This is a genomic window from Kitasatospora sp. MAA19 (assembly GCF_029894125.1).
Taxonomy (GTDB): Bacteria; Actinomycetota; Actinomycetes; order Streptomycetales; family Streptomycetaceae; genus Kitasatospora.
This window is the reverse complement of the sequence record NZ_JARXYZ010000004.1, coordinates 173015-230296: the sequence shown is the minus strand read 5'-3', so window position 1 is coordinate 230296 and position 57282 is coordinate 173015. Positions and strand designations below refer to the sequence as shown.

The 57282-nt window shown below is 72.7% G+C and carries 49 protein-coding genes and 1 riboswitch (2 of these 50 only partly in view); of the genes, 22 read left to right on the top strand and 27 right to left on the bottom strand.

Features of this window, described 5'->3' with window-relative positions:
* Together P3T27_RS08980 and P3T27_RS08975 are read left to right on the top strand one after the other, a co-directional pair.
* Nucleotides 1-614, top strand: the 3' portion of a protein-coding gene (locus P3T27_RS08980) for an SIS domain-containing protein (RefSeq protein WP_280676164.1). 445 nt of this gene lie to the left of the window's left edge; the window shows 614 of its 1059 coding nt (coding positions 446-1059); its start codon lies beyond the left edge, outside the window; its stop codon occupies nt 612-614.
* A gap of 474 nt (nt 615-1088) precedes the next feature.
* The gene (locus tag P3T27_RS08975; protein WP_280676162.1) at nt 1089-2609 is read left to right on the top strand and encodes a PAS domain-containing sensor histidine kinase; all 1521 of its coding nucleotides are present in this window, start codon (nt 1089-1091) and stop codon (nt 2607-2609) included.
* 447 nt (nt 2610-3056) lie between these two features.
* Here the strand turns inward: P3T27_RS08975 and P3T27_RS08970 are convergent, their stop codons facing one another.
* Nucleotides 3057-3308 carry a WhiB family transcriptional regulator gene (locus P3T27_RS08970; RefSeq protein WP_014138019.1) on the bottom strand — a complete coding sequence of 84 codons (252 nt, stop codon included), beginning with the start codon at nt 3306-3308 and terminating at the stop codon, nt 3057-3059.
* Nucleotides 3309-3677: 369 nt separating this feature from the next.
* Nucleotides 3678-4649 (bottom strand): diacylglycerol kinase family protein, encoded by a 972-nt coding sequence (locus P3T27_RS08965; RefSeq protein WP_280676159.1) that lies wholly within the window; start codon nt 4647-4649, stop codon nt 3678-3680.
* 50 nt (nt 4650-4699) lie between these two features.
* On the opposite strand from P3T27_RS08965, the gene P3T27_RS08960 reads away from it, so the two are divergent.
* The gene (locus P3T27_RS08960; RefSeq protein ID WP_280676157.1) at nt 4700-5128 is read left to right on the top strand and encodes a hypothetical protein; all 429 of its coding nucleotides are present in this window, start codon (nt 4700-4702) and stop codon (nt 5126-5128) included.
* Between the two features lie 47 nt (nt 5129-5175).
* Here P3T27_RS08960 and P3T27_RS08955 read toward each other — a convergent pair whose 3' ends face one another.
* The 7 genes from P3T27_RS08955 to sodN form a co-directional block, all read right to left on the bottom strand.
* Nucleotides 5176-6168 (bottom strand): RNA polymerase sigma factor SigF, encoded by a 993-nt coding sequence (locus P3T27_RS08955; RefSeq protein WP_280676156.1) that lies wholly within the window; start codon nt 6166-6168, stop codon nt 5176-5178.
* Between the two features lie 161 nt (nt 6169-6329).
* The gene (locus P3T27_RS08950) at nt 6330-6740 is read right to left on the bottom strand and encodes an anti-sigma regulatory factor (RefSeq protein ID WP_280676153.1); all 411 of its coding nucleotides are present in this window, start codon (nt 6738-6740) and stop codon (nt 6330-6332) included.
* A gap of 250 nt (nt 6741-6990) precedes the next feature.
* The gene (locus P3T27_RS08945; RefSeq protein WP_280676151.1) at nt 6991-7467 is read right to left on the bottom strand and encodes a GNAT family N-acetyltransferase; all 477 of its coding nucleotides are present in this window, start codon (nt 7465-7467) and stop codon (nt 6991-6993) included.
* A gap of 86 nt (nt 7468-7553) precedes the next feature.
* The gene (locus P3T27_RS08940) at nt 7554-8549 is read right to left on the bottom strand and encodes an ABC transporter substrate-binding protein (RefSeq protein ID WP_280676149.1); all 996 of its coding nucleotides are present in this window, start codon (nt 8547-8549) and stop codon (nt 7554-7556) included.
* Between the two features lie 54 nt (nt 8550-8603).
* Nucleotides 8604-9386 carry an ABC transporter ATP-binding protein gene (locus tag P3T27_RS08935; protein WP_280676147.1) on the bottom strand — a complete coding sequence of 261 codons (783 nt, stop codon included), beginning with the start codon at nt 9384-9386 and terminating at the stop codon, nt 8604-8606.
* Nucleotides 9386-10435, bottom strand: coding sequence for an iron ABC transporter permease (locus P3T27_RS08930; RefSeq protein WP_280676611.1), 1050 nt, complete (start codon nt 10433-10435; stop codon nt 9386-9388). Before P3T27_RS08930 ends, P3T27_RS08935 begins: the two co-directional genes overlap by 1 nt.
* Nucleotides 10436-10594: 159 nt before the next feature.
* Nucleotides 10595-10733: riboswitch (cobalamin riboswitch) on the bottom strand.
* 89 nt (nt 10734-10822) lie between these two features.
* Nucleotides 10823-11218, bottom strand: coding sequence for a superoxide dismutase, Ni (sodN, locus tag P3T27_RS08925; RefSeq protein ID WP_280676144.1), 396 nt, complete (start codon nt 11216-11218; stop codon nt 10823-10825).
* 241 nt (nt 11219-11459) lie between these two features.
* On the opposite strand from sodN, the gene sodX reads away from it, so the two are divergent.
* On the top strand, nt 11460-11858 hold the full coding sequence (gene sodX, locus P3T27_RS08920) for a nickel-type superoxide dismutase maturation protease (protein WP_280676609.1): 399 nt from the start codon (nt 11460-11462) through the stop codon (nt 11856-11858).
* Between the two features lie 9 nt (nt 11859-11867).
* On the opposite strand, the gene P3T27_RS08915 is transcribed toward sodX, so the two are convergent.
* The 4 genes from P3T27_RS08915 to P3T27_RS08900 form a co-directional block, all read right to left on the bottom strand.
* On the bottom strand, nt 11868-12458 hold the full coding sequence (locus P3T27_RS08915) for a CGNR zinc finger domain-containing protein (protein ID WP_280676142.1): 591 nt from the start codon (nt 12456-12458) through the stop codon (nt 11868-11870).
* Nucleotides 12459-12572: 114 nt separating this feature from the next.
* Entirely contained in the window at nt 12573-13376 is an 804-nt protein-coding gene (locus P3T27_RS08910) for an amino acid ABC transporter ATP-binding protein (protein WP_280676140.1), read from the bottom strand.
* Nucleotides 13373-14347 carry an amino acid ABC transporter permease gene (locus P3T27_RS08905; protein WP_280676138.1) on the bottom strand — a complete coding sequence of 325 codons (975 nt, stop codon included), beginning with the start codon at nt 14345-14347 and terminating at the stop codon, nt 13373-13375. The genes P3T27_RS08910 and P3T27_RS08905 overlap by 4 nt, the downstream gene beginning before the upstream one ends.
* 37 nt (nt 14348-14384) lie before the next feature.
* Nucleotides 14385-15314 (bottom strand): ABC transporter substrate-binding protein, encoded by a 930-nt coding sequence (locus P3T27_RS08900; protein WP_280676136.1) that lies wholly within the window; start codon nt 15312-15314, stop codon nt 14385-14387.
* A 953-nt stretch (nt 15315-16267) separates the two neighbouring features.
* Between P3T27_RS08900 and P3T27_RS08895 the strand changes: the two genes are divergently transcribed.
* Both P3T27_RS08895 and P3T27_RS08890 read left to right on the top strand, forming a co-directional pair.
* Nucleotides 16268-17464, top strand: a complete 1197-nt coding sequence (locus tag P3T27_RS08895; protein ID WP_280676134.1) for an NADP-dependent malic enzyme — start codon at nt 16268-16270, stop codon at nt 17462-17464.
* Nucleotides 17465-17555: 91 nt separating this feature from the next.
* Entirely contained in the window at nt 17556-18518 is a 963-nt protein-coding gene (locus P3T27_RS08890; RefSeq protein ID WP_280676132.1) for a zinc-binding dehydrogenase, read from the top strand.
* 114 nt (nt 18519-18632) lie between these two features.
* On the opposite strand, the gene P3T27_RS08885 is transcribed toward P3T27_RS08890, so the two are convergent.
* From P3T27_RS08885 to P3T27_RS08855, 7 genes are all read right to left on the bottom strand, one after another.
* Complete coding sequence (locus P3T27_RS08885; RefSeq protein WP_280676130.1) at nt 18633-19664, bottom strand: PadR family transcriptional regulator; 1032 nt, start codon at nt 19662-19664, stop codon at nt 18633-18635.
* 1 nt (nt 19665) lies between these two features.
* Nucleotides 19666-20574 carry a DUF4097 family beta strand repeat-containing protein gene (locus P3T27_RS08880; protein ID WP_280676128.1) on the bottom strand — a complete coding sequence of 303 codons (909 nt, stop codon included), beginning with the start codon at nt 20572-20574 and terminating at the stop codon, nt 19666-19668.
* 210 nt (nt 20575-20784) lie between these two features.
* Nucleotides 20785-20964 (bottom strand): DUF6104 family protein, encoded by a 180-nt coding sequence (locus P3T27_RS08875; protein ID WP_030057990.1) that lies wholly within the window; start codon nt 20962-20964, stop codon nt 20785-20787.
* 50 nt (nt 20965-21014) lie between these two features.
* Nucleotides 21015-22940, bottom strand: a complete 1926-nt coding sequence (locus tag P3T27_RS08870; RefSeq protein ID WP_280676124.1) for a serine/threonine-protein kinase — start codon at nt 22938-22940, stop codon at nt 21015-21017.
* A 257-nt stretch (nt 22941-23197) separates the two neighbouring features.
* Nucleotides 23198-26968, bottom strand: a complete 3771-nt coding sequence (locus P3T27_RS08865; protein WP_280676122.1) for a multifunctional oxoglutarate decarboxylase/oxoglutarate dehydrogenase thiamine pyrophosphate-binding subunit/dihydrolipoyllysine-residue succinyltransferase subunit — start codon at nt 26966-26968, stop codon at nt 23198-23200.
* A gap of 337 nt (nt 26969-27305) precedes the next feature.
* Nucleotides 27306-28436 carry a HAMP domain-containing sensor histidine kinase gene (locus P3T27_RS08860; protein WP_280676120.1) on the bottom strand — a complete coding sequence of 377 codons (1131 nt, stop codon included), beginning with the start codon at nt 28434-28436 and terminating at the stop codon, nt 27306-27308.
* 93 nt (nt 28437-28529) lie between these two features.
* Entirely contained in the window at nt 28530-29267 is a 738-nt protein-coding gene (locus P3T27_RS08855) for a response regulator transcription factor (RefSeq protein ID WP_280676118.1), read from the bottom strand.
* A 562-nt stretch (nt 29268-29829) separates the two neighbouring features.
* Here P3T27_RS08855 and P3T27_RS08850 point away from each other — a divergent pair.
* The 4 genes from P3T27_RS08850 to P3T27_RS08835 all read left to right on the top strand — a co-directional run bounded on the left by P3T27_RS08850 (nt 29830) and on the right by P3T27_RS08835 (nt 35154).
* Nucleotides 29830-30615 (top strand): rhomboid-like protein, encoded by a 786-nt coding sequence (locus P3T27_RS08850; protein WP_280676116.1) that lies wholly within the window; start codon nt 29830-29832, stop codon nt 30613-30615.
* 146 nt (nt 30616-30761) lie between these two features.
* A complete protein-coding gene (gene lon / locus P3T27_RS08845) occupies nt 30762-33158 on the top strand; it encodes an endopeptidase La (RefSeq protein WP_280676114.1) in 2397 nt (798 codons plus the stop codon).
* A gap of 148 nt (nt 33159-33306) precedes the next feature.
* Nucleotides 33307-33885, top strand: coding sequence for a GtrA family protein (locus P3T27_RS08840; RefSeq protein WP_280676112.1), 579 nt, complete (start codon nt 33307-33309; stop codon nt 33883-33885).
* Nucleotides 33886-33930: 45 nt separating this feature from the next.
* A complete protein-coding gene (locus P3T27_RS08835) occupies nt 33931-35154 on the top strand; it encodes an ROK family transcriptional regulator (RefSeq protein ID WP_280676110.1) in 1224 nt (407 codons plus the stop codon).
* 117 nt (nt 35155-35271) lie between these two features.
* Here the strand turns inward: P3T27_RS08835 and P3T27_RS08830 are convergent, their stop codons facing one another.
* On the bottom strand, nt 35272-36309 hold the full coding sequence (locus P3T27_RS08830; RefSeq protein ID WP_280676108.1) for an ABC transporter permease: 1038 nt from the start codon (nt 36307-36309) through the stop codon (nt 35272-35274).
* Nucleotides 36310-36421: 112 nt separating this feature from the next.
* Between P3T27_RS08830 and P3T27_RS08825 the strand changes: the two genes are divergently transcribed.
* Both P3T27_RS08825 and P3T27_RS08820 read left to right on the top strand, forming a co-directional pair.
* Entirely contained in the window at nt 36422-36871 is a 450-nt protein-coding gene (locus P3T27_RS08825) for a MarR family transcriptional regulator (protein WP_280676106.1), read from the top strand.
* A gap of 204 nt (nt 36872-37075) precedes the next feature.
* Nucleotides 37076-38629: an MDR family MFS transporter gene (locus P3T27_RS08820; protein ID WP_280676104.1), complete on the top strand. Its 1554-nt coding sequence runs from the start codon at nt 37076-37078 to the stop codon at nt 38627-38629.
* An 86-nt stretch (nt 38630-38715) separates the two neighbouring features.
* Here the strand turns inward: P3T27_RS08820 and P3T27_RS08815 are convergent, their stop codons facing one another.
* Together P3T27_RS08815 and P3T27_RS08810 are read right to left on the bottom strand one after the other, a co-directional pair.
* Nucleotides 38716-38964: a hypothetical protein gene (locus tag P3T27_RS08815; RefSeq protein WP_280676102.1), complete on the bottom strand. Its 249-nt coding sequence runs from the start codon at nt 38962-38964 to the stop codon at nt 38716-38718.
* A 26-nt stretch (nt 38965-38990) separates the two neighbouring features.
* On the bottom strand, nt 38991-40163 hold the full coding sequence (locus tag P3T27_RS08810; protein WP_280676100.1) for an inorganic phosphate transporter: 1173 nt from the start codon (nt 40161-40163) through the stop codon (nt 38991-38993).
* Nucleotides 40164-40497: 334 nt separating this feature from the next.
* Here P3T27_RS08810 and P3T27_RS08805 point away from each other — a divergent pair, with 334 nt between their 5' ends.
* On the top strand, nt 40498-42111 hold the full coding sequence (locus P3T27_RS08805; protein ID WP_280676098.1) for an NlpC/P60 family protein: 1614 nt from the start codon (nt 40498-40500) through the stop codon (nt 42109-42111).
* Between the two features lie 56 nt (nt 42112-42167).
* On the opposite strand, the gene P3T27_RS08800 is transcribed toward P3T27_RS08805, so the two are convergent.
* On the bottom strand, nt 42168-44453 hold the full coding sequence (locus P3T27_RS08800; RefSeq protein WP_280676096.1) for an FdhF/YdeP family oxidoreductase: 2286 nt from the start codon (nt 44451-44453) through the stop codon (nt 42168-42170).
* A 166-nt stretch (nt 44454-44619) separates the two neighbouring features.
* Here P3T27_RS08800 and P3T27_RS08795 point away from each other — a divergent pair, with 166 nt between their 5' ends.
* Nucleotides 44620-46440, top strand: a complete 1821-nt coding sequence (locus P3T27_RS08795) for a serine/threonine-protein kinase (protein WP_280676094.1) — start codon at nt 44620-44622, stop codon at nt 46438-46440.
* Between the two features lie 17 nt (nt 46441-46457).
* Here P3T27_RS08795 and P3T27_RS08790 read toward each other — a convergent pair whose 3' ends face one another.
* Nucleotides 46458-48377, bottom strand: a complete 1920-nt coding sequence (locus P3T27_RS08790; RefSeq protein ID WP_280676092.1) for an FAD/NAD(P)-binding protein — start codon at nt 48375-48377, stop codon at nt 46458-46460.
* Nucleotides 48374-49339 (bottom strand): amino acid ABC transporter permease, encoded by a 966-nt coding sequence (locus tag P3T27_RS08785; RefSeq protein WP_280676089.1) that lies wholly within the window; start codon nt 49337-49339, stop codon nt 48374-48376. The genes P3T27_RS08790 and P3T27_RS08785 overlap by 4 nt, the downstream gene beginning before the upstream one ends.
* Nucleotides 49340-50007: 668 nt before the next feature.
* Here P3T27_RS08785 and P3T27_RS08780 point away from each other — a divergent pair.
* The 7 genes from P3T27_RS08780 to P3T27_RS08750 all read left to right on the top strand — a co-directional run bounded on the left by P3T27_RS08780 (nt 50008) and on the right by P3T27_RS08750 (nt 56901).
* Entirely contained in the window at nt 50008-51177 is a 1170-nt protein-coding gene (locus P3T27_RS08780) for an LLM class flavin-dependent oxidoreductase (protein WP_280676087.1), read from the top strand.
* A 53-nt stretch (nt 51178-51230) separates the two neighbouring features.
* The gene (locus P3T27_RS08775; protein WP_280676607.1) at nt 51231-51746 is read left to right on the top strand and encodes a GNAT family N-acetyltransferase; all 516 of its coding nucleotides are present in this window, start codon (nt 51231-51233) and stop codon (nt 51744-51746) included.
* 10 nt (nt 51747-51756) lie between these two features.
* Nucleotides 51757-52704: an ABC transporter substrate-binding protein gene (locus P3T27_RS08770; protein WP_280676085.1), complete on the top strand. Its 948-nt coding sequence runs from the start codon at nt 51757-51759 to the stop codon at nt 52702-52704.
* A 28-nt stretch (nt 52705-52732) separates the two neighbouring features.
* Nucleotides 52733-53761 carry an amino acid ABC transporter permease gene (locus P3T27_RS08765; protein ID WP_280676083.1) on the top strand — a complete coding sequence of 343 codons (1029 nt, stop codon included), beginning with the start codon at nt 52733-52735 and terminating at the stop codon, nt 53759-53761.
* Nucleotides 53758-54552, top strand: a complete 795-nt coding sequence (locus tag P3T27_RS08760; protein WP_280676080.1) for an amino acid ABC transporter ATP-binding protein — start codon at nt 53758-53760, stop codon at nt 54550-54552. The genes P3T27_RS08765 and P3T27_RS08760 overlap by 4 nt, the downstream gene beginning before the upstream one ends.
* Before the next feature lie 63 nt (nt 54553-54615).
* Nucleotides 54616-55605, top strand: a complete 990-nt coding sequence (locus tag P3T27_RS08755; protein ID WP_280676078.1) for an ABC transporter substrate-binding protein — start codon at nt 54616-54618, stop codon at nt 55603-55605.
* A gap of 75 nt (nt 55606-55680) precedes the next feature.
* The gene (locus P3T27_RS08750; protein ID WP_280676076.1) at nt 55681-56901 is read left to right on the top strand and encodes a serine/threonine-protein kinase; all 1221 of its coding nucleotides are present in this window, start codon (nt 55681-55683) and stop codon (nt 56899-56901) included.
* Here the strand turns inward: P3T27_RS08750 and P3T27_RS08745 are convergent.
* Nucleotides 56857-57063, bottom strand: a complete 207-nt coding sequence (locus P3T27_RS08745; RefSeq protein WP_348534073.1) for a hypothetical protein — start codon at nt 57061-57063, stop codon at nt 56857-56859. The two genes, P3T27_RS08750 and P3T27_RS08745, sit on opposite strands and share 45 nt — an antisense overlap.
* A 207-nt stretch (nt 57064-57270) precedes the next feature.
* On the opposite strand from P3T27_RS08745, the gene P3T27_RS08740 reads away from it, so the two are divergent.
* A protein-coding gene (locus P3T27_RS08740) for a fumarylacetoacetate hydrolase family protein (protein WP_280676074.1) crosses the window boundary here: on the top strand, nt 57271-57282 show its 5' portion. It continues 840 nt past the right edge of the window; the window shows 12 of its 852 coding nt (coding positions 1-12); the start codon lies at nt 57271-57273; its stop codon lies off the right edge, out of view.

Genomic DNA, 57282 nt, shown 5'->3' with positions numbered 1-57282 from the left:
CCGGCCCGGAGAAGGCGCTGCCCGCCACCAAGACCTACACCGCCGAGCTGCTGGCGCTCTACCTACTGGTCGAGGGCCTGCGGGGCGGCGACGGGTCGGCGGCCAAGGAGCTGCCGGGCCTGGCCGCCGGCGTCCTGTCCCGTCATGCCGAGGTGAAGGCGCTGGCCGAGCGCTACCGCTTCGCCCAGCGCCTGGTCATCACCTCGCGCGGCTACGGCTACCCGACCGCCCGCGAGGCGGCGCTGAAGCTCATGGAGACCACCTACATCCCGGCCTCCCCGTTCTCCGGCGCCGACCTGCTGCACGGCCCGCTGGCCATGGTGGACAACGTCTCGCCGGTCATCGCGATCGTCCCGGACGGCAAGGGCGGCGAGGCCCTGCAGCCGGTGCTGGACCGCCTGCGCGGTCGCGGCGCGGACCTGGTCGTGGTCGGCCAGCAGCCGCAGGTGAACGCCGCCTCGGCCGGCTTCGCGCTGCCGGCCGGCGTGCCCGAGGAGGTCCAGCCGATCCTGGAGATCCTGCCGCTGCAGCTGCTGGCCTACGAGGTCACCATCGCCCGCGGTCAGGACCCGGACGCCCCGCGCGCCCTGGCCAAGGTCACCGAGACGCACTGACGTACGGCGCCACGAGCCGGGCCCCCGTCCACAGCCTGTGGACGGGGGCCCGACTCGTTGAGCGGCGGAACATGGCTTCGGTGGGGGAGCCCCGTGGTGCTTCGTGGTGCTTCCCGGCCGCGAACGGAACCGGCCCCGGAAAGCACTACGGGCCACGGCGCCGACACGGGACCCTCAACCCATGCGGCACCGTAGCCCGGAGCTGTCGTCGGGCACCGGAGTCGAGCGAGAACTGTGCGGGGTCCTCGTTCGGCGGCGTCCGACCGAGGAAAGGCCTCGCGCGGTCAGGGCAGTTGCGCGGTGGGCCTCTCCTTGGTGCCCTTTCATTGTGGACTAGACCAATCTGGGTTGTCCAGGCCGCTCCAAAAATTGGTCTGGACAACTTCGCCCGCACGGTCCCGTCGCAGGCCCGGAGCATGATCCGCCCGCCGGTCCGCCGCGCCCCGCGCGGACCGGCGGCGCTACCCTCGCCATGTGCCCTCGTTGAACGAACTCGTCCGCCGCCACACCACCCTCACCGGGGCCGACGTGGAATGGCTCCACATGCTGGTCTCGGAGTGGCAGCTCCTCTCCGACCTCTCCTTCGCCGACCTCGTCCTGTGGATCCCCACCTGGGACGGCATCCGCTACGTCTCGGTGGCGCAGATGCGGCCCAACACCGGCCCCACCTCCTACCAGGACGACATGGTCGGCCACCTCGTCCCGCGCGGGCGCCGCCCGCTGCTGGACGCCGCCTTCGACGAGGGGCGGATCGTGCGCGAGGGCGACCCGGAGTGGCGTGAGGAGGTGCCCGTCCGGGTCGAGTCCATCCCGGTCCGGCGCGAGGGCAAGGTGCTCGGGGTGATCGCCCGCAACACCAACCTGCTGACCGTCCGCACCCCCAGCCGGCTGGAGCTCACCTACCTGCAGAGCGCCTCCGACCTGGCCCAGATGATCGCCGCCGGCAGCTTCCCGTTCCCCGGCGTCGAGCAGATCGACATGGACGCCGCCCCCCGGGTCGGCGACGGCCTGATCCGGCTCGACGCGGACGGCATCGTCACCTACGCCAGCCCCAACGCGCTCTCCGCCTACCACCGCCTCGGCCTCACCACCGACCTGGTCGGCAGCCACCTCGGCCGCGCCACCGCCGACCTCGTCCCGCCCTCCCGGGCGGCCGTGCACGAGGCGCTGGTGAAGCTGGCGAGCGGCTGGGCGCCGCGGCAGACCGAGGTCGAGGTCCAGGGGGGAGTGGTGACCCTGCGGGCGATCCCGCTCAAGCCCAAGGGCACGCTGACCGGTTCGCTGGTGCTCTGCCGGGACGTTACCGAGCTGCGCCGCCGCGACCGCGAGCTGATGACCAAGGACGCCACCATCCGGGAGATCCACCACCGGGTGAAGAACAACCTGCAGACCGTCGCGGCGCTGCTGCGGCTGCAGTCCCGCCGGATGGAGTCGGAGGCCGGCCGGGCCGCGCTGGACGAGGCGGTGCGCCGGGTCGGCTCGATCGCGATCGTGCACGAGACGCTCTCCCAGGCGCTGGACGAGCAGGTGGCCTTCGACGAGATCGCCGACCGGGTGCTGGCGATGGTGATGGAGCTGTCCCAGGACGGTCGGGTGGCGACCCGCCGCAGCGGCAGCTTCGGCATCCTGTCCGCCGAGGTCGCCACCCCGCTGTCGATGGTGCTGACCGAGCTGCTGCAGAACGCCCTGGAGCACGCCTTCGGCCCGACCGCCTCCGGGAACCTGGAGGTCAGCGCGCTGCGCGGGCGGGCGCCGGCGACCGGGATGGGCTGGTCGGACAGCTGGAACGGCGGCGCCCGCCCGGAGGAGTACCTGCTGATCACGGTGCAGGACGACGGCCGCGGCATGCCCGAGGGGTTCGACCCGCAGACGGCGGGCAACCTCGGCCTGCAGATCGTCCGCACGCTGGCCACCGGGGAGTTGGGCGGCACCTTCGACATGGTGGCCGGCCCGGACGGCGGCACCAAGGTGATCCTGGAGATCCCGGTCCGCTGACGCCGACGGCTCTGCGGACCGGTGCACCGGTGCGGATCGGTGCATCGAGGAGCGCGGTGGGGGCGTGCGCGCGGCGAAGGCGCCGGGCGCCCGCCGTGCGAGCCCCGCGCACGGCCGGTCCGCTGGGGCGCGGACACAAAAACGAGGCCCTGTCGACCGGGGGGGGTGGGTCGACAGGGCCTCTCAACCCGTTCCGGCCGTCGGGGGGAGTCGGCCGGAACGGGGGCTCTAGGTGGTGCGACACCTCGCCGGTGCGTTGCACACGGTGAGCGCCACAGCTCCACAATATTGCTCTAAGTGAACAGTATCAAGTGGCTGGACGGTCCGGTGTCGCGGGACCTCGCCAGGCAAGGCCCTTTGTGCGGAAGGCTTCACCAGGAAGTGCAGGGAAGCCTTTGATCATGTGTTGATCGGTGCTGCGGTTACTGCTGGTACTACGGCGTGTGATCAGGCGGTGCGGGCGCGGTTGCGGGCGGCACGGCGCTTCATCGCGCGACGCTCGTCCTCGCTCATGCCGCCCCAGACGCCGGCGTCCTGGCCGGTCTCGAGAGCCCACTGCAGGCACTGCTCCATGACCGGACAGCGGCGGCACACGGCCTTGGCTTCCTCGATCTGCAGCAGAGCAGGACCGGTGTTCCCGATCGGGAAGAACAGCTCCGGGTCCTCTTCGCGGCAGACAGCGCGGTGGCGCCAGTCCATGGTCGTCCAACTCCTCCTGCCGGCGGGGGTCACCCGATCGGCATAATCGATGGCTTGTGAATGTGAACGCTTTCACGAATCCCGCAACAGCAAAAGAGACCAAAGGCCCACCGGGCCCGGGTGGTCTGTGCTGGGGAGGGATTCGGCAATTCGAGGGACGCTCCGCGGTCGGCACCCGTCAGGATCTGAGGTTGCCGTCGCTGCGATGTGTCCCGATCGCCATGTAGAGGTTCGCAAACCTCGGGCCCGGATACAACCCCCTTCAGGGAGGAATTTTTGATTCTTCGGTGTCGCCTAGCTCACAGCCAGTACTTCTATGGAGTGAAGGGGGCTTGTGCGTTCGAGAAGAAGGGTGAAACCCCCTTCCGGTCACACAATCACACGCAGTGCCCGCCGTACGCCTGTGAAACTGACGCGACTCCTGTCTCCAAGGTGATCCCCGTCAACCTGGAACGGGGCGGGTTCCTCTGAAACCAAGGTGAAGTGTCTGACGTCGTGATAGGTGACGACGTGCTTGCCGGACGGGCCGGCCGGCGGGGCGCCGTCGCTCGAAGGCGTGTGCGACCGCAGGATCTGACGGATCGTTCGAGCGGTGCCGAACGCCGTCATCCGAGTGATGCCGAAGACGTCGAGATCGGTGTCGAAGGAGGCGAGCGGCGAGGGGTACACCGGACGGTTGCCGAGGAACGTCCACGGCGAGGTGTTGCTGACTATGGTCAGCGCCAGGCCCGGCAGGTCCTGGTGGCCCGGCAGTTCCAGGGTCACCGGGCCGGAACGGCGTTGCTCACGCTGGGTGACGTAGTGCCGCAGCGCCTGCCCCACGTAGAGGGCGTGGGTGGACTTGCGCCCCGCCCGGCGCTGCTCCTCGACCCGGCCGACCACCCCGGCGTCGAAGCCGAGGCCGGCGGTGAAGGTGAACCAGCGGTCCGGCAGCCCCTCGGTCATCGCCTTGCCCAGGCCGACCGGCCGCTCGCGCCCGTGCTCCAGCGCGTCCAGCAGGGCGCCGGTGGCCTCCACCGGGTCGTTGGGCAGGCCGAGCGCACGGGCGAACACATTGGTCGAACCGCCCGGCACCACGGCCAGTCGCGGGACCTTCTCGCCCGGGCCGTGCGCCAGCAGCCCGTTCACCACCTCGTTGACGGTGCCGTCACCGCCGAGCGCGACCACCAGGTCGACCGTGCCGTCCTCGGAGGCCGCGCGGGCCAGGTCACGCGCGTGGCCCCGGTACTGCGTCTCGGCCACGTCCAACTTGAGGTCGCTGCGCAGCGCGTGGATCAGCACGTCCCTGGTGCGGCCACTGGTGGTGGTGGCGTTGTGGTTCACGACCAGGAGAGCGCGCATGGGGAAAGCCTACGGGTCGGTACGGACCAACCGGCGGCTACCCTGCTGGAGTGACCGCAGAATCCTCCGCACCCGTACCCACGGCGGCCCCGGCCCGCCCCCTGCCGCTGACCGTGGGCGCCGCCATCACCGCCCTGGAGGGCGCCGCGCTGGCCGTCGTCGGCGTCTGGGACATGGTGTCCGCGCTGTCCGGCCAGTCCAAGCAACTCGTCCTGAACGAGTTCGGCGGCGTGGTCATCGTGCTGCTCGGCGTGCTGCCGGTGCTGGCCGCCCGCGCGCTGCTCAAGGAGCGCCGTTGGGGCCGCAGCCCGGCCGTGCTCACCAACTCGATCTGCCTGCCGATCGGGTACTACATGCTGGAGAGCGGCGGTGTGATGGTCGGCGTCGGCGTGCTGGTCGGCCTGCTCGGGCTGGTGGGCATCGGCTCGCTGCTGAACCCGAAGTCGACGGCGGCCCTGTACGCTCCGCGCGAGGACTGAGCACACAGGGCCGCCGGGACCGGCCGCCGGTTCGGCGGCCGTCGGTCCTACTCCTCCACGAGGAGCTTCTCCCGCAGCTGGGCCAGGGTCCTGGCCAGCAGGCGGGACACGTGCATCTGGGAGATCCCCACCTCGGCGGCGATCTGCGACTGGGTCATGTTCCGGAAGAACCGCAGCACCAGGATCTTCTGCTCCCGGGGCGGCAGTTGGGCCAGCAGCGGCTTGAGCGACTCGCGGTACTCGACGCCCTCCAGCGCCTCGTCGGTGGCGCCCAGGGTGTCCGCCACGGCCGGCGACTCGTCGTCGCTGTCCGGCACGTCCAGGGACAGCGTGGAGTACGCGTTGGCGGACTCCAGGCCCTCCAGGACGTCCTCCTCGGAGATGCCCAGGTGCTCGGCGAGCTCGTGCACCGTGGGGGAGCGCCCGTGCCGCTGGGAGAGCTCGCTGGTCGCCGTGGTGAGCGACAGCCGCAGCTCCTGGAGCCGGCGCGGCACCCGGACCGCCCAGCCCTTGTCGCGGAAGTGCCGTTTGATCTCGCCGACGATGGTCGGCGTGGCGTAGGTGGAGAACTCGACCCCGCGCTCGTGGTCGAAGCGGTCCACCGACTTGATCAGGCCGATGGTGGCGACCTGGGTCAGGTCGTCCAGCGGCTCGCCCCGGTTGCGGAACCGCCGGGCCAGGTGCTCGACCAGCGGGATGTGCATCCGCACCAGCTGGTTGCGCAGCTCGACGCGCTCCGGGGAGCCCTCGGGCAGCACGGACAGCCGGACGAACAGCGCGCGGGCCGCCTCCCGGTCCGGGGCGCCCGAGCGGTGCGGGGCCTGGGTGGGCACCGCGCCGCGCAGGTCCCCGGTCCCGTCCGCCGGATCGGGCGGGGGCGGGGAGGCGGGCGACGGATCAGACGTCGGCTCGGTCGGGTGGCTCATCCGGTGGGCGTCCTTCGGGTGCGCTTCGTCGTTGGCGGCGAGGCCAGGGACGCTCGCCTGGGTCGGTACGGCAGGTCCCGCCGTCGCGAGGCCGGTACGGTCCAGATCACTCACGGCCATTCCCCCGTTCCGTTCCGGGAGCACCGGGGCCTCGGGGCCCCGGCATCGTCTCGTTGGTCGTACCGCGTGGGGGCGGTACCGGGCGCCGTCCGCCCGGCCCCGGATCGGGTGCCGGGCGGACGGCCCTTGTGCGGTGCTGCTGTTCGACGTCCCGCCTAGTGGGCGGAGGGGCCGCCGCGCTTCTTGTGCAGGCTGATCGACACGGTCTTGTCCTCGGCGACCGAGGAGTCGACCTCGCCGGCCAGTGCGGAGAGCACCGTCCAGGCGAAGGTGTCCCGTTCGGGCGCCTTGCCGTCGGTGGTCGGGGCGGCGACGGTCACCTTCAGCGAGTCGCCGACCAGCCGGAACTCGCAGGACAGGACGGAGCCGGGCACCGCCTGCTGGAGCAGGATGGCGCAGGCTTCGTCCACCGCGATCCGCAGGTCCTCGATCTCGTCGAGGGTGAAGTCGAGCCGCGCCGCCAGGCCGGCTGTCGCTGTTCGCAGGACCGAGAGGTAGGCCCCTGCCGCGGGCAGCCGGACCTCCACGAAGTCCTGCACTCCGGGCTCGCCGTTGATCTGGGACACCCTCACCTCCTGGGTGACGCGCTGTGCTTCCGGGCCGGTGGCCGCGGCACTGTCTGTTGCTTGGCTCAACTGCTTCGCCCCAACTGTCCAGAGGGGTGGTGCGGTACGTACCGGTCATACCCTTCGCAGGGCGACCGGACGCCGCGTATCCGCCTGAGACCTTACCGCTTCCCGCACGCCGGCCAGGGCTCGGGAGTCACTCATGGTAAGCCATCGCGACGCAGGGTGGCAGGGGTTCAAGGCGGTCCGTTCAGCGGCCGCCGGCGGCGGCGAGGGCCTCGCCGGTGAGCCGGTAGACGCTCCAACCGTCCATCGGCACCGCGCCGAGGGACTTGTAGAAGTTGATCGAGGGCACGTTCCAGTCAAGCACCGACCACTCCATCCGGGAGTAGCCGCGTTCGACGGCGATCCGCGCCAGTTCCAGCAGCAGCGCCTTGCCGTGGCCGCCGCCGCGGGCCTGCGGGCGGACGTACAGGTCCTCCAGGTAGATCCCGTGGGTGCCGCGCCAGGTCGAGAAGTTGAGGAACCAGATCGCGAAACCGACCGGTTCGCCCGTGGTGTCGTCCTCGGCGATCAGGCCGAACACCGCCGGGGCGGCTCCGAACAGGGCGTCGCGCAGCTGTTCCTCGGTGGCCACGGCCTCGTGCGGGGCCTTCTCGTAGTCCGCGAGCTCGCGGATCAGGGCGTGGATGACGGGAACGTCGGTCACGACGGCGGTGCGGATCATGCTGCGAGCCTACTGCGCGGGCCCCGTCCCGGCCCAGGACCGGACGGGGTCCGTTCGGCGATCCGCCTGCCCGGGCGGCGGACCGGTCAGCGGGCGGGGACGGTGCCCAGGTAGGCGGCCAGCGCGGAGATCGCGGCCGGGTTGCGCGGGCTCTCCACCAGGTCGACGTAGTCCAGCACGAAGATCCGGTCGTTCCTGATCGCGGAGACGCCGGCCAGCGGCGGGAAGGACGTGAGGAAGTTCCGCTTGGCCTCGGCGCCGGTCTCGCCGTAGTCGTTGATCACGATCACCTCGGGGTCGCGCTGGACGACGCTCTCCCAGCCGGTGGTGACCCAGGAGTCCGCCAGATCGCCCATGACGTTGGTGCCGCCGGCCTTGGTGATGATCTCGTCGGCCGCGGCGAACCTGCCCGCGGTGTACGGCTTGTCCTGCCCGCTGTCGTACAGGAACACGGAGGGCCGGCGCCCGGGCTGCGGGACGGCGGCGACCTGCGCCTTGAAGTCGGCGATCAGCTTGTCGGCCCGGTCCCGGACGTCGAAGACCTCGCCGAGGTTGGCCAGGTCGGTGTAGAGCGCGTCCAGCGGGGACATCACGCCGCGCTCGGTGCCCTTGCCGCTGCGGCAGGACTCGCTGAGCACGTACGAGGCGATGCCGAGGTCCTTGAGCGCCTGCGGGGTGAAGCCGCTGCCCTCGTCGAAGCCGTAGTGCCAGCCGGCGAAGACCAGGTCGGCCTTGGCGCCCAGCACGATCTCCTTGGTGATCTGCTTCCTGGAGAGCCAACCGGTCTGCCGGTAGCCGTCCTTCCAGGCGACCTGGTCGACCTTGCCCTTGTCGTCGGGCATCACGTAGCCGGCCATCCGGTCGGCGAGGCCGAGGGCGAGCATCAGCTCGGTGATGCCGACGTCGTTGGTCACCGTCCGGGCGGGCTTCTGCGGGAAGGTGAGCTTGGTGCCGCAGTTCTCCACGGTCACCGGGTAGTGGGCGGAGGCGGCGGTGGAGTCGGCGCTCGGGGCGATCTCGGCGCCGCAGGCGGTGAGTCCGAGGGCGAGCAGGGCGGTGGCGGCAACGGCCTTGGTGCGCACGGGCCTTCTTTCGAGGTCGAACAGCTTTCGGGGTCGATCGGTCTGCGGGGTCGATCAGTCTTCGGGGGTGGGCCGGATCCGGTCGAAGAGGAGTTGGACGGCGCCGGTCACCGGGTGCCGCACGGGGGTGGCCCGGACGCCGAACACCTCGGCCAGCAGGTCGGTGCGGAGCACCTCGGCGGGCGGCCCCGAGGCGACGATCCGGCCGGCCCGCAGCACGTACAGCAGGTCGCAGTGGCCGGCCGCCAGGTTGAGGTCGTGCAGCGCGGTGAGCACCGTCGGACCGGCCTGCCGGACCAGCGCCAGGACGTCCAACTGGTGGGCGATGTCCAGGTGGTTGGTGGGCTCGTCCAGCACCAGCAGCCGGGGTTCCTGGACCAGTGCGCGGGCGATCAGCACCCGCTGCTTCTCGCCGCCGGACAGGCTCAGGAAGCCCCGCCCGGCCAGGTGTTCGGCGCCGACCCTGCGCAGCGCCCCCGCGCAGCGCGCGTGGTCGCCCGCGCCCGGGCCGCCCAGCCCGCGCCGGTGCGGCAGCCGGCCCATGGCGACCACCTCGGCGACCGTGAAGTCGAACTCGGCGGAGTGTTCCTGGGGCAGCGCGGCCACCCGTCGGGCGGCCTCGCGCGCGGTGAGCGCGTGCAGGTCGTCGCCGTCCAGCCGGACGGCCCCGGTGGCGGGCCGCAGCGCCCGGTAGACGCAGCGCAGCAGGGTCGACTTGCCGCTGCCGTTCGGCCCGACCAGCCCGACCACCTGCCCGGCGGCGGCGTCCAGGGCGACGTCGTGGACCAGCCGGGCGCCGGCCAGTTCGACCGAGACGGAGTCCAGGGTGAGGTCCATCAGCGGCCTCCGAAGGAGTAGCCGCGCCGGCGCATCAGCAGCAGGAAGCAGGGCACCCCGAGGACCGCGGTGACCACCCCGACCGGCAGTTCGGCGGGCGCCAGCAGGGTGCGCGAGACGATGTCCACCCAGACCAGCAGCAGCGCCCCGGCGAGCGGCGCGACCAGCAGCACCCGGCGGTGTCCGGCGCCGACCAGCATCCGGGCCACGTGCGGCACCATCAGCCCGACGAAGCCGATCGCCCCGCTGACGGCGACCACCGTGCCGGTGACGGCGGCGGTCACCACGAACAGCTCGCGGCGCAGCCGGTCCGGGTCCACGCCGAGCGAGGCGGCCGTCTCGTCGCCCATGGCGAGCGCGTCCAGCCGGCCGGCCGCGCAGGCCAGGTACGCCAGGCCGGCCAGCACGGTGGCGGCGGCGATCGGCACCGAGCCCCAGGTGGCGCCGCCGAGGCTGCCGAGCAGCCACATCATGGCGTCCCGGGCGGCCTCGCCGCGGGCGGCCGCGAAGACCATCAGCGCGGTGAGCGCGGAGAAGCCGTAGGAGAGCGCGGTGCCGGTGAGCACCAGCCGCAGCGGGGTGAGCCCGTAGGCGGTCCGCGCCGCGAGGTAGACCAGCACCATGGCGAGCAGCGCGGAGCCGAACGCGGAGACCGAGATGGCCCACACCCCGAGCGAGGCGAAGGCGCCGAGCAGCAGGACGGCGTTGGCGCCGACGGCCGCGCCGGAGGAGACGCCGAGCACGAAGGGATCGGCCAGCGCGTTGCGCACCAGGGCCTGTACGGCGACCCCGGTGGCGGCCAGCCCGGCGCCGACCACGGCGGCCAGCACGGTGCGCGGCAGCCGGATCTCCCAGACGATCGCGTAGGCAGCGGCCTCGCCCGCCTCCAGCCGTCCGCCCGTCAGTCCGGCGGCCAGCAGCCGCAGGGCGCGGGGCAGGCCGATCCCGGCGGCGCCCAGGGCGACCCCGCAGACCAGTGAGAGCAGCAGGGCGGCGGCCAGGCCGACGGCGAGGGGTGCGGCGGGTATGCGACGGGCGGGTGGGCTCACCGCGCCGCCGCCCACGGGTGCGGTGCTCACGCGCACCTCCGGGTGGTTCTCTCGCTCCGCTCGTCCACGGGTGCGCCTTGCCTCGGGCCGCGGGTGTGCGGGGGCGGGCGCCGGACGGGCGCGGGCCCGGGCGCCATCCCCTCGCAGTCCACGGCGAGTTGTCGGGAGGTCGGCGGCCGAGGGCGATCGGGCTGGCACGGCCGACGGGCCGCGCTCACCGTTGCGGGTCAGCGCCGGATTCACACCGGACTTCCCCCTCGGACGCCCTGGCAGCATAACAGCCACTCAGGCCAGGCAACCCTTACCGGGGCCGGGATCGGGCGTGGACGCACGACCGCCCCCGTCCGGCGCTGCGGACGGGGGCGGTCGGGTGGCGACGCGTCAGGCTCAGGCCTGCTTGGTCTCCCAGAAGATCTTGTCGACCTCGGCGATCAGGTCCAGCAGGGCCTGGCCGGTGGCCGGGTCGGTGGACGCCTTGGCGGCCGAGGCGGCCTTCAGGGTGTCGTTGACCAGCTGGTGCAGCTGCGGGTACTTCTCGAAGTGCGGGGCCTTGAAGTAGTCGCTCCACAGCACCGAGATGTGGTGCTTGACGGCCTCGGCGCGCTGCTCCTTGATGATGATGGCGCGGGCGCGGAAGTGCGGGTCCTCGTTGGCCTGGTACTTCTCCTGGGTGGCCTTGACCGACTCGGCCTCGAGCCGCGCCTGCGCCGGGTCGTACACGCCGCAGGGCAGGTCGCAGTGGGCGTGGGCGGTGGCGCGCGGTGCAAACAGACGAGAGAACATGGGAGTCCTTCCTTAGATCGTCTTCCCGCGCCCGAGATTACCCTTCCGCCCCCGCCGTTTCGCGATCGGGCGGTGGGCCTAGGGCAAAAGGCGGACCCGCAACCGGGGTATTCCGGACATCGAACAGGGTGACGGTCCGTACGGCAGACTGGGACCGGGTGGTCCGGGAGGAGGAGTCGTGGCGCGGAGCACGGAACCGGAGGGCACGGAACCCCAGGGGCGGGGCCGGGGCGGCGGCGCGGTGCCGTTCGGGCTGGTCGACGTGGCGGGCCCGTCGATGGTCCCGACCCTGCGCGAGGGCGACCAGCTGCTGGTGCGCTACGGCGCGCCGATCCGGCCCGGCGCGGTGGTGCTCTTCCGGCACCCCTTCCAGCAGGACCTGCTGGTGGTGAAGCGGGCCGCCGAACGGCGCCCCCGGGGCTGGTGGCTGCTGTCCGACAACCGGCCGGTGGACAGCGACAGCCGCAGCTACGGCCCGGTGCCGGACGAACTGGTGCTCGGCCGGGTGCTGCTGCGGCTGCGCCCGCGCCCGGCCTGGCTGGCGCCGGGACGCCGGCTGGAGCGGCTGCTGCTGACCACCCGGCTGGCCCGGGTGCCGGGCCTGGCCCGCCGCCTGGGCGTCTGGGCGGAGGAGCTCTAAAGGCGCCGCTTACCCTGCGGCGCCGAGGGCCGCGGCCTCCGCCTCCTGGCGCTTGCGGGCCCGGTACGCGGCGACGTTGGCGCGGGTCGCGCAGCGGTCCGAGCAGTACCGGCGGGAGCGGTTGGTCGAGGTGTCCAGGTAGGCGTTGCGGCAGGGCGCGGCCTGGCAGATGCCGAGCCGGTCGGCGCCCAGCTCGGTCAGGTGGACGGCCAGGCCCATGCAGGCGACCGCGCTGAAGTGCGCGGTGGCGGTCGGGGAGTTGTCGGCCAGGTGCAGGTGCCAGCGCGGCCGGCCGGCGTCGTCCAGGAAGTCGTGCCCGGAGACCAGCGGGCTGACCGGGTACTCCATCAGCAGGCTGTTCAGCAGGTCGACGCCCCGGATCTCGTCGCCCTCGGCGGCGGCCTCGAAGACCCCGCGCAGCCTGGTGCGCACCGCCCGCAGCCGGGGCAGGTCGGATTCGTCGGCCTGTGCGGCGGCCCGTGAGGAGTCGGAGAACAGGGCGCGCACCGCGTCCACGGACGTCAGCGCGTCGGTGCCGCGCTCGGGCTCCTCGGTGTTCACCAGCCGAACGGCGAGATCGGCGTACGAGGCGAGCTCCACGGAGGTCCTTCCAGAAGGGTCGGTAACGGGCTGACTGCGTCCAGCCTATTACCTGGGTGGGGAAAACGTCGGCGCCCGGCAGGAGCAGCCTGCCGGGCGCCGACGGTACGGGCTCTACAGCACCTTGGAGAGGAACGCCCGGGTGCGCTCGTGCTGGGGGTCGGTGAGCACCTCGCGGGGGTTGCCGGACTCGACCACCACGCCACCGTCCATGAACACCAGCGCGTCGCCGACCTCGCGGGCGAAGCCCATCTCGTGGGTGACGACCACCATGGTCATGCCCTCCTCGGCGAGGCCGCGCATGACGTCCAGGACGTCGCCGACCAGCTCGGGGTCGAGCGCCGAGGTGGGCTCGTCGAAGAGCATCAGCTTGGGCTTCATGGCCAGCGCGCGGGCGATCGCGACGCGCTGCTGCTGGCCGCCGGAGAGCTGGGAGGGGTAGTTCCTCGCCTTGTCGGCGAGGCCGACCCGCTCCAGCAGGCTCATCGCCCGCTCCCGGGCGACGGCCTTGCTCTCGCCCTTGACCTGGACCGGGGCCTCCATGACGTTCTCGACGGCCGTCATGTGCGGGAACAGGTTGAAGCGCTGGAAGACCATGCCGATGTCGCGCCGCTTGACGGCGACCTCGCGGTCCTTGAGCTCGTGGAGCTTGTCGCCCTTCTGCTGGTAGCCGACCAGTTCGCCGTCCACCCAGAGGCGGCCGGCGTTGACCTTCTCCAGGTGGTTGATGCACCGCAGGAAGGTCGACTTGCCGGAGCCGGACGGGCCGATCAGGCAGAACACCTCGCCCTGTCGGACCTCCAGGTCGATGCCCTTCAGCACGTGGACGGCGCCGTAGGACTTGTGGACGTTCTCGGCACGGACCATCGGGTGGCCGGTGGCGGTGGCGTCGGCCGGGGTCTTGCTCAGATCGGTCATACGTGACCACCTCCCTCAAGCCCCGGGACGACGTCGGCGCCGGTCTTCGGGGTGGGCCTTCCGGCGAACAGGCCCCGCAGCCGCTGCAGCGGGGTGGGCGGGAGGGTCCGGTTGGAGCCGCGGGCGTAGTAGCGCTCGATGTAGTACTGGCCGATGGTCAGCACCGAGGTGAAGAACAGGTACCAGAGGCTGACCACGATCAGCAGCGGGATGTTCTGGTAGTTCCGAGAGTAGATGACCTGGCCGGCCCGGAAGATCTCCTCCAGGGAGATCACGCTGACCAGCGAGGTGGTCTTGAGCATCGAGATGGTCTCGTTGCCGGTCGGCGGGATGATCACCCGCATGGCCTGCGGCAGGACGATCCGCCGCATGGTCTGGAACCGGCTCATGCCCAGCGCGTGGGCGGCCTCGGTCTGCCCCTCGTCCACCGACTGGATGCCGCCGCGGACGATCTCCGCCATGTAGGCGGCCTCGTTGAGGCCGAGGCCCAGCAGGGCGGCGACGAAGGTCGGGATCAGGACGTTGGTGGACTCGGACCAGAACTCCGGTCCCCACGGGACGCCGATCGACAGCTTGGCCCAGATCAGGCCGAGGAAGTTCCAGAACACCAGCTGCACCAGCACCGGGGTCCCGCGGAAGATCCAGATGTAGAGCCAGGCGGTGCCGGAGAGCAGCGGGTTCGGGGACAGGCGCATGACGGCGAGGGCGATGCCGCCGACCACGCCCATCAGCATGGCGAGGACGGTCAGTTCCAGGGTGACGACCATGCCGTGCACGATGCTGTCGTGGAACAGGTACTGCCCGACGATGTCCCACTTGAAGGCGGGATTGGTGAAGAGGGCGCTCAGCAGCATCGCCGCGAGCAGGGCGATGACGACGGCGCCCGCCCAACGTCCGGGGTGGCGGACCGGGATGGCCTTGATGGTCTCAGGCCGTCCCTCCTCCGCCCGCCCCTTGTCCAGAGAGTTCACGGTGTGGCCTCGGGTGAGAGATGGAGCAGGGGGACGGTCAGCTCGCGGCGCCGTTGATGACCGACTTGTCGAGGGCGCCGGCGTCGACACCCCACTTGGTGAGGATCTGCTTGTAGGTGCCGTCGTCGATCAGCGACTGGACGGCGCCCTGGATCGCGGGGGTGAGCTTGGAGCCCTTGGCGACGGCGACGCCGTAGGGGGCCACGCCGTAGGTGGAGCCGAGCTTCTCCAGCTGGCCGCCGGACTGCTTGATCGCGTAGTCGACGACCTGGGAGTCGGCCATCAAGGCCTGGTCGCGGCCGGAGACGACGGCGTTGGTGACGTCCGTCTGGAGGTCGAACTTGTCGCCGTCGTTCGGGATGCCCGGCTTCCCGGCCTTGGCGCAGTCCGGGTTGCGGGTGTCCTTGATCTCGTCGGCCTGGGTGGTGCCGGTCTGGACGGCGACCTTCTTGCCGCAGAGGTCGTTGGGGTCGACCTTGTCGGGGTTGCCCTTCTTGACCGCGACGGCGCTGCCGGAGTTGAAGTAGGTCACCATGTCGACGATCTGCTCGCGCTCCTTGTTGTCCGTGAAGGACGACATGCCGAGCTGGAACTTGTTCGACTGGATGCCCGGGATGATCGCGGTGAAGCCGGAGTCCTGGACGTCGGCCTTCAGGCCGAGCTTGGCCGCGATGGCGTTGGCCAGGTCCACGTCCATGCCGATGACCTTGCCGCTGTCGTCCTTGAACTCGTCCGGCGCGTACGAGGCGTCCGAGCCGACCACGAGCTTGCCGGAGGACTTGACGTCGGCGGGGACGAGGGCGGCCAGCTTGTCGTCGGCCTTCACCTCGTTGACGGTCGCGGAGGCGTTGGGCGCGCCGCCGCCGTTGTCGCTCTTGCTGCTGCTGCAGCCGGTCAGGACAAGGGTCACGGAGGCGGCAACCGCGCCGGCTGCGAGGAGCCGGGTGCGCTGGGTACGGGCGGTCATGAGGGGGATCTCCTCCTGAGGGAGAGGTCGGGCGGAGCGCGCCGCGGGGGGCGGCACACCGGGGTACGGCGCTGTACGGGTGTATTTCGCTGTACGTCGTCGTACATGCAGGGCCGGGTGGTGCGGTGCCTGTGCGGGCGAACCGCGCAGGGTGGTGCGGGGTACTGCGTGCGCCACCCTCCGCCGAGGTGGACGTCGAGCGAACCGCCTCGACCAGGGGCCGGCTCGATCCGAGATGGGGGGAATCCTGCCATCTGAGGACGGTCAGATGGCCCTCATCCAGGTCAAAATCGGATAACGAGGGTTCTGGTTGTCCGCTATTCGGACTTATTCAGCGTCCCTGTCACTCCGTGCATAAGTATGCAGATCCCGCTGTCAGGTGGCCGGAGGCCCGCCGCCCGGCGCGACAGTGGAGCGCGGGTGGACGCGACATGGCGGACGGGCGATCCCGCCATCCCGCCCTGCCGGGCCCGGCGGCGGGTGTGTCAGAATTCGGTACCGGGTGACCCCCGAACGCTCGAACCAGACCGACGAGTCCCGACAGGCTCGGGGTGTCCGGGAACGGAAGTCATCACGTGGCTCCGTATCCGGGGCGCCGACTCCCCTTCGCGTCTGCGTTCACTCCTGCGGGTGCGCGTGCGCCATCGCCGTCGCCGCCGCCGGAGCCCGGCGCTTCCGACGCCGGGCCCCAGTGACGCGACAGCTCGGCGATGAACTGCACGTGACGAGGACGAAAAGGCATAGGTGCGATGCCTTTGTCCGTCCTACGCTCGGCCCGGAAGCACAACGCGGACAAACAAGACCCATAAACCCTCATCCGAGGGCGCCGCCCGACGGCAGCGCCCCGACCCAGCCCCCGGGTCCGCTTCGGCGTACCCGGTTTCCGGTTTCCGGACGGGTCGTCCTGCCCGTCGGTCGTGCACCCTCGCCAGATCAATGACGAAGAGGTCATCGTGGCAGCGGAGATCATGCACAGCAGCACCCAGGACACCGACGATCCGATCGACGCCGTCTTCGCGCTCCACCGCGGCGGCAAGATGGAGATCCGGGCGACCGTCCCGGTGCGCGACGCGGACGACCTGTCCCTCGCCTACACCCCGGGTGTCGCCCGCGTCTGCACGGCCATCGCCGAGCAGCCGGAGCTGGTCAACGACTACACCTGGAAGTCCAACACCGTCGCCGTGGTCACCGACGGCACCGCCGTGCTGGGCCTCGGCGACATCGGCCCGGAGGCCTCCCTGCCCGTGATGGAGGGCAAGGCCATCCTGTTCAAGCAGTTCGGCGGCGTGGACGCGGTGCCGATCGCGCTGGCCTGCACCGAGGTCGACGAGATCGTCGAGACCGTGGTCCGGCTGGCCCCCTCCTTCGGCGGCGTCAACCTGGAGGACATCTCCGCCCCCCGCTGCTTCGAGATCGAGCGCCGGCTCCAGGAGGCCGTGGACATCCCGGTCTTCCACGACGACCAGCACGGCACCGCGATCGTCACCACCGCCGCCCTGTGGAACGCGGCCGCGGTGACCGGCCGCGAGATCGGCTCGCTGCGGGCCGTCATCTCCGGCGCCGGCGCGGCCGGCATCGCCATCGCCAAGATGCTGGTGGCGGCGGGCATCGGCGACGTCGCGGTCTGCGACCGCAAGGGCGTGGTGTACGACGGCCGCGGCGACCTCACCGACGTCAAGGCCGAGATCGCCGAGCTGACCAACCGCACCGGCCTCAAGGGCTCGCTGGCCGAGGCGCTGGCCGGCGCCGACGTGTTCATCGGCGTCTCCGGCGGCACCGTGCCGGAGGAGGTCGTCGCGACCATGGCAGAGGGCGCGTTCATCTTCGCGATGGCCAACCCCACCCCGGAGATCCACCCCGAGGTCGCGCACAAGTACGCGGCGGTCGTCGCCACCGGGCGCAGCGACTTCCCGAACCAGATCAACAACGTGCTGGCCTTCCCCGGCATCTTCGCCGGCGCCCTGCAGGTGCGGGCCAGCCGGATCACCGAGGGCATGAAGCTGGCCGCCGCCAAGGCGCTGGCCGGCGTCGTCGCCGACGAGCTGACGCCGCAGAAGGTGATCCCGTCGCCGTTCGACGAGCGGGTCGCCCCGGCGGTCACCAAGGCCGTCGCCGAGGCGGCCCGGGCCGAGGGCGTGGCCCGGATCTGACGGTCCGAACCCCGCCGACGGCCGGGGCCGGGACACGCGTCACACCCACGCGTGGTTCCCGGCCCCGGCCGTCGCGGCTATCGTCCGCAGCATGTTTGCTGCCTACGCCGCACGTATCGACGCCGACGACCCGCTCAGCGGGCTGGAGTTGGGCGAACTCCCCGAGCCGCAGGCCCGTCCCGGGTGGAGCCTGGTCACGGTCAGGGCCGCCAGCCTCAACCACCACGACCTGTGGTCGCTGCGCGGGGTCGGCCTGCCCGCCGGGAAGCTGCCGATGATCCTCGGCTGCGACGCCGCGGGCGTCGACGAGCACGGCAACGAGGTGGTCGTCCACTCGGTGATCGGCCAGACCGGCCACGGGGTGGGCCCGGACGAGCCCCGCTCCATCCTGACCGAGCGCTACCAGGGCACCTTCGCCCAGCAGGTGGCCGTGCCCACCTGGAACCTGCTGCCCAAGCCCGCCGAGCTGAGTTTCGAACAGGCCGCCTGCCTGCCCACGGCCTGGCTGACGGCCTACCGGATGCTGTTCACCAACGCCGGGGTCAGGCCCGGTGACACCGTCCTGGTGCAGGGGGCGGGAGGCGGCGTGGCGACCGCGCTGATCGTCCTCGGCAAGGCCGCCGGGCTGCGGGTCTGGGTCACCGGCCGGGACGAGGCCAAGCGCCACCGGGCGGTCGAACTCGGCGCCGACGCCGCCTTCGAGAGCGGTGCCCGGCTGCCCGCCCGGGTGGACGCGGTGATGGAGACGGTCGGCGCCGCCACCTGGTCGCACTCGGTGAAGGCGCTGCGCCCGGGCGGCACCATCGTCATCTCCGGTGCCACCTCCGGCTCCAACCCGAGTGCCACCGAGCTGAACCGGATCTTCTTCCTGGAGCTCAAGGTGGTCGGCTCGACCATGGGCACCAAGGAGGAGCTGGCCGGGCTGCTCTCGCTCTGCGCGACCACCGGCGTCCGGCCGGTGATCGACTCGGTGCTGCCGCTGGCCGAGGCCCGGGACGGCTTCGCGCGGCTCGCCAAGGGCGACGTCTTCGGCAAGATCGTGCTGACCCCGTGAGGCGCTGACGTCGTGCGGTCCTGGCGTCGGACGGTCCTGACCTCGTGCGGTCCTGACGCGGACCGGCCCGGCACGCTCCGCGGAGCGTGCCGGGCCGGTGATGCGGTCCGGTGTTCAGCCGAGCAGGCGCTTCAGCCGCTCGCCGGCCGCGCCCAGCACCGAGCGGGCCTCGGCCAGCCCGTCGGCGCTCACGACGCCGTCCCGGGCCGCGTCGCGGACCTGGTCGCGGAAGCGGTCGAGCAGCCGCTCCAGCTCGCGGGCCGGGTCGCCGGCCGGGTCGGTCCGCGCCCACGGCGGCAGGTCGGCCGGGGCGGTCGGGGTGGTCGGCCCGTCCTTGTCCAGGTCGATCCGGGTGACGGTGACCTGCTCGGCCGGCTCGTCGGACGGCTGGCCCCAACGGGCCGCGTCGGCCAGCCCCGACAGGCCCTTGGTCAGCTCCGACAGTCCCTCGGCCAGGCCGGTCGGCCAGTCGCCCTTCGCGGCGTGCTCGCGCACCTGCTGCTCGACCCGGCGCTTGATCCGCAGCGCCTCCTGCTGCGCGGCCGTCCGTGAGGCCTTGGCCTGCTCGCGCAGCCGGCGGGCCTCCTCCTCGGCGGCCTTCGCCTTGGCCTTGGCCGCCTTCTCCTGCTCCCGGGCGCGCTTGGCCTGGTCCTTGGCCTGCCGCTTGAACTGGGCGAACTCCTCCTTGGCGCGCTGCCAGGACTCGTTGTCACCCCACGGGCCGGACCACGGGTCCCCGCCCTCGGCGCGGTCGGGCCGGGGGGCCTGCTTGGCGGCCTGCCACAGCTCCTCGCGCAGATCCTTGGCGCTGTCCCGGACGTCCTCGCGGATCGCCCCGGCCAACTGCGCCACGGAGTCGTGGATCTCCAGCTCCAGGTCGTCCAACTCGCCCCGGCGGGCTTCCAGTTCGGCGCGCCCGGCGTCGGTCAGCCGGTAGACCTTGCGGCCGCCCTCGGTGCTGTGGGTGACCAGGCCCTCCTGCTCCAGCTTCGCGAGCCGGGGGTAGACCGTCCCGGCGGAGGGCGCGTACAGGCCCTGGAAGCGCTCCTCCAGCAGGCGGATCACCTCGTAGCCGTGCCGCGGGGCCTCGTCGAGCAGCTTCAGCAGGTAGAGCCGGAGCCGGCCGTGGCCGAACACGGGCGTCATCTCAGGCCTCCTTGGTGAGGTCGGGCTTGCCGAGGCCGGCCGGGAGCTCCTTGACGACCACCGGCGCGTCGTCCTCGGGGTCGGGGCGGCGCAGCACGGTGATGCCGCCGGAGACGGTGGTCACGGAGAGGCTGCCCCGGCCGTCGCCGAGCTGGCCGGACAGGCGCTTGGCGCCCCAGCTGCCGCTCAGCTTGAGCCCCTCGAAGGTGCTGGAGATGTCGCCGCTGGTGGAGCCGGCCTCGACCTTGGCGTCGGTGACCGAGGGGATCCGGATCACGACCGGGCCGCTGACGGTGGCGACCTTGACGTCGGCCGGGCTGGAGACGTCGAGGTCCAGGGTGACCGCGCCGGTGACGGCGTTGGCCTGGACCCGGTCGGCGGTGCCGGCGACCACGGTGAGCTGCCCGGAGACGGTGTTCACCTTGAGCTGGCCGGCCACCGACTGGGCGTCCACGTCGCCGGTGACGGTGTTGGCGTCGGTGCGGCCGGTGAGCCCGACCAGGGTGGCGTCACCGCTGGCGCTCTGCACCGAGACGTGCCCGGTGATGCCGGAGACGGTGGCGTCGGCCGAGACGGTGCCGACCTTGACCTCGGCGTCGGCCGGGACGGTCAGGGTGATGCCGGCGACCCGCTTGCGCTTGAAGGAACCGAAGAAGCCCTTGACGGCGTCGACCGACTTGAGCCGGTCGCCGAACTCGCCCCAGCTGTTGATGTCCTTGTAGGTGATCGTCAGGACGCCGTCCACCAGGGTCACGTGCAGCGGCTCGCCCTGGAGCTCGGTGACCTCCAGGCGGGCCGGGCCCTCGGCCGCCACCACGTTCACCGTGCCGTCGATGATCCGCACGTGCAGCGCCCGGACCGCCTCGTCGATGGTGATCCTGTCGGGTCCTTCGACCGTCCACTGGCTCATCTCTGCCGCCTCCCGTTGCCGATCGCGATGTATCGCGTTCTCTGGTAAAGACGATATATCGCGTGCCGCGCAAGTCAAGCGTGCCCGCCCCGATCGCGGCCCCGAGTCGTCCCTGAACCGTCCCCGAGGCGCCCCCTACGGGGAGGCCGGGGCATGCGAGGGGCCCGGGAGGCAATCGCCTCCCGGGCCCCTCACCAGCGGTTCACCAGGTCACTCGTCGTCCTCGTCGTCGAGCCGCGCCAGCCAGGTGGCCAGCCGCTCGACCGGGATCTCGAAGTCCGGGTTGAGGTCGACGAACTCGCGCAGTCGCTCGGCCAGCCACTCGAAGGTGACCTCCTCGTCGCCGCGCCGGTTCTCCAGCTCCTCGATGCCGCGGTCGGTGAAGTACACGGTTCACTCCGGTCCGGTGGGGATTGACCTGGTCAGGATAGTCGGGGCGGTCAGCTGGCCCGCCAGGTGCTGACGGTGACCTTGGCGGCGCCGGTGGTCGGATCCGCCGCCTCGATCGCCGCGACGGCGACGTTGTGGGTGACCCGGTCGCGGACGCACAGCAGGCGGCCGGGCGCGACCCGGTTGTACGAGAGGTCGGTGTCCGGTCGGGAGTCGATCGCGGCGGCGCACTGCTCGGCGGTGACGGACGCCTCGGTGATCACCGCGAAGTCCGACCGGTCGTCCCCGGTGCTGGCGAAGGAGTTGGCCTTGCTGCCGCTGGCGTTGTTGGTCACCCCCAGGCCCCACTTCAGGTCGTTGGAGTGCGGCACCACGGTGCCTGCGTCCAGGTCGATCCGGTAGGCGTCGGAGGAGTAGTCGGCGCCGGGAATGGCCAGCGACTTCTTGTCCAGCATCGGGGTGTAGCCGGTCGGCCGGGCGGGGGCCGAGACGGAGCTCTGGGCGGACTTCGAGGGCGCGGCCGTCACCGGGGTGTCGGAGGCGGTGGCGCTCGGGCTGGGGATGGTCTGGGCGGGCGCGGGCGGCTTGGGCTGCCCGGTGGGCTGCTGCGAGGTCGTCGCGGCGGCGTCGCTCTTCCTGCCGTCGCCCAGCTTCTTCATCAGCACCACGCCGCCCGCCGTGCCGCCGATCGCCATCACCAGGGCGACGGTGAGTAGCACCTTCCAGGAGACCCCGCCCTTGCGCTTGGGCTCCGGCTCGGGCTCCGGGGTGCCGGTGACCACCGGGCCGGGCGGCGGGGTGTCGTAGGACGGCGGCTCCGGGTGGAGCCGCGCGGTCGGCGGGGCGGACAGCACCGGCGCGGTCGGCGTCTCGGTGGGCGGCTGCGGGGCGCCGTACGCGCCGAGCGGCGGCGGTACGAAGCCCGGCGGCGGCCCGGCGGGCGGCTGCGGCGGCCGGACGGGCGCGGTGGCCGGGTGGGTCGGCGCGGCGGCCGGCGGCGGGGGAGTGGCGGGGGCGGCCGGCAGCGGGGTGGGCGGAGTCTGCGGGAGGTTCGAGCGGCGGGTGATCTCGGTGTTGACCTGCCGCGGCAGCCAGTCGTCGCCGAACCGCAGCTGGCCGCCGACCTCCGGGTGGTTGCGGGCGATCCGGATGATCTCGGCGGGCAGGGGCCGGTCCTCCGGGGACTTCGCCAGGCAGCGCTCGACCAGCTCGCGCAGGTCCGCCGGGACGGCCGTCAGGTCGGGCTCCTCGTGCACCACCCGGTAGAGCACCGCGGTGTCCGGCCCGTCGCCGAACGGCGCGGTGCCGCCGGCCACGTACGCGGCCAGCGCGCCGAGCGCGAAGACGTCGGTGGCCGGGGTGACCGGGCGGCCCTGGGCCTGCTCGGGGGACATGAAGGCGGGGGAGCCGATCCGGTAGCCGGTGCCGGTCAGTGCGGTGGCGTCGGCGGCCCGGGCGATGCCGAAGTCGATCACCCGCGGGCCGTCCCCGGCGACCAGCACGTTGGCGGGCTTGAGGTCGCGGTGCACCACCTCGACGCTGTGGATCGCCTGCAGCGCCTCGGCGATGCCGCCGATCAGCAGCAGCACGGTGCGCACCGGCAGCGCGCCGTGCTCGCGCACCACCTGCTGCAGGGACGGGCCCGGGACGTACGCGGTGACCAGCCAGGGGGCGTCCGAGTCCAGACCACCGGAGTCGATCACCTGCGCGGTGTAGAGGCCGTGGATCCGCTGGGCGTTGCTGACCTCCTGGGCGAAGCGGCGGCGGAACTCGCCGTCCTCGGCGAACTCCGGGCGGACCACCTTGAGGGCGACCGGGCGCCCGCCCGGCGTGTACGACAGGTAGACCCGGCCCATGCCGCCGGCGCCGAGCCGGGCGAACAGCCGGTAGCCGCCGACCTCCCGGGGGTCGTCCGGGTGCAGCGGCTGGAAGACCGGTGGGAGCTGGCTGGCGTCCCGTGGCGTGTCGGCGGTCATGCGGTGTTCCCCCTGGGAGAGCGGTGCGGTCGTCCGACCAGGGCCGGGGCGCGATGACGGGCGCCGGGCGGCGATCTGGCGAGGCATAACCTATCGATCCGCCAGGTGACCGTGCAGGGCGGTGTCGGATTGGTTGCAGAGCCGCGACCTCGGCACGACGGCAGTGCGAAGCGCGAACGCCCGCGGCCCCCGTCCTCCCGGGTGGGAGGGGCGGGGGCCGCGGGCGTCGGTGCTTCAGCGCCTCGGGGCGTACGGCCTCAGAGCGAGTAGACCTCTTCGATCAGCGCCTGCTGCTCGGCGGCGTGCCGCTTGGCCGAGCCGACCGCCGGGGACGAGGCCGCCCCGCGGGCGACGCGGCGCAGCCGCGAGCCGTTGGCGCTGCGGCCGATGACGACCTGCAGGTGGTCGACCAGGTTCATCGCGATGAACGGCCAGGCGCCCTGGTTGGCCGGCTCCTCCTGCGCCCAGACGAACTGGACGTTCTCGCCGTAGCGGGCCAGCTCCTCCTGGAGCTCTGCCACCGGCAGCGGGTAGAGCCGCTCGACCCGGACGATCGCGGTGTCGGTGACGCCGCGCTCGGTGCGGGCCGCCGCCAGGTCGTAGTAGAACTTGCCGGCGGTGATGACGACCTTGCGCACCTGCGCCGGGTCGACGGTGTTGTCGCCGATGACCGGGCGGAACGAGCCGGACAGGAACTCCTCGGTCGCACTCGCCGCGGCCTTGAGACGCAGCATCGACTTCGGGGTGAAGACGACCAGCGGCTTGTGGTGCGGGTTGTGCGCCTGCCAGCGCAGCAGGTGGAAGTAGTTCGACGGCAGGGTCGGCATGGCGACCGTCATGTTGTTCTGCGCGCACAGCTGCAGGAAGCGCTCCGGGCGGGCGGACGAGTGGTCCGGGCCCTGGCCCTCGTAGCCGTGCGGCAGCAGCAGGGTGACGCCCGAGTGCTGGCCCCACTTCTGCTCGGCGGAGGCGATGTACTCGTCCACCACGGTCTGCGCGCCGTTGACGAAGTCGCCGAACTGCGCCTCCCACATGACCAGCGAGTTCGGGCGGGTCAGCGAGTAGCCGTACTCGAAGCCCATCGCCGCGTACTCCGACAGCAGGCTGTCGTAGACGGTGTAGCGGGCCTGGTCCTCGGTGAGGTACTGCAGCGGGGTGTAGTCCTCGCCGGTGTTGCGGTCGATCAGGACGGCGTGCCGCTGGCCGAAGGTGCCGCGGCGGCTGTCCTGGCCGGCCAGGCGGACCGGGTGGCCCTCCATGAGCAGCGAGCCGATGGCGAGGGTCTCGCCCGTCGCCCAGTCGATGGTGTTGTCCTCGACCGAGGCGGCGCGGCGCTGCAGCTGCGGCAGCAGGCGCGGGTGGACGGTGAGCCAGTCCGGCAGGTTGACCTGGGAGGCGGCGATCCGCTTGACCATCTCCTGGGAGATGCCGGTCTGGATGTTGACCGGGAAGTCGGCGACCGGCTTGCCGGCGGGGGCCACGGCCGGGGTCTGGGCGGCGTCGCGGACCTCGGCGAAGACCTTCTCCAGCTGGCCCTGGAAGTCCTGGAGCGCCTGCTCCGCCTCTTCCATGGTGATGTCGCCGCGACCGATCAGGCCCTCGGTGTACAGCTTGCGCACCGAGCGCTTCTTGTCGATCAGGTCGTACATCAGCGGCTGGGTGAACGACGGGTTGTCGGCCTCGTTGTGACCGCGGCGGCGGTAGCAGATGAGGTCGATCACGACGTCCTTGTGGAACGTCTGACGGAACTCGAAGGCGAGCCGCGCGACGCGGACCACGGCCTCCGGGTCGTCGCCGTTCACGTGGAAGATCGGGGCCTCGATCATGCGGGCCACGTCGGTGCAGTACATCGAGGAGCGCGAGGACGCCGGGGCCGCGGTGAAGCCGACCTGGTTGTTGACCACCAGGTGGATCGTGCCGCCGGTGCGGTAGCCGCGCAGCTGCGACATGTTCAGGGTCTCCGCGACGACGCCCTGGCCGGCGAAGGCCGCGTCGCCGTGGATCTGGATCGGCAGCACCGGGAAGGTGGTGCCGCCCTGGTCCAGGATGTCCTGCTTGGCGCGGGCGATGCCCTCGACGACCGGGTCGACCGTCTCCAGGTGGGAGGGGTTCGCGGCGAGCGAGACCTTGATGGTCTCGCCGTCCAGGCCGGTGAAGGTGCCCTCGGAGCCGAGGTGGTACTTCACGTCGCCGGAGCCGTGCATCGACTTCGGGTCGAGGTTGCCCTCGAACTCGCCGAAGATCTTGCCGTACGGCTTGCCGACGATGTTGGCCAGCACGTTGAGGCGGCCGCGGTGGGCCATGCCGATCACGGCCTCGTCGAGGCGGTGCTCGGCGGCGGCGTCGATGGTGGCGTCCAGCAGCGGGATGAGCGACTCGCCGCCCTCCAGCGAGAAGCGCTTCTGCCCGACGTACTTGGTCTGCAGGAAGGTCTCGAAGGCCTCGGCCGAGTTCAGCCGGCGCAGGATGCGCAGCTGCTCCTCGCGCTCCGGCTTGGAGTACGGCTTCTCCAGGCGCTCCTGCAGCCACCTGCGCTGCTTCGGGTCCTGGATGTGCATGTACTCGACGCCGACGGTGCGGCAGTAGGTGTTGCGCAGCAGGCCGAGGATGTCGCGGAGCTTCATCATCTTCTGGCCGCCGAAGCCGCCGACCGCGAACTCGCGCTCCAGGTCCCACAGGGTGAGGCCGTGGGTGGTGACGTCCAGGTCGGGGTGCTTGCGCTGCTTGTACTCCAGCGGGTCGGTGTCGGCCATCAGGTGGCCGCGCACGCGGTACGCGTGGATGAGCTCCATGACGCGGGCGGTCTTGTTGACCTCGTCGTCGTGGGTGGTGGCGACGTCGGTGGCCCAGCGGACCGGCTCGTACGGGATCCGCAGCGACTCGAAGATCTCGTCGTAGAAACCGCTCTCGCCGAGCAGCAGGCGGTGGATCTCGCGCAGGAACTCGCCGGACGCCGCGCCCTGGATGACGCGGTGGTCGTAGGTCGAGGTCAGCGTCATGATCTTGGAGACGCCCAGGCGGGACAGGGTCTCCGGGGCGGAGCCCTGGAACTCGGCCGGGTACTCCATGGCGCCGACGCCGACGATGGTGCCCTGGTTCTGCATCAGGCGCGGCACGGAGTGCACGGTGCCGATGCCGCCGGGGTTGGTCAGCGAGACCGTGACGCCGGTGAAGTCGTCCATGGTCAGCTTGTTGGCGCGGGCCCGGCGGACGATGTCCTCGTAGGCCTGCCAGAAGCCGAAGAAGTCGAGCGTCTCGGCCTTCTTGATGGCCGCGACGACGAGCTGGCGGTCGCCGTTCGGCTTGACCAGGTCGATGGCCAGGCCGAGGTTGACGTGCTCGGGCTTGACCAGGAAGGCCTTGCCGTCCTCCACCTTGTAGCTGTAGTTCATCCCCGGGGAGGCCTTGATGGCCTGGACCAGGGCGTAGCCGATCAGGTGGGTGAAGGAGACCTTGCCGCCGCGGGCGCGCTGCAGGTGGTTGTTGATGACGATGCGGTTGTCGATCAACAGCTTCGCGGGCACCGCGCGGACCGAGGTCGCGGTCGGCACCTCCAGCGAGGCGTCCATGTTGGTGGCGACGGCCTTCGCCGGGCCGCGCAGCTGGACCAGCTCGGGGCCGGCGGTCGCGGCCGGAGCGGCAGCGGCGGCCGGGGCGGCGGCCTTGGGGGCCGGGGGCGCGGCGGGAGCTGCGGCGAGCGGCGCGGGGGCCGGCGCCGGAGCGGCCGGTGCGGCGGGCGCGGGCGCGGCCGGAGCAGCAGCGGCGGGCGCGGGCGCGGCCGGAGCAGCAGCGGCGGGCGCGGGGGCAGCGGCAGGGGTCGGCGTGGGGCCGGCCTGGGTCGCGGCCTGGGTCACTGGAGTCACCTCGGTACCGGGCTTGTAGTCGGCGAAAAAGTCCCACCAGGCTCGGTCGACCGAGTTCGGGTCCTGGAGGTACTGCTGGTAGATCTCATCGACGAGCCACTCATTGGGGCCGAAGCCAGTGGAGCTTGCCGAGCTATTGGGGGTTTCAGGGGACTGTGGCGACACGGCGGCAACCGCCCTCTTCCGCTTCCTTTTGGGATGTTTGGACAGCGGGGATTAAGGCTACGCCCCTGACCAGTGATCGCGCAGTCCCCGGGGGTCCGGCGTCGCCCAGATCACAGTCCTGACCTGCAGATTGGCTGGAAACGTACGTTAGAAAGCCGTATCTGAGGGGAACTGATCGCGCCCGATCGCGTGACAAACCGGGATGAAAACGGACAAAGACCCGGCCGGATCGTCGAATGATCTTCGTATACGTCTGTGTCGGTTCTGTGACACAGCCCTCCCCGCATGCGGTTGGACGATCCGACCAGGGGGAGGGTCCGGCCCGGCCGTCCACGGCTCAGCGCTGCCCCGGCAGCCGGACCTCGATCCGGCAGCCGCGGGGCGACTCGGCGACCGCGATCCGGCCGCCGTGCAGGTCCACCGCCCAGCGGGCGATGGCCAGGCCGAGGCCGGTGCCGCCGTCCGAGCCGGGCCCCTGGGCGGTCGCGGTGCCGCTGCGGCTGAACCGCTCGAACACCCGGCCGCGGTCCGCCGGCGGGATGCCCGGGCCCTCGTCCTCGACCTCCAGCAGCAGGCCGCCGGGCCCGCCGTCGGGCCGCGCGCGGACCGTCACGGTGCCGTCGGGCGGGGAGTGCTTGCAGGCGTTGTCGACCAGGTTGGCGACCACCTGGTGGAGCCGTTCCGGGTCCGCCACCCCGGTCAGGCCGGTCGGGCTGACCTCCAGGGCCAGCCGGACGTCGCCGCGCCGGGAGAACGCCCCGCCGGCCGTCGCGCCGTCCACGGTGACCCCGCGCAGCACGCCGTCCAGGAACTCGCGCACCTCGAAGGGGCGGGCGTCCAGGTCGACCACGCCGTCGTCGATCTTGGAGAGGTCCAACAGGTGGGTGACCAGGCGGCCGAGCCGCTCGGTCTGCTCCAGCGCGGCCCCCAGGGTCGCCGGGTTGGGCTGGACGACGCCGTCCACCACGTTCTCCAGGACGGCGCGCAGTGCGGCGATGGGTGTGCGCAGCTCGTGCGAGACGTTGGCGACCAGCTCGCGGCGGTGCCGGTCGGCGGCCCCCAGGTCGGCGGCCATCTGGTTGAAGGCGGCCGCCAGCTCGCCGATCTCGTCGCGCGAGTTCACCTCGACCCGGCGGCTGTAGTCGCCGGAGGCCATCGCGCGGGCGGCGGCCGTCATCTCGCGCAGCGGGGCGGTCAGCCCGTGTGCGAGGAACTGCATGAAGAGCAGCGAGGCGATCATGGAGAAGACCATGATGATCCGGATCTGGGTCTCGGACCGGATCGCCACGACCACCATGCCGGTGGCCAGGAAGACGGAGACGATCACCAGCAGGGCGAGTTTGCCCTTGATCGAGCGGACCGGGTCGAGCGGCCGGATGTCGGCCCAGACCCGGCGGGCGGCGCGGGCGGCCAGCGTCTGCGACCGCGTGCCGCCGGTGTCCCCGTTGCGTTGCTGTGGAAAGGTCATCGGTCCCCTGTGATCCCCGCGTACGTCCCTCGCGTGGTGTGCGCGGCGGTTCGGGACACGGGCCCCCCGGAGGCCCGTCGCCCGAGGCGCGCGCTACGAGAGCGGAGCCTCCAGCGCGTACCCGACACCGTGGACGGTACGGATCCAGCTCGCCCCGATCTTGCGGCGCAGCGCCTTGACGTGGCTGTCCACGGTGCGGGTGCCGGACGCGTCCGTCCAGTCCCAGACCTCGGCCAGCAGCTGCTCGCGGGTCAGCACGGCGCGCGGTTGGGCGGCCAGGCAGGCGAGCAGGTCGAACTCGGTGGGCGTCAGGTGGACGTCGCCCGAGGCGAGCCGGACCCGGCGCTGCACGTGGTCGATCTCCAGCTCGCCGAAGCGCAGCGAGCCGAGCGCGGGCGTACGGGCCGCCTGCTGGGCGCGCTCGACGCGGCGCAGCAGCACGTTGACCCGGGCGGCCAGTTCGCGCATCGAGAACGGTTTGGTCATGTAGTCGTCCGCGCCCACGCCGAGGCCGACCAACAGGTCCGTCTCGTCGTCGCGCGCGGTCAGCATCAGCACCGGCACCGGGCGCTGGGCCTGGATCCGGCGGCACACCTCAAGGCCGTCGAAGCCGGGCAGCATGATGTCGAGGACCACCAGGTCCGGCTGCCAGGTGTGGAAGCCGTCGACCGCGCCCGGCCCGTCGTGGGCCACGGCGACCTTGAAGCCCTCCGCGCCCAACCGGGCCGCGATCGACTCCGCGATCGTCGGCTCGTCCTCCACCACCAGCACTCTGCGTTGGCTGCTCACCGTGCCGCCGCTGTTGTTGTTGTCCTGCTGAAGTTCTGTCACGGTCACGCCACCGCCCCCAGGGCTGCGGGCCGGCCACCTGTGGGGATGGCGGGGCTCCGCTCGTAGTCTTGTTCCGTCGTGGACTGTGCCGGGTCCGCCGTCCCGTCGCGCGCCCGGGTCGGTGGGCGGATTGTCGGCCGCCCACTTCTCCCGCGCACTTCGCAGCGTACGGACAGTGGATGCTTCCCGGCAGGTGGACCGGACATTTCCGGCCCGTGGACTGGCCGTCGGGCCGCCCGCGGACCCACTGCACGAGTGGGCACGGGCCGATACCTTACCCGGCGATTTTTCCCTGCGTAACGGTACGTATGCAGTCGAGTTGACGCCAAGTCGCCGGTCAGAGCCCCTGTCGGCGGGTTGATCGGAAGAAGGTCTGGACCAATAGCGGGAATCCGGCCGACCGGTTTCCCGATGGTCTTCACCGGCTTTTCTCAGGTGCCTCTCAGAACCTCGACGTAACGTGGTCACGACAACGCCCCGCCGGGTGGGATCCGCGGCGCGCGCCGGTACGTTGGGCACCTGGGTGAGGGGCCGGTGGCTGCGGGCGTGGAGCGGAGGCGGCATGGCTGGGGTGCGGCGAGGCGCCGGACACGTCGGGGCGCCGTCGGCGGGCCCGCCGTACGGGATGCTGCGCCACGGCCTGCGCACCGGCGTCGTCGAATGGCTGCTGGCGCGGGTGCCGACCCCCCGGCGCAACCCCTTCACCCTCGGCTATCTCGCGGTGGTGGGTGCCACCACGACTTTTGCCAAACTCGCCGATCCGGAACTCGTGCAGCGGCTGCAGGAGGCCTCCAGTTCCGACGGTCACAACCTCCTGCAGCATCCGCTGCGCGCGCTGCTGCTCAGCGGTTTCTGGGTGGCCGGCGAGGTGTGGATGCCGTACCTGTGGGGATTCGCCGTCACCCTCGCGCCGCTGGAGCGCCGGATCGGCTCGGCCCGGGCGGCGGCGGTCTTCGCGATCGGACACGTCACGGCCACCCTGCTGTCCCAGGGCGTGGTGATCGTCGCGGTGGAGACCGGACGGCTGGAGACCCGGGCGCTGGACTACCTGGACATCGGCGTCAGCTACGGCGTGCTCGCCTGCCTGGGCGCGGTGGCCGGACTGCTCCCCCGGCGCGGCCGGCTGGTGGCGCTCGGCGGCGCCGGGCTGCTGATCGCCGAGCAGATCCTCACCGATCGGGACGTGGTCACCGCCGTCGGGCACCCGGCCGCGGTGCTCACCGGGGTGGCGCTGTGGCGCTGGCTGCGCCGGACCCAGGCGCGTCGGCCGCGGCCGCGTCGTACCGGGGTGGAGGCCGCGGGCTCCGCGCCCGCACCGGGTGGCGCCCCGGTCCTGGACGCGCGCTGACCCCTTCGGGTGCTTTCCCCGGACGCTTTTGACGGCGCCGCCTGCCGCTCCCTCCCGTTCGCTCACGGCGAACAAGCCCGCGGGAACATCCGGCGGGCGCCAGGCCTTAGTCAGGTCGACTCAACTTCACTGACTGGGGAGAGATCATGGCATCGACGTCCACACCGCTCACCCTGCCCGTGCTGCCGCTCGACGACGAGGTCGTCCTGCCGGGCATGGTCGTTCCGCTGGACCTGAAGGACACCGAGGTGCGGGCCGCGGTCGAGGCCGCCCGCGCGGCGGCCACCGGCGCCGGCAAGCCGCAGGTCCTGCTGGTCCCGCGGGTGGACGGCTCGTACGCGGCGGTCGGCACCCTGGCCACCGTCGAGCAGGTCGGCCGACTGGCCGATGGGGAGCCGGCGGCGCTGGTGCGCGCCGTGCGCCGGGTCCGGATCGGGGTCGGCACCACCGGCCCCGGCGCCGCCCTGTGGGTGGAGACCACGCCGTTCCGGGAGTCCTCGGTGGACACCCCGGTGGCCGGCCGGGCCGCCGAGCTGGTCAAGGAGTACAAGGCGCTGTCCACCCAGTGGCTGCGCCGGCGCGGCGCCTGGCAGATCGTCGACCGGGTGGCCCAGATCGAGGGCGTCGGCGAGCTCGCCGACAACATCGGCTACGCGGCCTTCGTCACCGCCGAGCAGAAGCTCAAGGTGCTGCTGGAGGCCGACCAGGTCGCCCGCCTGGAGTACGCGCTGACCCTGCTGCGCGACCACCTCGCCGAGGAGGAGGTCAACGACACCATCCGCAAGGACGTCGAGGAGGGTGTGGCCAAGCAGCAGAAGGAGTTCCTGCTCCGCCGCCAGCTGGAGGCCGTCCGCAAGGAGCTGGCCGAGCTGAACGGCGACCCGGCCGACGAGGAGGGCGACTACCGCGCCCGGGTCGAGGCCGCGGAGCTGCCCGAGAAGGTCCGGGAGGCGGCGCTCAAGGAGGTCGACAAGCTGGAGCGGTCCTCCGACCAGTCGCCCGAGGGCTCCTGGATCCGCACCTGGCTGGACACCGTCCTGGAGCTGCCCTGGAACGAGCGCACCGAGGACGCGTACGACATCGCCGGCGCCCGCGCGGTGCTGGACGCCGACCACGCGGGCCTGGCGGACGTGAAGGACCGCATCGTCGAGTACCTCGCGGTGCGCAAGCGCCGGGCCGACCAGGGGCTCGGGCTGGTCGGCGGCCGCCGCGGGGGAGCGGTGCTGGCGCTGGTCGGCCCGCCCGGCGTCGGCAAGACCTCGCTCGGCGAGTCGGTGGCCCGCGCCATGGGCCGCGGCTTCGTCCGGGTCGCGCTCGGCGGCGTGCGGGACGAGGCCGAGATCCGCGGCCACCGGCGCACCTACGTCGGCGCGCAGCCCGGCCGGCTGGTGCGGGCGATCAAGGAGGCCGGCTCGATGAACCCGGTCGTCCTGCTCGACGAGATCGACAAGGTCGGCTCGGACTACCGGGGAGACCCGGCCGCCGCACTGCTGGAGGTGCTGGATCCGGCGCAGAACCACACCTTCCGGGACCACTACCTGGAGGTCGAGCTCGACCTCTCCGACGTCGTCTTCCTCGCCACCGCCAACGTGCTGGAGGCCATCCCCGAGCCGCTGCTCGACCGGATGGAGCTGGTCCGCCTCGACGGCTACACCGAGGACGAGAAGGTCGTCATCGCCCGCGACCACCTCCTCCCGCGCCAGCGGGAGAAGGCCGGGCTGGGCGGCGAGCAGGTCAGCGTCGACGAGGCGGCGCTGCGCCGGCTGGCCGGGGAGTACACCCGGGAGGCCGGAGTGCGGAACCTGGAGCGCTCGATCGCCCGGGTGCTGCGCAGGATCGCCGCCCAGGCCGAGCTCGGCGAGCGCGAACTGCCCGTCGCGATCGGCCCGGACGACCTGCGCGCCCTGATCGGGCGGCCCCACCACGCGCCGGAGGCCGCCCAGGAGCCGGCCGAGCGGCGCACCGCCGTCCCCGGCGTGGCCACCGGCCTCGCGGTCACCGGCGCCGGCGGCGACGTCCTCTACATCGAGGCCTCGCTCGCCGACGCCGAGACCGGCGGCACCGGACTCACCCTCACCGGGCAGTTGGGCGACGTGATGAAGGAGTCCGCGCACATCGCGCTCTCCTACCTGCGTTCGCGCGGCGCCGAACTGGAGCTGCCGGTCACCTCGCTGCGCGACCGCGGCGTGCACCTGCACGTCCCGGCCGGGGCCGTCCCCAAGGACGGGCCGAGCGCCGGCATCACCATGACCACGGCGCTGGCCTCGCTGCTGTCCGGCCGCCGGGTGCGCACCGACGTGGCGATGACGGGCGAGGTGTCGCTGACCGGGCGGGTACTGCCGATCGGCGGGGTGAAGCAGAAGCTGCTCGCCGCCGACCGGGCCGGCGTCACCACGGTGATCATCCCCAAGCGCAACGAGGCCGACCTGGACGACGTCCCGGCCGAGGTGCTGGAGCGGCTCACCGTCCACCCGGTGGCGGACGTGCGCGAGGTGCTGACGCTGGCCCTGGAGCCGGCCGAGGTCCTGGTCGCGGCGGCCTGACGGGCGCGCAAGGGGCCCTCCTGGCGGATCGACCGCCGGGCGGGCCCCTGCCCGTGCGCTCCACGGCCCCTCCGCGAACGGGCGGGCGGGTTCACCCGCGCAGCGACGGTGACGGGAGGGACGGCGGCACGCGTGCGAGACTGCGAAGATGCCGTCCCCCACGCAGCGTGCCCTGGCCCGGGTGCCGGCCCGGCTGTGCCCGTTCCTGCTCCGGCACCGCAGGCTGGTGAAGTTCCTGCTGGTCGGCGCGCTCTGCTTCACCCTCACCCTGGTGATCGACTTCGAGCTGAAGTTCACCGTGCTGGCGCACAAGCCGGTGGCCGCGCTGACCGTCGCCACCGTGATCGGGACGGGGGTCTCCTACGTGCTGAACCGGCGGTGGTCCTTCCGGGCCGCCGGCCGCCACCGGGAGGCGCTGCTGTTCTCCCTGGTCAGCGTGGTGGCGATCGCGGTGAACGACCTGCCGCTGGTGGTCTCCCGCTACGTCCTGGACCTGCGCGAGCCGTACGTCGGCCCGTTCGCCCAGGAGGCCGCGGACTTCCTCAGCGGGATGGTCGTCGGCACCTTCGTCGCCATGCTGTTCCGCTTCTGGGCGATGCAGCGCTGGGTCTTCACCTGTCCCGCCGAGCGCCCCCGCACCGTACTGCCCGCCGGGCCCGCCCTGGTGAGGACGCCGTCCCCGGAACCCGGTTACGCTGCACCCGAGATGCCACCAAACATGCCTTAGTACCAGCGGCGTGAGAGAGCGGCGCGAGCGAAGCGAGGTGGGCGCATGAACGTGATGCGTGAGCCGGACGGCCTCCGGCGCGGGCCCGCCAGCCAGCAGGGGATGCGCAGGGCCAACCTGGCCCTGGTGCTCGGGGTGATCGCGCGGGCCCCGCGCTCGCGGGCCGAGGTGGCCGCCGAGACCGGGCTGACCAGGGCCGCCGTCTCCTCGCTCGCCGAGCAGCTGATCGCCGACGCCCTGGTCGTCGAGGAGGGCCCGGCCGCGCCCAGCGGCAAGGTCGGCCGCCCCGGCACCGCGCTCGGGCTCAACCCGCTCGGGCCCGGCGGCCTCGGCGCCGAGATCGGCGTGGAGCACCTCGGCGCCTGCGTGGTCGACCTGCGCGGTGAGGTCCGGGCCTGGCTCCGCCGGGAGGTCAGCAACCGGGGCCGGCAGCCCGCCGCCGTCATGGCCGACCTCGCCGAACTGCTGCGCTCGGCCGTCGCCGAGTCGGGTCTGCGCCCGGCCGGGCTGACCCTGGCCGTCCCCGGACTGGTCGGCACCTCCGGCGGAGTGCTCCAGCGGGCGGCCAACCTGGGCTGGCAGGACGTCCCGCTGGCGGCCGAACTGCGCCCGGCCCTGCGCGCGGCCGGTGCGGCCGACCTGGCCGAGCTGCCGGTGGAGGCGGACAACGAGGCCAACCTGGGTGGCCTGGCCGAGCGGTGGCTGGACGACGGGCCGGAGGACTTCCTGTACGTCTCGGCGGAGGCCGGTGTCGGCGCGGCGATCGTCGTCGGCGGGCGGCTGTTGCGCGGGGCGCGCGGCTACGCGGGGGAGTTCGGCCATGTGCCGGTTCACCCGGACGGGCCCCGCTGCGCCTGCGGCGCGCACGGCTGCCTGGAGCAGTACGCGGGGGAGGCGGTGCTGCGGGCGGCCGGGTCGGCGAACGTGCGGGGCGACTGGGTGACGCTGCTCGCCGAGCGCGCCGAGGCCGGGGACGAACCGGCGCGGGCGGCCTTGGCCGGGGCCGGATCGGCGCTGGGCACCGCGGCCGCCGGGGCGGTCAACCTGCTGGACCCGGCCGAGGTGGTGCTGGGCGGCGGCTACGCGCGGCTGGCGCCCTGGCTGCTGCCGGCGATGCGGGCCGAGCTGGCCGCCCGGGTGACGGTACGGCCCTGGTCGGACGAGCGGCTGACGGTGTCCCGGCTCGGCCGGCGCGGACCGCTGCTGGGTGCCGCGGTGGGCGTGGTGCGCGCCGTCGTCGCCGACCCGGGCCGGCTGGCCGGCGGTTGAGCACCGACGGCGGACGTCCTCCGGCCGGAGCGGCCGGAGTGGCCGGAGCCGCCGAGCCGCCGGAACGCGACCGCGCCCCGGCCGAGGGCCGGGGCGCGGTCGTCCGGACCGGGAGGCTCAGGCCTCCTTGACCAGCTCGCGGCCGCCGGAGCGGGGGCCGCGCAGGACGGCCAGGAAGGTGACGGCGACGCCGGCCACCGCCCAGACCACCAGTACCACGATCGGCATCGCCAGGTTGGTGGAGCCGAAGTAGGCGATCGACCGGGCGGCGCTGGTGCCGGCGCCGTTCGGGATCACGGAGCCGATCGCCCGCCAGAAGGCCGGCATCATCGGCGGCGGGTAGACCCCGCCCGCGCTCGGGTTGCCCAGCACCACGAAGATCAGCACCGCGATGCCGATGCCGACGATGTCGAACAGGCACTGCAGGGCCATGGTGAACGCGCCGACCGTGAACACCACCAGGGTGCCGACCGCGGACAGGCCCGGGATCGAGCCGGGCAGCGCGTCCAGGACCGGCCCGGCGATCACCGTGCCGCCGATGCCGGCCGCGATCGAGTACAGGGCCAGCACGCCGAGCCGGATCACCGCGCGGTGGGCGTTGGCGGGCTTGGAGCCGGCGCTGATGCCGAGGATCGAGGCGACCAGGTAGCCGCCGACGCACCAGCCGATCACCAGGTAGAAGGCGGAGAGGCCGTTGGTGTCGCCCTTGGCGAGCGGCACGACGTCCTCGACCTTGACCGTGCGGCCCTGGGTCTGCTCCACCGCGGTAGTGATGGTCTCGGCGGCCTTGGCGGCGGACGGGCCGCGGGCGCCGCCGACCAGCAGGGTGTCCTGGTTGCCGGCCGGGTTCACGACCAGCGCGGCGTAGATCTTCTGGTCCTTGATCTGCTGGGTGGCGGTCTCGGCGTCCGGCGCGGTGACGGCCTTGACGGCGTCGTTCGGCGCCGAGTCCAGTGCCTGGACCAGCTTGGGGGCGACCTGCGGCGGGGCGACCACCGCGATCGACAGGTTGTGCGGGGTCGGGTGGTGCAGCGCCCCGACGTACGAGGTGATGAAGCCGAGTTGGAGCAGCAGTACGGCGACCACCAGCAGCGCCGCGCGCGGCGTGACCGCGCCCTTGAGTTCGGCGATGAAACCCTGCCCCGGGGCGGCCATCCACATCTCCTTGTGTATAGGGGGAAAACGGATACTTCATACCATGAACTAGTTGTCTTGTCTCACCTCGCGCGCCGGGTCCGGGCCCGTGCGGCTGCGGGATACTGGCGCGGTGAGTGACGAGAAAGCCCTGCTGGCGGTGGAGCACGAGGTCGCGCTGATGTTCCGGCGGGGCCGGGCCCGAGTGGCGGAGCTCTCACGCCGGGTGCACCCCGAGCTGGAGGGGATGGCGTACAGCCTGCTCGGCTACGTCGAGCAGGCCGGGCCGGTGCGGGTGACGGACGTCGGCGTGCACTTCGCGGTCGGCAAGGCGACGGTGAGCCGGCAGATCCGGGCGCTGGAGGAGCTGGGTCTGGTGGCCAGGGAGGCGGACCCGCAGGACGGCCGGGCCGCGCTGGTCTCGCTGACCGAGGACGGGCGACGGCGCTACCTGGCGGCCCGGGACGTCCGGATGCGGCGGGTGCGCGAGCTGCTGGGCAACTGGTCCCGGGGGGACGTCGACCGCTTCGCGGAGCTGCTGCACCGCTTCAACGACGTGATCGGGGAGCCTCCGGTGGAGTGACCGGCGGCGACGGGGTGAGCCCGGCGGGCCCGCGTGGTGCGGGATCCGGCCGGGCTTTACGTGGCCTTGAAGAAAGTTGCCTAAGTCAACCATTGGTCTTATGGTTGCCTAAGGCAACGAATTTTCGCCGCGCGCGGACAGCGTCCGCGCCGCCGCCCGCGTACCCCGCCCGCGTATCCCCGCACGCCTCGCCGAAGGACCCAGATGACCGTGACCACCGAGGCCGCGACCGGCACAGCCGCCGCCGTCGACGACCGACCGATGACCCACCGGCAGGTGATGGAGGCGCTGTCCGGCCTGCTGCTCGGCCTCTTCGTGGCCGTGCTCTCGTCGACCGTCGTCTCCAACGCCCTGCCGCACATCCTCACCGACCTGCACGGCGGCCAGTCCGCCTACACCTGGGTGATCACCGCGGCCCTGCTCACCCTGACCGCCTCCACCCCGATCTGGGGCAAGCTCTCCGACCTCGCCAGCAAGAAGCTGCTGCTGCAGATAGCCCTGGTGATCTACATCGCCACCTCGGCGCTGGCCGGCCTCTCCCAGAACACCGGTCAGCTGATCGCCTGCCGGGCTCTCCAGGGCATCGGTGCCGGCGGCGTCGTCGCGCTGGGCCAGATCTGCCTGGCCGCGATGGTCTCGCCGCGCGAGCGCGGCCGGTACAGCGGCTACTTCGGCGCGGTCTTCGCGCTGGCCACCATCGGCGGCCCGCTGATCGGCGGCGTCATCGTGGACACCTCCTGGCTGGGCTGGCGCTGGTGCTTCTACGTCGGCATCCCGTTCGCGATCGCCGCGATCCTGGTGATCCAGCGCACCCTCAAGCTGCCGGTGGTCAAGCGCAAGGCGAAGATCGACTACCTGGGCGCGCTGGTCATCACCGGTGCCGTCAGCCTGCTGATGATCTGGATCACGCTGGCCGGCAAGAACTACGACTGGCTGTCCTGGCAGACCGCCGCGATGGTCGGCGGCGGCCTGCTGCTGGGCGCGCTCGCCGTGGTGATCGAGCGTCGCGCCGCCGAGCCGATCATCCCGCCGGACCTCTTCAAGTACCGCACCGTCAGCCTGGCCGCGCTCGCCAGCGTGCTGGTCGGCGTCGGGATGTACGGCGCGACCACCTTCCTCAGCCAGTACTTCCAGCTGGCCCGCGACAAGTCCCCGACCATGGCCGGCCTGATGACCCTGCCGATGATCCTCGGCCTGGCGCTCTCCTCCACCGTGGCCGGCCGACTGATCACCAAGTACGGCAAGTGGAAGGCCTACCTGGTCTCCGGCACGGCGCTGCTCGCCATCGGTTTCGGCCTACTCGGCACCGTGCGCGCCGACACCGACTACACGCTGCTGTCCGTCTACATGGCGATCACCGGCATCGGCCTCGGCCTGACCATGCAGAACCTCGTCCTGGCGGTGCAGAACACCGTGCCGCGGCACGAACTCGGCGCGGCCAGCTCGGTGGTCACCTTCTTCCGCACCATGGGCGGCGCGATGGGCGTCTCCGCGCTCGGCGCGCTGATGAACAACAAGGTGACCCACTACCTGACGGAGAACCTCGCCGCCGCGCACATCCCGGCCGGCGGCGCGGTCGGCGGCGGGGGCATCCCGGACCTGCACAAGCTGCCGGCCCCGATCGTCCCGCTGGTGACGGACGCGTTCGGGCACGGCGTCGGCATGGTGTTCCTCTTCGCGGCGCCGTTCGCGCTGCTGGCCTTCATAACGGTGCTGTTCATCCGGGAGACCGCGCTGAAGACCAGCCAGCAGGGCTGACCGCCGGCGGGGATGCGCGAAGGGGCCGGGGAGTGTGGACCACACTCCCCGGCCCCTTCGGCGTCCCGGGCGGGAACCGTCGGACGCTACGGCGCGGCGATCAGCACCAGCCCGTAGACGACGGCCGCGGCGCAGAGGCCGAAGCAGACGTAGGCGCCGGCCAGGGCCAGTCGGCCGCCGCCCGCCGCCGGGGCGGCCTCGCCCTCGCGGGCGCTCAGCGCGGCCTCGCGGCGGGACAGGGCCAGGATGCCGAGCGCGAAGACGGCGACCACGGCGACGGTGATGCCGAAGCTGGCACCGGCGGTCTGGGCCAGGGCGTTCCACTTGATGTGCATGGCGGGTGCTCCTCAGCCTGCGGCGCTCAGGCCGCGACCGTGGTCGAGGCGGGGGTGGGGGCGTTCGCGGGGGCGGTCGCGGGGACCTCCACCGGGGTGACGTCGTTGACGTTGTCCGCGCTGATCGGCTGGCGGCGGGAGATCAGCCACATCGCGCCCGAGCCGGCCACCAGCACGGCGCCGACCAGGACGATGCCCCAGGTGCCCTGGCGGACCAGCAGCGCCGCGCCGCCCGAGACCAGTGCGGCGGCCGGCAGGGTCAGCGCCCAGGTGTAGACCATGCGGCGGACCAGGCTCCAGCGCAGCTCGGCCTTCGGGCCGCCGAGACCGGCGCCCATGATGCCGCCGGAGCAGACCTGGGTGGTGGAGAGGCCGAAGCCCATGTGCGACGAGGTCAGGATGACGGTCGCGGCGGCCGACTCGGAGGCGAAGCCCTGCGGCGCCTTGATGTCCGCCAGGCCCTTGCCCATCGAGCGGATGATCCGCCAGCCGCCCATGTAGGTGCCGAGCGCGATCGCGCCGCCGGCCGAGACGATCACCCAGGTGGGGGGCAGCGCGCCGTGCGGCAGGGCGCCGACCGAGACCAGGGTGAGGGTGATGATGCCCATCGTCTTCTGGGCGTCGTTGGTGCCGTGCGCGAGCGAGATCAGCGAGGACGAGAAGATCTGGCCGGTCTTGAAGCCCTTGGTGGCGGTCTCCGCGTTGCCCTTGCGGGTGATCGCGTAGGCCAGCTTGGTGGCGCCCCAGGAGGCCAGGCCGGCGACCAGCGGGGAGGCGATCGCCGGGATCAGGATCTTGGAGAGGACGGTGTCGAAGTTGACGCCGTTCATGCCGACGCCGACCACGGTGGCGCCGATCAGGCCGCCGTACAGCGCGTGCGAGGAACTGGACGGCAGGCCGCGCAGCCAGGTCAGCAGGTTCCACAGGATCGCGCCCGCCAGTGCGGCGAAGATGATCTCGGGGTGGATGCCGGTCTTCTCGTTGACGATGCCGCCGGAGATGGTGGTGGCGACCTTCACGGACAGGAACGCGCCCGCGAAGTTGAGGACGGCCGCGATGGTGACCGCGACCTTCGGCCGGAGGGCTCCCGTCGCGATGGAGGTGGCCATCGCGTTGGCGGTGTCGTGGAACCCGTTGGTGAAGTCGAAGGCGAGCGCCGTGATGATCACAACGGCCACCAGGAACGAGATGTGTTCCATACCCAAACAATCGTCGTAGTTGTCGCACGGAGACGTTGGTGTCGTCGCGACCGTAGGTCTGTTTGGTAAACGGAAGGTGAACTAGGTCGGGAATCGTGGTTCTGATGGTGTCCCAGTGGTGTCCAGCAGCTTTCGGAGGGGTGTCTTTGGTCGCGCTGAGCTGGACATTAGCGAAGTTCGCCCCGGTTCGATCCGGTTTGCTGAGAGCTGTCTCACAGATCAATCGAGAATTAACCTCCCGGTCCGGATGTGCTCTGTTTCCGGCGAGTAACCCGTGGGAGGATCGGCGGGTTCCGGGGAGGCCGGAGAAGGCTGGGGCGGGGAGGACCAACCCATGGGCGGGGCTGCACAGCGCACGGAGGCGACAGGTGTACGGCCCTGGCTGCGGGCGGCGCTGCGGTGCGGAGCCGTCCTCGCGGCCGCCGCACTCGCCCTCCCGCTCGCCACCCAGGCCGCGTACGCGGCCCCCGATCCGGGCGCCCCGATCGCCGCCAGCCCGGGCGACGACCCGCTCGCCGCCGCCAAGGCCACCCTCGGCCCGCTGCTCGACCAGCTGCACACGCTCTACCAGAGCGCCGAGACCGCCACCGAGCAGTACAACGGCGCCGTCGCCAAGGTCACCGAGCAGCAGGCCGCGCTCACCGACCTGCAGGGCCGGCTGGATCGCCAGCAGAAGCAGGTCGACGCCGGCACCGACATCGCCTCGCAGCTCGCCGCGGCCCAGTACCGCAACGGTGCCGCCTCCGCCTACGCCGAGCTGCTGCTCTCCAAGGACCCGTACGAGGCCGTCACCATCGCGGAGCTGCTCGCCGCCGCCAGCCGCTCGCAGTCCGAGTTCCTGGACCGGCTGAAGAGCGACCGCGAGGCCCTCGCGGGCCTGACGAAGCAGACCGAGGACGCGCTCAAGACCTCCCAGACGCTGGTCGCCCAGCAGGACGCCGCCAAGGCCAAGGTCGCCTCCGACCTCGCGTCCGTCGAACAGCTGGTCGCCTCGCTCACCGGCGCGCAGCGCACCGAGCTGGAGAAGCTGGAGAAGGCCAAGGCCGACGAGGCCCAGCTCGCCTTCCTCGCCTCCGGCGCCCTCGGCCAGGGCGAGCGCACCCCGTCGCTGGCCGGCCGCGCCGCCGTCGCCTTCGCGCTCGCCCAGCTGAACAAGCCGTACCTGTGGGGCGGGGAGGGGCCGGACTCCTACGACTGCTCGGGCCTCACCTCGCAGGCCTGGCTGCACGCCGGGCGGCCGATCCCGCGCACCAGCCAGGAGCAGTGGGCCCAGCTCCAGCACATCCCGCTGAACCAGCTCCGCCCCGGCGACCTGGTCATCTACTTCGAGGGCGCCACGCACGTCGCGATGTACATCGGTGGCGGGCTGGTCGTCCAGGCGCCCCGGCCGGGCGCCGTCATCAAGGTGTCGCCGATCGGCTCGATGCCGATCCTCGGGGCAGTGCGGCCCGACCCGTCCGGCGCGGCGGACGAGGCCGGCGGCAGCTGGAAGGTGCCCGACCTGCCCGCCGGTTGGGACACCGTCACCCCGATCGCGCCCAGCCCGGCCAACCAGGTCCCGGCCACCCCGGCCCCCGGCACGCCCGCCAACCCGCCGGCCACTCCGGGCACGCCGTCCACCACCCCGGGCACGCCGTCCGGCACCGGGACGCCCGCCGACCCGGGGACGCCGTCCGGCACCGGGACCACCACGCCCGGCACGCCCACCGGCACTGGCACGTCGACGCCCACCCCGCCGCCGACACCCACCCCGACGCCGACCGGCACGCCGACCGGCCCCGGGACCCCGACGTCGACCGGCACCCCGGCGACGCCCACCCCGACGGGCACCGGCACCCCGAGCTCCACCGGCACCGCCACCACGGGGACCACCGGCACCGCCACCACGGGGACCACCGGCTCGGCGAGCGCCTCGGCCCCGGGCGGCGCCACCGCGGGCACCCACTGAGACCAGCCCCAAGGCCGCCCGGCGTCCCTCGGGACACCGGGCGGCCTTCGCGTCGGTCACGCCGGGGCGCCGCTGTCCGGTTCGAAGCGGACGACCACGGCCTTGGAGGTCGGCGTGTTGCTGATGTCGGCGGTGGAGTCCAGCGGGACGAGCACGTTGGTCTCCGGGTAGTAGGCGGCCGCACCGCCGCGGGCGACCGGGTAGTGGACCACCCGGAAGTGCGGGGCGCGGCGCTCGACACCGTCCCGCCACTCGCTCACCAGGTCGACGAACCCGCCCTCGGCCAGGCCCAGTTCGGCGGCGTCGGCCGGGTTGACCAGGACCACCCGGCGGCCGCCCTTGATCCCGCGGTAGCGGTCGTCCAGGCCGTAGACGGTGGTGTTGTACTGGTCGTGCGAGCGCAGCGTCTGGAGCAGCAGGCGGCCCGGCGGGACCTCGGGGGCGGTGAGCGGGTTGACGGTGAAGTTGGCCCGCCCGGTCGCGGTCGGGAAGGTCCTGGAGTCGCGCGGGCCGTGCGGCAGGGTGAAGCCGCCGGGGCGGCGGACCTTCTCGTTGTAGTCCTCGAAGCCGGGGACGACCCGGGCGATCCGGTCCCGCAGGGTGTCGTAGTCGGCGGCGAAGTCCTCCCACGGCACGGTGTCCCCGGGGCCGAGGACGGTACGGGCGAGCCGGCAGACGATCGCGGTCTCGGAGAGCAGGCCCGGTGCGGGCGGGCGCAGGCCGCCGCGGGAGGAGTGCACCTGGCCCATCGAGTCCTCGACGCTGACGAACTGGGCGCCGGTGCCGGTGACGTCCCGGTCGGTACGGCCCAGGGTGGGCAGGATCAGCGCGCGGGCGCCGGTGACCACGTGCGAGCGGTTGAGCTTGGTGGAGACGTGCACGGTCAGCCGGCAGCGGCGTATCGCGGCCTCGGTGACGTCGGTGTCCGGGCTGGCCGCGACGAAGTTGCCGCCCATCGCGAAGAACACCCGGACCCGGCCGTCGCGCATCGCCCGGATGGTGTCCACCGCGTCGTGGCCGTGCGCCCTCGGCGGCTCGAAGCCGAACTCCTTGCCGAGTGCGTCCAGGAAGGCCGCGGCGGGCCGCTCGAAGATGCCCATCGTCCGGTCGCCCTGGACGTTGCTGTGCCCGCGCACCGGGCAGACCCCGGCGCCGGGGCGGCCCACGTTGCCGCGCAGCAGCAGGAAGTTGACCGCCTCGCGGATGGTGGGGACGGCGTGCTTGTGCTGGGTGAGGCCCATCGCCCAGCAGACGATGACCTTCCGGGAGGCCAGCACCAGCCGGCCGAGCTCCTCGATCTGCTCCCACGGCAGACCGGTCGCGGCGAGCACCTCGGCGCGGTCGGTCGTCCGGGCCTGTTCGTCGAACTCCTCGAAGCCGTGGCAGTGTTCGTCGACGAACGCGCGGTCGACGCCGTCCTGCTCCAGGACGATCCGGTTGAGCGCGCGGAACAGCGCCAGGTCCCCGCCGAGGCGGATCTGCAGGAACAGGTCGGTCAGCTTGGTGCCGTGGCCGACCAGGCCGCGCGCCTGCTGCGGGTTCTTGAAGCGCTCCAGGCCCGCCTCGGGCAGCGGGTTGACGCTGACGATGGTGGCGCCGGCCCGCTTGGCGCGCTCCAGCGCGGAGAGCATCCGGGGGTGGTTGGTGCCCGGGTTCTGGCCGGCCACGATGATCAGGTCGGCCTGGTAGAGGTCCTTCAGGCTGACGCTGCCCTTGCCGACGCCGAGCGTCTCGGTGAGCGCCGAACCGGACGACTCGTGGCACATGTTGGAGCAGTCCGGCAGGTTGTTGGTGCCCAGCCGGCGGGCGAACAGCTGGTACGCGAAGGCGGCCTCGTTGCTGGTCCGGCCCGAGGTGTAGAAGGCGGCGGCGTCCGGGGTGTCCAGCGCGTGCAGCTCCTCGGCGATCAGCGCGAAGGCGTCGTCCCAGGAGACCGGCGTGTAGTGGGTGGCGCCCTCGTCGAGCAGCATCGGCTGGGTGAGCCGGCCTTGCTGGCCCAGCCAGTAGCCGGAGCGCTCGGCCAGCTCGGCGACCGGGTGGGCGGCGAAGAACTCGGCACGGATCCGGCGCTCGGTGGCCTCCTCGGCGACGGCCTTGGCGCCGTTCTCGCAGAACTCGGCCGTGTGCGTCTTGCCCGGTTCCGGCCAGGCGCAGCCGGGGCAGTCGAAGCCGTCCGGCTGGTTGACCTTGAGCAGGGTGGCCAGGGTGCGGCGGGCGCCCATCTGTTCGGCGGCCATCCGCAGGCTGTGGCCGACCGCCGGGAGCCCGGCGGCCGCTTGCTGGGGCGCGGACACCTCGGGGGCGTCCTGCGCCGGGTCGCTCTGCGGGGCCTGCTTGGCCATGACCGCTTCTCCTCGGCTCTGCTCGTCCGGCGGCCGCGCCACCGGCGCCGCCGCGCCGTCGCGGGGGCTCCGGCCCATCCTTCCACCTGGGTGAAGGCGGGGGGAGGGGGGCCGAACGGGCGTCGGTAGAGTCTCGGGGGGTCCAGGAGGGGTGGGGGAGGGGCGGATGCGCGTCGGTGATGTCCTCGACGGCCGGTACGAGCTGGTGGAGAAGCTCGGCCAGGGCGGTTTCGGGGTGGTGTGGCGGGCGCTCGACACCCGGATGCGGCGGCCGGTGGCGGTCAAGGTCATCGGGCACCACGGCGGTGACCAGGCGAAGGCGGCGCTGCGGTTCGTCCGGGAGGCCTGTGCGGCCGGCAACCTGTCCCATCCTCACATCGTCACCGTGCACGACCTCGGCGCGTGCGTGCTCGGCGACCGGCAGGTGACCTTCCTGGTGATGGAACTGCTCACCGGCCGCACCTTGACCGAGGTGCTGCGGGCCGGCCTGCCGGCTCCGGAGCAGAGCCTGCGCTGGGCGCGGCAGCTCTGCGAGGCGCTGGCGGTGGCGCACGACGCGGGCATGGTGCACCGGGACGTCAAGCCGGAGAACATCATGATCACCGAGGCCGGGAGCCTGAAGGTGCTCGACTTCGGCATCGCCCAGCTGGACATCGGCGCGGGCGGGCTGACCACCACCGGGACGATCGTCGGCAGCCCCGCGTACATGGCGCCGGAGCGCTGGACCGGCGGGCGGGTGGACGGCCGGACGGACCTGTACGCGCTCGGCTGCGTGCTGGTCGAACTCTTCACCGGGGCGAGGCCGTTCGGTGGGGACTCGACGCCGGTGCTGATGTACCAGCACCTCAACGAGCCGCCCCCGGCGCTGGATCCGGCGCGGTTCGGGCTGCCGCCGGAGGTGGCCGGGCTGGTCGCCGAGCTGCTGGCCAAGGACCCGGCGGACCGGCCGGCCGACGCCCGGACGGTCGAGCGACGGCTCGGTGGGACGGGCGGGACGCCGGTGCCGTCGGTGCCGTCGGCTGTCGTGCCGCCGGTTCCGCCGGCGCCGCCGACCCTGCCGCCTGCACCGCCGGCCGTTCCGGTGGGGCCGCCGCCTGTTCCGGCCGTCCCGCCGACGGCGGTGGCGCCGGCGGCGCCGTCATCGGTGCTGTCGCCGCTCACCACGCCGCCGGTGGTCGCCGCGCCCCCGCCGGACGGCGTCCGGGCCGCGCTGCGCGAGCGGCGTTCGGCCGCCTTCCGGGCGGCGACCGCGGGCGAGTCGGTGATCCTGCTCCAGGCGGTCGCCCAGGACTGCGTCACCGCGCTCGGCGCCGCCGACCGGGACACCCTGTGCACCTGGCGGGACTTCACCTGGTACCTCAGCCGGGCGGGCGACCTGGACGGCGCGATCCGGCTGCTGTCGACCGTGGTGGAGGACATGCGCTCGGCGCTCGGCCCGACCGACCCGGACACCCTCGGTGCCCGGTACCACCTGGTGTGGTGCATCGGCGAGAGCGGCGCGGCGGTCACCGCGGTCCGGCTGATGTCCGAGCTGCTGCCCGACCTGCACGCCACCTGGGGCCCGCACGACACCCGCGTCCTGAAGGCCCGGCACGACCTCGCGGTCCACCGGGCCAACCGGGGCGATCTCCAGGGCGCCGCGCGCCAGCTGCACGCCCTGCTGCCGGAGCTCGCCCGGGTGCTGGGGGAGGGCCACCCGAGCACCGTCCAGGCCTGGCACGACCTGGCCGGCTACCAGCAGCGGCTCGCCGAGGCCGGCCGCCGGGCGCCGTCCGGAGCCGCCCGGCGGCCGCGGATCAGCCCGATGGAGGCGGTGGTGCTGGTCCGGCGCCTCCTGGCCTGGGACTTCGCCACCGACCAGGAGGCGCGGGCCTGCATCACCGCGCTGGAGCGCGGCACCGGGCTGAAGGGCGTCGCGGAGGTGGTGCTCAACGCCCCGGACCACGTCTCGGCCGAGGACCTGGTGGAGGAGATCTTCGGGCCCTGAGGCGCCGCGCGCGAACGCTACGCGGCCAGGGCGGCCGCCGGCAGCGCGGCCAGTGCCCGCAGCAGTGCGCGGGCGGCGGCGTCGTTCTGCCGGAACCCCGGGGAGTCGGTGCGGGGGCGGGCGAAGGCGGCGGCGGCGCGCAGGCTGGTGTGCGGGCCGAGCGCGGTGCGCCGCGGGTGCGGGGCACCGTCCAGGGCGGGGTCGAGCAGCTGGCTGTCGCCGGGGGCGATGGTGACCAGGCCGGAGCGGTGGGTGTACTCCTCGTCGGCGACCACCTCCTCCACGATCCGCCCGGCGCGGTGCAGTGCGCGCAGCACCGGGTCGAGGGTGCGGGCCAGCTGGTGCTTGGGCAGGTACGCCTCGACCAGTGCGGTGACGGTGACGGTGTGGCCCGGCACGGTGTCGCCGCAGGCCCGCCAGGTGCCGGTGGCCTCGTCCCGCTCGGTCCGGACGCCCGCGCCCAGAAAGCGGACGACCCCGGCCTCGGAGAGGGCGAGCAGCTGGCGCAGCCGGAAGCCGGGCGGGCCGGAGGCGAGGTGGCTGAAGTAGCCGAAGAACCACCCGTCCACCTCCTCGGCGACCGAGCGGGCGGTGAGCCGGCCGGTCGCGAGGATGCGCGGGAGCTGGCCGAACAGCGAGAGCAGGGCGAGGAAGGCGCCGAGGTCGGCGCTGTGCGCGGGGTCGGCGCGGCGGTCGGCGTCGGCGGTGACGTAGGCGCGCAGGTGCTGTTGGAGCTCGTCGGCGGAGCCGAGTTCGAGGCCGGCCAGCGGGTGGTCGAGCCGTTCGAAGTCGATCCGGTCGGCCGGGTCGGGCACGGCCTCGGCGATCAGGGCGGCGAGCCGGGGGGAGTACCAGTCGTGCCGGTCGTACCGGGCCAGGAACTCCGACCAGGGCAGCGTGGTGCGCTCGGGGTGGGCGTGGAACAGCTCGTGGTAGTGCCCGAAGGCGGTCTCCTTGGCCATCAACGGCCAGAAGTCGCGCCGGAGTTCGAGCGGCCCCTCGGTGGCGAGGGCGGCGTCCACGGCGGCCGCGTCGAAGTACCGGGGGAGCGGGGCGGGCGGCCCCTGGAGGCGGTAGCCGGTCTTGGAGTGGTACGGGACGCCGCGCCGGGAGCCGAGGTGCAGCACCGGCTCGCGGCCGGACGGGCGGTAGCGCAGCCCGGCGGAGGCGGGTTCGAAGCGGCCGCCGCGCCCCTCGGTGAGCAGGGCGACCAGGTCGACGGAGGCCAGGCCGAGGCCGCGCAGGACGACGTGCTCGCCGGGGGCGATGCCGTCCAGGTCGGCGTCGGCGTCGGCGGAGTAGGCGGGCGGGAGGTGGAAGCGGCCGTGCCGGGCGGCGAAGTCGGCGTCGGCGGCGTACCGGGGGTGCGGGGTGGAGTCGAGGTGCCCGAGGGTGAGGACGACGTGGTCGGCGGTGAGCGTCCGGTCGGCGAGGTGGACGGTCTGCGGGCCGTCGGCCGGGCCGTCGATCCGCTGGACGGTGTCCCGGTGCACGGTGACCGTGACGTGCGGCGGCAGGTCGGCGACCGCGCGGCGGAACACCCAGTCCAGGTAGGCGCTCTGGGCCCGGCGGGTGGGGAAGTCGGTGGGGGCGAGGGTGTCCAGTTCGGCCCGGACGGCCGGGTCGGCGACCTCCCGGTAGGGCGCGAACTCCCGCTGCCGGAGCGCCCATTCGGCCAGCGAGGGGCCCGGCCGGACCGGCCCGTCGATGGTCGAGCGCTCGTCGGTGAACATGGTGACGTCCTCGGCCATCGAGTTCATCCGCAGCAGCGGGGACTGGTCGTGGCGCCAGATCCGGCCCGCGCCGGGCGGGTGCGGGTCGATCAGGTGGATGTGCAACGGCCGGTCGGCGGGCAGGAGTTCGGTCGCGTTGGCGGCGATCCGCTCCAGCAGGCCGGTGCCGCGCGGGCCCGCGCCGACGATCGCGAGCCGGTTCACGCCGCCACCTCGCGCAGCCGTCGCAGCCCGGCCCGGGCCCGTTGGAGCGGGGTGGGCGGCAGGCCGTCCCGGGTGGCGCCCTTGGCGTAGTGGCGTTCGACGTAGTACTGGCCGATGGACAGCAGGGTGGTGATCGCCAGGTACCAGATGGTGGCGACCACCAGCATCGGGATGACCTGGTACGACTGCAGGTAGACCAGCTGGACCGAGTAGAGCAGGTCGGAGACGGCCAGCACGCTGACGATGCTGGTGCCCTTGAGCGCGCTGATCAGCATGTTCCCGGCGGTCGGCACGATCGAGCGCATCGCCTGCGGGGCGACGATCCGGCGCAGCACCCGCCACCGGCCGAGGCCGAGCGCCGCGGCGGCCTCCAGCTGGCCGCGGTCGACGGACAGGATGCCGCCGCGGATCACCTCGGCGGCGTACGCGGTCTCCAGCAGGGTGAGGCCGATGACGGCGGTGAGGGTGGGGCCGATCAGGTTGACGGTCTTGACGGTGACGAACTCGGGGCCGAACGGGATGCCGAGGCCGAGGGTCGGGTAGAGCGCGCCGATGTTGAAGAAGAACAGCAGCTGCACCAGCGGCGGGGTGGAGCGGAAGACCCAGATGTAGCCCCAACTCAGGGTGCGCAGCACCGGGTTGGTGGACAGTCGCATGCTGGCGAGGCCAGTGCCGAGGACGAAGCCGAGGGCGAGGGTGACGGCGGTGAGCCAGAGGGTCAGGGTGAGGCCGTCGAGCACCGATCGCGCGGTGAACCAGTCGGCGACCACGCTCCACTGGAAGGCCTTGTTGCGGACGATCGAGTGGACGGCCATCGCGGCCAGCAGCAGTGCGATCCCGGCGAAGACCCACTGGCCGGGCCGGCGGCGGGCGACGATCCGGGCGTCCGGGGCGGGGCCGGGCGGCGGGGCGGGGCGGTCGAGGGCGGACGGGGCGGGCAGGACGTCCTGCGGGGTGGCCATGACGGCGGCTCCTGGCGGAGGTACGGGCGGGCGGGAGGTACGGGTGTGGTCACGTACGGCCGTCGCACCGGCCCGCGTCCCTCAACACGGCCGGCGCTGTGCACTGCACTCCGCCGTGATCGTACGCATGCGCGATCGACGGCTGTCAAGGGCGGTCCGGATCCGGATCGAGCCCTGGCCGGGGCCGGTTGCAGGACGACAGGAGATCGCAACAGAGCGGCAATGATGGATGGTTGACGGACCACTCGGGCGGCTGCTCAACTTGAGGTCATGTACGCCGAGCAGCCCCTGGTCACCCGCGACCACATCGACTTCGGTCGGGTGTGGTCCGCGGCGTGTCGCGGCTGACCCGGTAGCGGGCCGCCCGTCCGGCCCTGATCTCCCCCGGGGAGTCCTCCCTCGGTCCGCCCCGTCGCGGGCCGGGATCCGCCGTTCGTAGCTGACGGCGCCCCAGGCGCACGCTGCCGTCCGACGACCTCGCACTGAACTCCGGCAGTACTCCCTCGTCCACGCCTGCCTCCCGCCGAGCCCGGGCGCCGACACCGTTGTCGGCGCGCCCGCCGCGCACCCCTACTCGGTCGGACAGGAACTGACGGCCGTCCCTCCCGGCCGACTCCGGCCTGCCCACCCGCAGTCCGCCGGACTCCGCTCACCCGAAAGGTTCCGCCATGCCCGTCGAATTCCTCGGTATCGCCGCCACCGGCGACGGCTCGGAGACCACCCCCCGCTCCACCGCCGCCTTCGACCGCGACTACACCCTGCGGCTGGCCCGGGCCCACGAGGACCACGGCTGGGACCGGGTGCTCTTCGCGTACGGCGCCGGCTCCCCGGAGCCGGCGGCCGCGGCGGCCTTCCTCGCCTCGCACCTCGACCGGCTGCAGATCCTGCTGGCGCACCGGCCCAACGTCTCCTACCCGACCTTCGCCGCCAAGACCTTCGCGACCCTGGACCAGATCAGCGACGGGCGGCTGACCGTCCACTTCATCACCGGCGGCAGCGACCACGAGCAGCAGCGCGAGGGCGACTTCCTCGCCAAGGACCAGCGCTACGAGCGCACCCGCGAGTACATCGGCATCGTCAAGAAGGCGTGGACCAGCCGGGAGCCCTTCGACCACGAGGGCGCCCACTACCGCTTCAACGACTTCGTCTCCGACGTCTTCCCCGTCCAGCAGCCGCGCCCGGCGGTCTCCTTCGGCGGCTCCTCGGACGCCGCCTACGCGGCCGGCGGCGCCGAGGCGGACATCTACTGCCTGTGGGGCGAGCCGCTGGCCCGCACCGCCGAGCAGATCGAGCGGGTGAAGGAGGCGGCCCGGGCCGCCGGGCGCACCGACGTGCCGCGGATCCAGGTGGCGTTCCGGCCGATCATCGCGCCGACCGAGGAGCTGGCCTGGGAGAAGGCGCACCGGACGGTGGCGGCGATCAAGGCCCGCAGGGCCGCCGGGGACCTGGTCCGCCGGGGCCGCCCGCTCGGCGCCGCGGCCGTGACGCCGGAGAACACGGGCTCCCAGCGCCTGATCGAGATCGCCGAGGCCGGCGAGCGCTACGACCGCGCGCTGTGGACCCCGACCGCCGCGGCCACCGGCGGGGCCGGCAACTCCAACGCCCTGGTCGGCACCCCGGAGACGGTCGCCGAGGCGCTGCTCGACTACTACGACCTCGGCGTGGACATCCTCTCCGCCCGCGGCTACCACCTGCTCGACGACGCGATCGACTTCGGCCGCCACGTCATCCCGATCGTCCGCGAGGAGGTCGCGAAGCGGGACGCCGCCAAGGCCGCCGAGGCGGCGGCCGAGCGGGCCGAGCGCGACCGGCACCAGCTGATCGCGGTGCAGGCGTGAGCGGTTCCCGCACGGGCGGTGCGAGCAGGAGCGGCACGAGTGGCGCGGGCCCGGTGGCCGAGTTCCGCCGGGTCACCATCGACGACCCGCTGGTCGAGCCGCTGCTGCGCGAACTCACCCACGAGTACGTCAGCCGCTACGGCCCCGAGGCGCGCCAGGAGATGACCCGCTATCCCCGGGACGCCTTCGCCGAGCCGCACGGCGTGCTGCTGCTCCTGCTGGAGGACGGCGAGCCGGTGGCCGGCGGCGCGTACAAGCGGTACGACGAGCGCACCGCCGAGCTGAAGCGGATGTGGACGCACTCCGCGCACCGCCGTCGCGGCCTGGCCCGCCGGGTGCTGGCCGAGCTGGAGCGGACGGCGGCGGCCGCCGGCTACGCCCGGATCCACCTCACCACCGGCCCGCGCCAACCCGAGGCCAGGGGTCTCTACCTGGCGGCCGGCTACACCCCGCTGTTCGACGTCGCCGCCGATCCTCCCTCCTTGCCCGCCGACGGGCAGGAGGGGCCCATTCCGATCGGCCCGCTCCCCTTCGAGAAGCACCTGCCGGTGCTGGCTCCGACCCCCTGAAAGGCCCTTCGTGAGAACCACCACCGTCCGCCGCCTGCTCGCGGCCACCGCCCTGCTGCCGGTGCTGGCGCTGGCCGCGTGCGGCTCGGACCCGAAGATCGCGGGTGCGGCGGGGGCGAGCGGGCCCGCCGCCACCGCCGCCTCCCAGGACGTCGTCTCCGGCCTCGCGAAGTCGGACGCCGTCGCCGCGCTGCTGCCCGAGGAGGTCCGCAAGGCCGGCACGCTGACGTTCGGCGCGTCCTTCGGCGCGCCGCCCACCGCCTTCTACGCCGACCAGGCCACGAAGAAGCCGGCCGGGATCGACGTGGACTTCACCGATGCGGTGGCCAGGCTGCTCGGGCTGACCGTGCGGCGCGAGGAGGCCGCCTTCGAGACCATCCTGCCCGCCCTGGACAGCGGCAAGTTCGACGTCGGCACCGGCAACTTCGGGGTCACCACGGCCCGGCTGAAGACCATCGACTTCGTCACCTACATCGACGACGGCCAGGGCTTCGCGGTCAGGAAGGACGACAAGGACGTCCAGCCGGTCACCGACCTGGTCCAGCTCTGCGGGCTGACCATCGGCACCGGCGCCGGCACCACCTTCGAGACCACGCTGAACGCGAGGAGGAACGTCTGCACCGACGCCGGGAAGAAGCCGTACGAGGTCAAGGCGTTCAGCGACGGCGGCGCCGTGCTCACCGGCCTCCAGCAGGGCCGGGTGGACGTCCTGATGTCCACCATCAACGGCCTGCGCTACCAGGCCGCGCAGGAGGCCTCGGGGACGCGCTTCCTCGGCGAGTTCCACCGGCTGGACGTCGGCTTCGCGTTCAAGAAGGGCTCGAAGCTCACCCCGGCCTTCCAGGCGGCGGTCAACCAGCTGATCAAGGACGGGACGTACGAGCGGATCCTCCGGAAGTGGGGGGTCACCGACTCGGCGATCGCGGAGTCCCGGATCAGCCCGCCCGAACACCCGTGATCCCCGGGTCTGCCGAAGGAGCCCCCCGATGACCGTCAGCATCACCGCACCGCCCGGGGCCCCGGCCCGCCGCGGGCCCGCGCCCGGCCCCGGTTCCGACCCCGGCCCCGATCCCCGCCTCGACCTCGACGAACTGGCCGGACTGCGGACCGTCCCCGCCCGGCACCCCTGGCGCTGGGGGATCGGGATCGCCGCGCTCGTCGTCCTCGCCCAGTTCGCCCACGGGCTGGCCACCAACCCCGGCTGGGACTGGGCCACCTTCCGGGTCTACTTCACCGCCGACACCATCGTCCAGGCGGTCGGCCGCACCCTCGAACTCACCGCCTACGGCACGCTGCTGGGCTTCCTGCTGGGCGCCGTGGTGGCCGGGATGCGACTGTCCCGCAGCGCGATCCTGCGGTCCATCGCCTGGGCGTACGTCTGGGTGTTCCGGTCGATCCCGCTGATCGTCCAGCTGGTGTTCTGGTTCAACCTGTCGTACCTGTACAAGCGGTTCGGGATCGGCATCCCGTTCGGTCCGACCTTCGGGGACGTGGAGACGGGCGGCGTGCTGAGCGCGCTCGGCGCCGCCGTGCTCGGCCTCGGGCTGCACCAGGGCGCGTTCGCCGCCGAGATCATCCGCGGCGGCATCATCGCGGTGGACGCCGGCCAGCGGGAGGCCGCCGCCGCGCTCGGCATCCCGCGCTGGCGCCAGGGCTGGCGGATCGTGCTGCCGCAGGCGATGCGCGGCATCCTGCCGGCCGCCGCCAACGAGGTGATCTCGCTGCTCAAGGGCACCTCGGTGGTCTACGTGATGGCCATCGGCGAGCTCTTCTACCAGGCCCAGGTGGTCTACGGCCGGACCGGCCGGGTGGTGCCGCTGCTGATGGTCGCCACCGTCTGGTACGTGCTGCTGACCACGGTGCTGTCGATCGGCCAGTACTACGTCGAGCGCTACTTCGCCCGCGGCGCGCAGCGCACCCCGCCGCCCACCCCGCTCCAGCGCGCCCGGGCCTTCGTCCGGGCCCGGCCGGCCCGCACGCCGGCCGCCGCCCGTACCCCCGGAGGACGTTCATGACCGCGCTCGCCAAGCCCGCCCCGGACACCGCCGCGCCGATGGTGCAGGTCCGCGGCCTGCACAAGAGCTTCGGGCAACTGGCGGTGCTGCGCGGGCTCGACCTGGACGTCCCGGCCGGCTCGGTGACGGTGGTGCTCGGCCCGTCCGGCTCCGGCAAGTCCACGTTGCTGCGCGCGATCAACCACCTGGAGAAGCTCGACGGCGGCTACGTCGCCATCGACGGCGAGCTGATCGGCTACCGGCGCTCCGGCGACCGGCTGCACGAGCTCAAGGAGCGCGAGGTGCTGCGCCAGCGCACCGACATCGGCTTCGTGTTCCAGAACTTCAACCTGTTCCCGCACCTCACCGTGCTGGAGAACCTGGTCGAGGCGCCGATCGCGGCGCTGCGCCGGCCCCGGGCCGAGGCCAGGACGGCGGCGCTGGCGCTGCTGGAGCGGGTCGGGCTGGCCGACAAGGCCGACGCGTACCCCCGGCAGCTGTCCGGCGGCCAGCAGCAGCGGGTGGCGATCGCCCGGGCGCTGGCCCTGGAGCCGAAGGTGCTGCTGTTCGACGAGCCCACCTCGGCGCTCGACCCGGAGCTGGTCGGCGAGGTGCTGGACGTCATCAAGGACCTCGCCCGGACCGGCACCACCATGATCGTAGTCACCCACGAGATCGGCTTCGCCCGCGAGGTCGCCGACACCGTCGTCTTCATGGACGGCGGCGTGGTGGTCGAGCAGGGCCCGCCGGCCGAGGTCCTGGACCACCCGCGGCACGAGCGCACCCGGGCCTTCCTGGCCAAGGTGCTCTGACCCGCCGCACCGCCATCACCCCCCTTACTGCCGAAATCCCTTTCACCGAGCAGGAGTTCCGCCATGTCCCTACCCCGTCGCGCCCTGGTGGCCGCCGCCGGCGTGTTCGCCGCCGCCCTCGCCCTGGCCGCCTGCGGCGGCGCGTCCTCGGGAGCCTCGGCGGGACTCGCCCCGGCCAGGGGCACCACGGCGCCGAACGGCACCGCGGTGAATCTGACGCCCCATCAGAACCGGGTGACCACGCCCAAGGTCGACGCGATCGCGGCGCTCGTCCCGGAGGAGATCAGAAGGCGGGGGACGCTGACCGTCGTCGACTCCCTCGGCACCACCCCGCCGCTGGACTTCTACGCCGACGACGACCGGACCGTCATCGGCGTCGAGCCGGACCTCGCCTCCCTGGTCGGCAACGTCCTCGGCCTCAAGGTCGAGTTCAACCCGGTCTCCTGGGAGAACATCTTCGTCGGCCTGGACAGCGGAAAGTACGACGTCGGGCTCTCCAACATCACCGTCACCGAGGCCCGCAAGGAGAAGTACGACTTCGCCACCTACCGGCTGGACGTCCTCGGCTTCGAGGCGAAGAAGGGCAGCGGCCTCAAGGTCGCCGGCGCCAAGGACCTCGCCGGCCGGTCGGTCGGCGTCGCCTCCGGCACCAACCAGGAGAAGCTGCTGATCTCCTGGAGTGAGGACAACGTCAGGAACGGCCTCAAGCCGATCGACATCAAGTACTTCCAGGGCACCGAGTTCTACCTGGCGCTCTCCTCCGGCCGGATCGACGCCTACGTCGGCCCCAACCCGAGCCTGGCCTTCCACGTCGCGCAGACCGGCGAGACCGAGGTGGTCGGCACCTACTCGGGCGGCGGCGCGGACGTCCTCGGCAAGATCGCCGCGACCACCCGGAAGGACAACGGGCTGGTCCAGGCGCTCAACGGGGCGCTGAACGAGGTGATCGGGAACGGCACGTACGGCCAGGTGCTCAAGCGCTGGGGCCTCGACAACGAGGCCGTGACGACCTCCGAGATCAACCCGCCCGGGCTGCCCAAGCCGAAGCCCTGATCCGTTCACCCGTTCGCCTCCCCCCGCCGCTATGGTGACCCAGCCGACGGCGAACGCCGTCCGGAGGACCTGGAGTTGGGGGAGGACATGCGGCAGGGGGAGGTGCTCGACGGCCGCTACCGGCTGGACGCGCTGCTGGGCCGGGGCGGATTCGGCGTGGTCTGGAAGGCCACCGACCTGCGGCTCGACCGTGAGGTCGCGGTCAAGGTGCTGCTGGAGGAGCACGCCACCGACCGGGAGGCCATCGGACGGTTCGTCCGCGAGGCCCGGACGGCCGGCGGCCTGTCCAACCCGCACATCGTGACGGTGCACGACTACGGCCGGGTCGCGACCGGCGCCGGGGAGACCCACTACCTGGTCCTGGAACTGGTCCGCGGCCGGGCCCTGTCCGCGGTCCTCAAGGACGGCGTCCCGGACCAGGAGGTCGCGCTGAAGTGGATGCGCCAGGTCTGCAAGGCGCTGGACGCCGCGCACCGCTCGGGCATCGTCCACCGGGACATCAAGCCCGAGAACGTGATGATCGACGACGGCGGCAAGGCCAAGGTGCTGGACTTCGGCATCGCCCGGCTGCTCACCCAGTCCGCCGTGCTCACCTCCACCGGCAACGTGGTCGGCACCGTCCCCTACCTGGCGCCCGAGTGCTGGTCCGGCGCCGCCGTGGACGGCCGGGCCGACCTCTACGCGCTCGGCGTCATGCTGTACGAACTCTGCGCCGGGCGGCGGCCGTTCCGCGCCACCTCGGCCGCCGAGTACATGTACAAGCACCTGGAGGAGACCCCGCCCCGGGTCCGCAGCACCGACCCGGCGCTGGCCGACCTGGTCGCCGGGCTGCTCGCCAAGCGGCCGGCGGACCGGCCCGCCACCGCCGTCGAGGTGCTGGAGCGGCTGCGCCGGATCCGGCCCGGGGTGCTGCGCCCGGACGACCCCAGCCCGGAGCAGCTGCGCCGCCGGGCCGACCAGGCCTGGCAGCGCGGCGCGCAGGGCGCCCCCGCGGAGGCCGTCGGGATGCTCACCGCGCTCATCCCCGACCTCGCCCGGATCTGCGGCCCGGCCGACCCGCGGACCCTGCGCACCTGCCACGACCTGGCCCTCTGGCTGGCCCAGGACGGCAGCCCGGGCGCCGCCGTCGCGCTGCTGCGCGACCTGGCCGCGGTGGCGGCCGCCGAGCCGGACGCCCGGGCCGACGTGCTGCGCGACCTCGACCGCTGGCACCGGGAGGTCGCCCGGACCGGACCGGGCCTGCCGCGGGCGCTAAGCCTGGCCGGCCTGCTCGGCGGCGGCCCGCAGAGCGGCTGAGGCGCCCGCGGCGATCGGGTCGCCGTGCCCGAACACCACGGTCTCCACCGGCAGTGCGGCCAGCCGCCGGAAGGCGGCCCGCGCCCGGGCCGGATCGGTGTTGAACACCCCGCACCTGGTCCGCCCCCGGACGTTGGAGACCGCGTCGCCGGTGAACAGCACGCCCGGTCCCTCGGCCCGGCCCGGCGGGCTGTCAACCGTGCGGGCCGCCGATTCGGGGCTCCCGGCGGCTGTGGGAATTGATAGGAATTCGCCCCCCGGAACTGTCTGGTTCGCCGACCGGTGGCGTTGATATACCTCGTTGCCAGGGTCGGGTGCGGTGTCCTGCGCCGCCCCGGCGAGCTGCGACGAAAGGCTGGTGACGGATCGATGAAGCTCCTC

Bases quoted from the DNA above. Each gene is read 5' to 3' on its own strand.
- P3T27_RS08970 (WP_014138019.1), bottom strand. From the start codon at position 3,308: ATGGACTGGCGCCACCGCGCTGTCTGCCGCGAAGAGGACCCGGAGCTG.
- P3T27_RS08965 (WP_280676159.1), bottom strand. From the start codon at position 4,649: ATGCGCGCTCTCCTGGTCGTGAACCACAACGCCACCACCACCAGTGGC.
- P3T27_RS08945 (WP_280676151.1), bottom strand. From the start codon at position 7,467: ATGATCCGCACCGCCGTCGTGACCGACGTTCCCGTCATCCACGCCCTG.
- P3T27_RS08935 (WP_280676147.1), bottom strand. From the start codon at position 9,386: ATGGACCTCACCCTGGACTCCGTCTCGGTCGAACTGGCCGGCGCCCGG.
- sodN (WP_280676144.1), bottom strand. From the start codon at position 11,218: ATGTTCTCTCGTCTGTTTGCACCGCGCGCCACCGCCCACGCCCACTGC.
- P3T27_RS08910 (WP_280676140.1), bottom strand. From the start codon at position 13,376: ATGACCGATCTGAGCAAGACCCCGGCCGACGCCACCGCCACCGGCCAC.
- P3T27_RS08900 (WP_280676136.1), bottom strand. From the start codon at position 15,314: ATGACCGCCCGTACCCAGCGCACCCGGCTCCTCGCAGCCGGCGCGGTT.
- P3T27_RS08890 (WP_280676132.1), top strand. From the start codon at position 17,556: ATGTTTGCTGCCTACGCCGCACGTATCGACGCCGACGACCCGCTCAGC.
- P3T27_RS08885 (WP_280676130.1), bottom strand. From the start codon at position 19,664: ATGACGCCCGTGTTCGGCCACGGCCGGCTCCGGCTCTACCTGCTGAAG.
- P3T27_RS08880 (WP_280676128.1), bottom strand. From the start codon at position 20,574: ATGAGCCAGTGGACGGTCGAAGGACCCGACAGGATCACCATCGACGAG.
- P3T27_RS08870 (WP_280676124.1), bottom strand. From the start codon at position 22,940: ATGACCGCCGACACGCCACGGGACGCCAGCCAGCTCCCACCGGTCTTC.
- P3T27_RS08860 (WP_280676120.1), bottom strand. From the start codon at position 28,436: ATGACCTTTCCACAGCAACGCAACGGGGACACCGGCGGCACGCGGTCG.
- P3T27_RS08850 (WP_280676116.1), top strand. From the start codon at position 29,830: ATGGCTGGGGTGCGGCGAGGCGCCGGACACGTCGGGGCGCCGTCGGCG.
- lon (WP_280676114.1), top strand. From the start codon at position 30,762: ATGGCATCGACGTCCACACCGCTCACCCTGCCCGTGCTGCCGCTCGAC.
- P3T27_RS08840 (WP_280676112.1), top strand. From the start codon at position 33,307: ATGCCGTCCCCCACGCAGCGTGCCCTGGCCCGGGTGCCGGCCCGGCTG.
- P3T27_RS08835 (WP_280676110.1), top strand. From the start codon at position 33,931: ATGAACGTGATGCGTGAGCCGGACGGCCTCCGGCGCGGGCCCGCCAGC.
- P3T27_RS08830 (WP_280676108.1), bottom strand. From the start codon at position 36,309: ATGGCCGCCCCGGGGCAGGGTTTCATCGCCGAACTCAAGGGCGCGGTC.
- P3T27_RS08820 (WP_280676104.1), top strand. From the start codon at position 37,076: ATGACCGTGACCACCGAGGCCGCGACCGGCACAGCCGCCGCCGTCGAC.
- P3T27_RS08815 (WP_280676102.1), bottom strand. From the start codon at position 38,964: ATGCACATCAAGTGGAACGCCCTGGCCCAGACCGCCGGTGCCAGCTTC.
- P3T27_RS08810 (WP_280676100.1), bottom strand. From the start codon at position 40,163: ATGGAACACATCTCGTTCCTGGTGGCCGTTGTGATCATCACGGCGCTC.
- P3T27_RS08805 (WP_280676098.1), top strand. From the start codon at position 40,498: ATGGGCGGGGCTGCACAGCGCACGGAGGCGACAGGTGTACGGCCCTGG.
- P3T27_RS08800 (WP_280676096.1), bottom strand. From the start codon at position 44,453: ATGGCCAAGCAGGCCCCGCAGAGCGACCCGGCGCAGGACGCCCCCGAG.
- P3T27_RS08795 (WP_280676094.1), top strand. From the start codon at position 44,620: ATGCGCGTCGGTGATGTCCTCGACGGCCGGTACGAGCTGGTGGAGAAG.
- P3T27_RS08785 (WP_280676089.1), bottom strand. From the start codon at position 49,339: ATGGCCACCCCGCAGGACGTCCTGCCCGCCCCGTCCGCCCTCGACCGC.
- P3T27_RS08780 (WP_280676087.1), top strand. From the start codon at position 50,008: ATGCCCGTCGAATTCCTCGGTATCGCCGCCACCGGCGACGGCTCGGAG.
- P3T27_RS08765 (WP_280676083.1), top strand. From the start codon at position 52,733: ATGACCGTCAGCATCACCGCACCGCCCGGGGCCCCGGCCCGCCGCGGG.
- P3T27_RS08760 (WP_280676080.1), top strand. From the start codon at position 53,758: ATGACCGCGCTCGCCAAGCCCGCCCCGGACACCGCCGCGCCGATGGTG.
- P3T27_RS08755 (WP_280676078.1), top strand. From the start codon at position 54,616: ATGTCCCTACCCCGTCGCGCCCTGGTGGCCGCCGCCGGCGTGTTCGCC.